Source organism: Winogradskyella wichelsiae, assembly GCF_013403925.1.
GTDB classification, from domain to species: domain Bacteria; phylum Bacteroidota; class Bacteroidia; order Flavobacteriales; family Flavobacteriaceae; genus Winogradskyella; species Winogradskyella wichelsiae.
This window is the reverse complement of the sequence record NZ_JABFDJ010000004.1, coordinates 115343-173013: the sequence shown is the minus strand read 5'-3', so window position 1 is coordinate 173013 and position 57671 is coordinate 115343. Positions and strand designations below refer to the sequence as shown.

At 32.2% G+C, this 57671-nt stretch carries 50 protein-coding genes (1 of these 50 cut by a window edge); 15 read left to right on the top strand and 35 right to left on the bottom strand.

Translation table 11 applies throughout. The features are described from left to right. Nucleotides 1-1135, top strand: the 3' portion of a protein-coding gene (locus tag HM985_RS09930; protein WP_179376105.1) for an NAD(P)/FAD-dependent oxidoreductase. The gene continues 137 nt to the left of window position 1, outside the view; 1135 of the gene's 1272 nt are visible here — the last part of the coding sequence; its start codon lies off the left edge, out of view; its stop codon occupies nt 1133-1135. 64 nt (nt 1136-1199) lie between these two features. Here the strand turns inward: HM985_RS09930 and HM985_RS09925 are convergent, their stop codons facing one another. Further along, nucleotides 1200-1664, bottom strand: a complete 465-nt coding sequence (locus HM985_RS09925) for a lysoplasmalogenase (RefSeq protein ID WP_317167134.1) — start codon at nt 1662-1664, stop codon at nt 1200-1202. 380 nt (nt 1665-2044) lie between these two features. Between HM985_RS09925 and HM985_RS09920 the strand changes: the two genes are divergently transcribed. The 3 genes from HM985_RS09920 to HM985_RS09910 all read left to right on the top strand — a co-directional run bounded on the left by HM985_RS09920 (nt 2045) and on the right by HM985_RS09910 (nt 6276). Next, complete coding sequence (locus tag HM985_RS09920; RefSeq protein ID WP_179376104.1) at nt 2045-4195, top strand: TonB-dependent receptor; 2151 nt, start codon at nt 2045-2047, stop codon at nt 4193-4195. A gap of 91 nt (nt 4196-4286) precedes the next feature. Continuing rightward, nucleotides 4287-5009: an energy transducer TonB gene (locus HM985_RS09915; protein WP_179376103.1), complete on the top strand. Its 723-nt coding sequence runs from the start codon at nt 4287-4289 to the stop codon at nt 5007-5009. A 262-nt stretch (nt 5010-5271) separates the two neighbouring features. Beyond that, nucleotides 5272-6276: a sugar kinase gene (locus tag HM985_RS09910; RefSeq protein WP_179376102.1), complete on the top strand. Its 1005-nt coding sequence runs from the start codon at nt 5272-5274 to the stop codon at nt 6274-6276. Between the two features lie 94 nt (nt 6277-6370). Here HM985_RS09910 and HM985_RS09905 read toward each other — a convergent pair whose 3' ends face one another. Further along, nucleotides 6371-6883: a VOC family protein gene (locus HM985_RS09905; protein WP_179376101.1), complete on the bottom strand. Its 513-nt coding sequence runs from the start codon at nt 6881-6883 to the stop codon at nt 6371-6373. Nucleotides 6884-7041: 158 nt separating this feature from the next. Here HM985_RS09905 and HM985_RS09900 point away from each other — a divergent pair, with 158 nt between their 5' ends. After that, nucleotides 7042-7317 carry a winged helix-turn-helix transcriptional regulator gene (locus HM985_RS09900; RefSeq protein ID WP_179376100.1) on the top strand — a complete coding sequence of 92 codons (276 nt, stop codon included), beginning with the start codon at nt 7042-7044 and terminating at the stop codon, nt 7315-7317. A 15-nt stretch (nt 7318-7332) separates the two neighbouring features. Here HM985_RS09900 and HM985_RS09895 read toward each other — a convergent pair whose 3' ends face one another. Further along, nucleotides 7333-8139, bottom strand: coding sequence for an AraC family transcriptional regulator (locus tag HM985_RS09895; RefSeq protein ID WP_179376099.1), 807 nt, complete (start codon nt 8137-8139; stop codon nt 7333-7335). A 178-nt stretch (nt 8140-8317) separates the two neighbouring features. Here HM985_RS09895 and HM985_RS09890 point away from each other — a divergent pair, with 178 nt between their 5' ends. Then, entirely contained in the window at nt 8318-9826 is a 1509-nt protein-coding gene (locus HM985_RS09890; RefSeq protein ID WP_179376098.1) for a succinate CoA transferase, read from the top strand. Nucleotides 9827-9928: 102 nt separating this feature from the next. Here the strand turns inward: HM985_RS09890 and HM985_RS09885 are convergent, their stop codons facing one another. Both HM985_RS09885 and HM985_RS09880 read right to left on the bottom strand, forming a co-directional pair. Beyond that, nucleotides 9929-10444: an ankyrin repeat domain-containing protein gene (locus tag HM985_RS09885; protein ID WP_179376097.1), complete on the bottom strand. Its 516-nt coding sequence runs from the start codon at nt 10442-10444 to the stop codon at nt 9929-9931. 69 nt (nt 10445-10513) lie between these two features. Continuing rightward, a complete protein-coding gene (locus tag HM985_RS09880; protein WP_179376096.1) occupies nt 10514-12040 on the bottom strand; it encodes a catalase in 1527 nt (508 codons plus the stop codon). A gap of 95 nt (nt 12041-12135) precedes the next feature. Here HM985_RS09880 and HM985_RS09875 point away from each other — a divergent pair, with 95 nt between their 5' ends. Then, nucleotides 12136-13056, top strand: a complete 921-nt coding sequence (locus HM985_RS09875; RefSeq protein WP_179376095.1) for a LysR substrate-binding domain-containing protein — start codon at nt 12136-12138, stop codon at nt 13054-13056. Between the two features lie 157 nt (nt 13057-13213). Here the strand turns inward: HM985_RS09875 and HM985_RS09870 are convergent, their stop codons facing one another. The 16 genes from HM985_RS09870 to HM985_RS09795 form a co-directional block, all read right to left on the bottom strand. After that, on the bottom strand, nt 13214-14644 hold the full coding sequence (locus tag HM985_RS09870; RefSeq protein WP_179376094.1) for an FAD-dependent oxidoreductase: 1431 nt from the start codon (nt 14642-14644) through the stop codon (nt 13214-13216). A gap of 1 nt (nt 14645) precedes the next feature. Beyond that, on the bottom strand, nt 14646-15317 hold the full coding sequence (locus HM985_RS09865; RefSeq protein WP_179376093.1) for a phosphoglycolate phosphatase: 672 nt from the start codon (nt 15315-15317) through the stop codon (nt 14646-14648). A gap of 157 nt (nt 15318-15474) precedes the next feature. Continuing rightward, complete coding sequence (locus tag HM985_RS09860) at nt 15475-16413, bottom strand: hypothetical protein (protein ID WP_179376092.1); 939 nt, start codon at nt 16411-16413, stop codon at nt 15475-15477. A 2-nt stretch (nt 16414-16415) separates the two neighbouring features. Continuing rightward, on the bottom strand, nt 16416-17867 hold the full coding sequence (locus tag HM985_RS09855) for an MBOAT family O-acyltransferase (protein WP_179376091.1): 1452 nt from the start codon (nt 17865-17867) through the stop codon (nt 16416-16418). A 158-nt stretch (nt 17868-18025) separates the two neighbouring features. After that, on the bottom strand, nt 18026-18940 hold the full coding sequence (cysK, locus tag HM985_RS09850) for a cysteine synthase A (RefSeq protein ID WP_179376090.1): 915 nt from the start codon (nt 18938-18940) through the stop codon (nt 18026-18028). 236 nt (nt 18941-19176) lie between these two features. Continuing rightward, nucleotides 19177-19782 carry a hypothetical protein gene (locus tag HM985_RS09845; protein ID WP_179376089.1) on the bottom strand — a complete coding sequence of 202 codons (606 nt, stop codon included), beginning with the start codon at nt 19780-19782 and terminating at the stop codon, nt 19177-19179. Between the two features lie 45 nt (nt 19783-19827). Next, complete coding sequence (locus HM985_RS09840) at nt 19828-20556, bottom strand: M949_RS01915 family surface polysaccharide biosynthesis protein (protein WP_179376088.1); 729 nt, start codon at nt 20554-20556, stop codon at nt 19828-19830. 238 nt (nt 20557-20794) lie between these two features. Next, nucleotides 20795-22003 (bottom strand): sensor histidine kinase, encoded by a 1209-nt coding sequence (locus HM985_RS09835; protein ID WP_179376087.1) that lies wholly within the window; start codon nt 22001-22003, stop codon nt 20795-20797. Nucleotides 22004-22227: 224 nt separating this feature from the next. Further along, nucleotides 22228-22683, bottom strand: coding sequence for a DUF5063 domain-containing protein (locus HM985_RS09830; RefSeq protein WP_179376086.1), 456 nt, complete (start codon nt 22681-22683; stop codon nt 22228-22230). Between the two features lie 172 nt (nt 22684-22855). After that, a complete protein-coding gene (locus tag HM985_RS09825; RefSeq protein WP_179376085.1) occupies nt 22856-24298 on the bottom strand; it encodes a TolC family protein in 1443 nt (480 codons plus the stop codon). Next, on the bottom strand, nt 24291-27539 hold the full coding sequence (locus HM985_RS09820) for an efflux RND transporter permease subunit (RefSeq protein ID WP_179376084.1): 3249 nt from the start codon (nt 27537-27539) through the stop codon (nt 24291-24293). Before HM985_RS09820 ends, HM985_RS09825 begins: the two co-directional genes overlap by 8 nt. 23 nt (nt 27540-27562) lie before the next feature. After that, nucleotides 27563-28612, bottom strand: a complete 1050-nt coding sequence (locus HM985_RS09815; protein WP_218843408.1) for an efflux RND transporter periplasmic adaptor subunit — start codon at nt 28610-28612, stop codon at nt 27563-27565. 176 nt (nt 28613-28788) lie between these two features. Then, nucleotides 28789-29214, bottom strand: coding sequence for a hypothetical protein (locus HM985_RS09810; RefSeq protein ID WP_179376083.1), 426 nt, complete (start codon nt 29212-29214; stop codon nt 28789-28791). Between the two features lie 178 nt (nt 29215-29392). Further along, nucleotides 29393-29821 carry a DUF4268 domain-containing protein gene (locus HM985_RS09805; protein WP_179376082.1) on the bottom strand — a complete coding sequence of 143 codons (429 nt, stop codon included), beginning with the start codon at nt 29819-29821 and terminating at the stop codon, nt 29393-29395. Further along, nucleotides 29822-30496 (bottom strand): ZIP family metal transporter, encoded by a 675-nt coding sequence (locus HM985_RS09800; RefSeq protein WP_179376081.1) that lies wholly within the window; start codon nt 30494-30496, stop codon nt 29822-29824. Between the two features lie 5 nt (nt 30497-30501). Further along, nucleotides 30502-31233, bottom strand: coding sequence for an SAM-dependent methyltransferase (locus HM985_RS09795; protein WP_179376080.1), 732 nt, complete (start codon nt 31231-31233; stop codon nt 30502-30504). A gap of 203 nt (nt 31234-31436) precedes the next feature. Here HM985_RS09795 and HM985_RS09790 point away from each other — a divergent pair, with 203 nt between their 5' ends. Next, nucleotides 31437-32606 (top strand): THUMP domain-containing class I SAM-dependent RNA methyltransferase, encoded by a 1170-nt coding sequence (locus HM985_RS09790; protein WP_179376079.1) that lies wholly within the window; start codon nt 31437-31439, stop codon nt 32604-32606. A gap of 104 nt (nt 32607-32710) precedes the next feature. Here the strand turns inward: HM985_RS09790 and HM985_RS09785 are convergent, their stop codons facing one another. The 10 genes from HM985_RS09785 to HM985_RS09740 form a co-directional block, all read right to left on the bottom strand. Further along, nucleotides 32711-33187 (bottom strand): hypothetical protein, encoded by a 477-nt coding sequence (locus HM985_RS09785; protein ID WP_179376078.1) that lies wholly within the window; start codon nt 33185-33187, stop codon nt 32711-32713. A gap of 54 nt (nt 33188-33241) precedes the next feature. Further along, a complete protein-coding gene (ppk2, locus tag HM985_RS09780) occupies nt 33242-34051 on the bottom strand; it encodes a polyphosphate kinase 2 (protein WP_179376077.1) in 810 nt (269 codons plus the stop codon). An 18-nt stretch (nt 34052-34069) separates the two neighbouring features. Continuing rightward, nucleotides 34070-34924, bottom strand: a complete 855-nt coding sequence (gene ppk2, locus HM985_RS09775; protein ID WP_179376076.1) for a polyphosphate kinase 2 — start codon at nt 34922-34924, stop codon at nt 34070-34072. A gap of 134 nt (nt 34925-35058) precedes the next feature. Beyond that, entirely contained in the window at nt 35059-37470 is a 2412-nt protein-coding gene (locus HM985_RS09770; protein ID WP_179376304.1) for an alpha-ketoacid dehydrogenase subunit alpha/beta, read from the bottom strand. Nucleotides 37471-37764: 294 nt separating this feature from the next. Further along, entirely contained in the window at nt 37765-40551 is a 2787-nt protein-coding gene (locus HM985_RS09765; RefSeq protein WP_179376075.1) for a gluzincin family metallopeptidase, read from the bottom strand. Between the two features lie 342 nt (nt 40552-40893). Then, on the bottom strand, nt 40894-41580 hold the full coding sequence (locus HM985_RS09760; protein WP_179376074.1) for an LOG family protein: 687 nt from the start codon (nt 41578-41580) through the stop codon (nt 40894-40896). A 166-nt stretch (nt 41581-41746) separates the two neighbouring features. Continuing rightward, nucleotides 41747-41914 (bottom strand): lmo0937 family membrane protein, encoded by a 168-nt coding sequence (locus HM985_RS09755; RefSeq protein WP_179376073.1) that lies wholly within the window; start codon nt 41912-41914, stop codon nt 41747-41749. Nucleotides 41915-42075: 161 nt separating this feature from the next. Continuing rightward, nucleotides 42076-44904, bottom strand: a complete 2829-nt coding sequence (gene uvrA / locus HM985_RS09750) for an excinuclease ABC subunit UvrA (RefSeq protein ID WP_179376072.1) — start codon at nt 44902-44904, stop codon at nt 42076-42078. Nucleotides 44905-45067: 163 nt separating this feature from the next. Next, a complete protein-coding gene (locus tag HM985_RS09745; protein ID WP_179376071.1) occupies nt 45068-47989 on the bottom strand; it encodes an AsmA-like C-terminal region-containing protein in 2922 nt (973 codons plus the stop codon). Between the two features lie 110 nt (nt 47990-48099). Further along, nucleotides 48100-48987 carry a phospholipase A gene (locus HM985_RS09740; protein WP_179376070.1) on the bottom strand — a complete coding sequence of 296 codons (888 nt, stop codon included), beginning with the start codon at nt 48985-48987 and terminating at the stop codon, nt 48100-48102. A gap of 268 nt (nt 48988-49255) precedes the next feature. Here HM985_RS09740 and HM985_RS09735 point away from each other — a divergent pair, with 268 nt between their 5' ends. Beyond that, nucleotides 49256-49870 carry a fumarylacetoacetate hydrolase family protein gene (locus HM985_RS09735; protein WP_179376069.1) on the top strand — a complete coding sequence of 205 codons (615 nt, stop codon included), beginning with the start codon at nt 49256-49258 and terminating at the stop codon, nt 49868-49870. Between the two features lie 186 nt (nt 49871-50056). Here the strand turns inward: HM985_RS09735 and HM985_RS09730 are convergent, their stop codons facing one another. Next, entirely contained in the window at nt 50057-50245 is a 189-nt protein-coding gene (locus HM985_RS09730) for a hypothetical protein (protein WP_179376068.1), read from the bottom strand. 106 nt (nt 50246-50351) lie between these two features. Here HM985_RS09730 and HM985_RS09725 point away from each other — a divergent pair, with 106 nt between their 5' ends. The 5 genes from HM985_RS09725 (at nt 50352) to HM985_RS09705 (ending at nt 53889) form a co-directional block, all read left to right on the top strand. Continuing rightward, the gene (locus tag HM985_RS09725; protein ID WP_179376067.1) at nt 50352-50780 is read left to right on the top strand and encodes a DUF2452 domain-containing protein; all 429 of its coding nucleotides are present in this window, start codon (nt 50352-50354) and stop codon (nt 50778-50780) included. A 157-nt stretch (nt 50781-50937) separates the two neighbouring features. Then, nucleotides 50938-51084 carry a hypothetical protein gene (locus HM985_RS09720; protein WP_179376066.1) on the top strand — a complete coding sequence of 49 codons (147 nt, stop codon included), beginning with the start codon at nt 50938-50940 and terminating at the stop codon, nt 51082-51084. An 811-nt stretch (nt 51085-51895) separates the two neighbouring features. Further along, nucleotides 51896-52660: an NYN domain-containing protein gene (locus tag HM985_RS09715; RefSeq protein WP_179376065.1), complete on the top strand. Its 765-nt coding sequence runs from the start codon at nt 51896-51898 to the stop codon at nt 52658-52660. A gap of 179 nt (nt 52661-52839) precedes the next feature. Then, entirely contained in the window at nt 52840-52977 is a 138-nt protein-coding gene (locus HM985_RS09710; RefSeq protein ID WP_179376064.1) for a hypothetical protein, read from the top strand. A 99-nt stretch (nt 52978-53076) separates the two neighbouring features. Then, complete coding sequence (locus tag HM985_RS09705; RefSeq protein ID WP_179376063.1) at nt 53077-53889, top strand: T9SS type A sorting domain-containing protein; 813 nt, start codon at nt 53077-53079, stop codon at nt 53887-53889. A gap of 155 nt (nt 53890-54044) precedes the next feature. Here HM985_RS09705 and HM985_RS09700 read toward each other — a convergent pair whose 3' ends face one another. From HM985_RS09700 to HM985_RS09690, 3 genes are all read right to left on the bottom strand, one after another. Next, a complete protein-coding gene (locus tag HM985_RS09700; protein WP_179376062.1) occupies nt 54045-54395 on the bottom strand; it encodes a hypothetical protein in 351 nt (116 codons plus the stop codon). A gap of 373 nt (nt 54396-54768) precedes the next feature. Continuing rightward, a complete protein-coding gene (locus tag HM985_RS09695) occupies nt 54769-55500 on the bottom strand; it encodes a hypothetical protein (protein WP_317167133.1) in 732 nt (243 codons plus the stop codon). 75 nt (nt 55501-55575) lie between these two features. Next, nucleotides 55576-56178 carry an acyl carrier protein phosphodiesterase gene (locus HM985_RS09690; RefSeq protein WP_179376061.1) on the bottom strand — a complete coding sequence of 201 codons (603 nt, stop codon included), beginning with the start codon at nt 56176-56178 and terminating at the stop codon, nt 55576-55578. Nucleotides 56179-56256: 78 nt separating this feature from the next. Here HM985_RS09690 and glmM point away from each other — a divergent pair, with 78 nt between their 5' ends. After that, on the top strand, nt 56257-57645 hold the full coding sequence (gene glmM / locus HM985_RS09685) for a phosphoglucosamine mutase (RefSeq protein ID WP_179376060.1): 1389 nt from the start codon (nt 56257-56259) through the stop codon (nt 57643-57645). The last annotated feature ends 26 nt before the right edge of the window (nt 57646-57671 follow it).

Here is a 57671-nt window from a genome sequence, read left to right as displayed (position 1 = left end):
GCCTTTATTATACCAAGTCTCTAGCTCGGGATTAGAACCAGATTCTATTGCTTATCCTTTAAGGAAGGTTATTAAAAAACATAATACAACTTATTTTCGTTTGGCAGAGGTAGAGCAAATTCTACCAGATAGTAATGAAATTATTACTTCAATAGGAAACTTAACTTACGATTTTTTAGTTATTGCAACAGGTACAAAAACAAATTATTTTGGTAATAAAGCTATTGAATCTAATAGTATGCCAATGAAATCTGTTCCGCAAGCACTTAATATAAGAAGTCTTATTTTACAGAATTTTGAAAAAGCAGCTATCGCAGATTCTAATGAGGCGCGAGAAGCCTTTTTGAATTTTGTAATTGTAGGCGCAGGACCAACAGGAGCAGAACTTGCTGGCGCAATAGCAGAGTTGAAAAATAATATTTTACCTAGAGATTATCGAGATTTAGACCCTGATGATATGCACATTCATTTATTAGAAGGTGCGGATCGTGTGTTACCACCTATGAGCAAGCATGCCTCTAAGAAAGCATTAAAGTTTCTTAATAAATTAGGGGTTAAAGTGCATTGCAATACTTTTGTTAAGCATTACGATGGAAAAACAGTAACAACCAATTCTGATCTCGTATTAGAATCTGAAACTTTAATTTGGGCGGCAGGAGTTACAGGTGCTCCAGTTCAGGGTTTAAAGGCAGAAGCTGTTTTAGATAGAATTAACCGTTATAATGTCAACCGATTTAACCAAATAGAAGGTTATACAAATATTTTTGCGCTTGGAGATATTGCGTTGATGGAAACAGAAGCTTATCCTAAAGGGCATCCACAAGTTGCTCAACCTGCAATTCAACAAGGTAAATTATTAGGAAAAAATTTATTAAAATTAATAGATAATAAACCAATGAAACCCTTTGTTTATAGAGACAAAGGTTCAATGGCAACGATAGGTAGAAATAAAGCAGTGGTAGATTTAAAACACTACAAATTTGGTGGCTTTTTTGCGTGGTTTATCTGGATGTTTGTTCATCTAATGTCTTTAGTAGGATTTAGAAACCGAGTGATTGTTCTTTTTAATTGGGTTTATAATTATATTAATTTTGATAAAGCAGCACGCCTTATTATAAGACCTTATAAGAAGTAGGTATTAAATTACCTTCATTTAATATATAAACCTCAGTTGTTATTCCTTAATACCAACTGAGGTTTTATGTTTTTAGGATGCCTATAACCATAAAATACTGAGCTAAGGCATACGTTATCAAGATACTTATATTAGAAAAGGGTAGTGGTTTGTAAAACTTGTTAATGGCCAAAATACCATCTGATAATATAAGGAATATTGCTCTCAAAAATACTAGAATAAAACTAAGATGGTTTATATTTTCTCTTCTCCAAAATGCTGTTGTTACCATGCACAATATCACTAAGATGTAAATGATTACTAGGATTAGCATATCATTTAAACCTTCTTTTAATAAATAAAATAAGCCTATGGCATAAATAAGCAATAGACCCGTAAACTTAAATGGGAATTTCTTAGTATTTCTATGTTTTAAAAACACTAAAATACACATAATATGTGCTGTTAAAAAAGCGATTAGACCTAAGGTGAAAAAATGTTCAGATTGCGCAACAAACATTAAAAAGAGGTCACCAACAACAGCGCACACTAAAGCAGCTAATATAAATGTTTTTGTTGGTTTGGTTTTGGATTTAGAGGTTCTTACGAATCATAAAATAAGACTAATAACAATAGCGGGTTATACAGAATAGTGAACCATTTTAAGAGACTCAAAGCTGACTGTTAAAAGTTCAAGAAAGACAATAATAAAAAAATAATACTGAAGTTTTTTTCGATTTTAGACGGCATAAATTAATCGTTTTTAGTTTACTTAGTACCCGTTTAAAGTAGAGATTCTTTAAATATATTCAATTCGTCATAGATAATTAACAGTTCAGGAAACAGGAATTTTATTAGGGATAATTAAATGTCAAGTTTGTATTGTAATTAAAGCTTAATTCTCTTTTGGGCTTTATAATCAATCAACTCATGTACAAATCAATCACTTTAATCATCTTGTTTTTAATCTCTTTAGGTAATGCACAAACTAATATTACAGGACAAGTTCTAAATTCTAAGAATCAACCAATCATTGGTGCCAATGTTTATTTAGAAGGAACTTACGATGGAGCAACAACAGATAAAGCGGGAAGGTTTAACTTTTCAAGTGAAGAAGGAGCAATTCAAACTTTAATAATTTCTTTTCTATCATTTGAAACCAAAACGATAACTGATAATGTTTCAAAATTTAAAAATCTTCAGATTCGATTACGAGAAGATGTAGAAAGTCTAAATGCTGTTATCATTAGTGCGGGGACGTTTGAAGCCAACGATAATAGTAAGGTTTCAGTACTAAATGCTTTAGATGTTGTAACTACAGCAAGTGCTTTAGGTGATTTTGTTGGTGCATTACACACGTTACCAGGAACATCTAATGTGGCCGAAGACGGTCGTTTATTTGTAAGAGGTGGTAGTGCAGATGAGACACAAATATTTATAGACGGCATCCGTGTGTTTACGCCATTTTCACCTTCTACAAGTAATACACCAACACGAGGACGTTATTCACCTTTTTTGTTTGATGGAATTACGTTCTCTACAGGTGGTTATTCTGCAGAGTATGGACAAGCTTTATCTAGTGTGTTGCTTTTAAATACGATAGATGAACCTAATCAAGAAAAAACGGATATAGGTATAATGAGTTTAGGTGCTAGTTTTGGAAATACTCAGAAATGGGAAAAAACGTCTTTAAGTTTTAAGGCATCTTATGTAAACCTTTCCCCTTATTTGTCGGTTTTTAAAGATAAAAATGATTGGAAAACTCCTTTTATTGTTGCACAAGGCGAGACGGTGTTTAGGCAAAAGTTAAATCAAGGAATATTTAAGTTTTACGCCGCTTTTGACGCGACTAAATTAGAATTAAATCAAGAAGATATCAATTACGATGAAGCCATTAATTTTAAATTAAATAATCATAATTTTTACATTAATACGTCTTACAAAGGAAGCTTAGGCAATAGTTGGAGCATACTTTCGGGTGTAAGTTATACTTACGCCAAGGATAAAATAGGGGGTGAATTTCAGCGAATAGAAGATACTGAGAATTCAGCACATTTAAAGTTGAAATTAAAAAAACGGTTCAGTAGTAGATTAAAGCTAAGCTTTGGTGTAGAACAATTTATAACAGATTTTAAAGAGAATTTTACTGAAGATTTTATAAACGAAACTTACGGATTTAATAATAACATTACAGCTGGTTTTACAGAAGGAGACATTTTATTTTCTAAAAAATTAGCTCTAAAAATTGGTTTGCGTGCAGATTATAGCGCTATATTTAAAACTATCGATGTGGCACCAAGAGCAGCATTTGCTTATAAAAGTTCTAAAAATGGTCAATTTTCTTTAGCTTATGGAAGTTTTTATCAGAACCCAAATATTTCTATTTTAAAATTTGAAGACGCTTTAAAAGCTCAGAAAACCTCTCATTACATTCTTAATTATCAATATGTAGATAATGGTAAAATTTTTAGAGCGGAAGCATATAGAAAAGATTATGATAATTTAGTAAAATTTGATACCGATTTAGAACAATACAATAGTAACTTCAGCTCAACAGGAAACGGGTATGCTCAAGGTGTAGATCTTTTTTGGCGAGATAATACAAGTATTAAAGCCATAGATTATTGGGTTAGTTACTCGTATTTAGATACAGAACGTAATTACAGAAATTTTGAAACTTCAGCACAACCTAATTATGCAACAAACCATAATCTGTCTGTTGTTGGTAAATATTGGATTGATAAATGGAAAAGTCAGGTAGGTTTGTCTTATAGTTTTTCTTCAGGCAGACCTTACACAAATCCCAATACTAATAGCTATTTAGGTGAGCAGACAAAATCATTTAATAGTCTTAGTTTAAACTGGTCTTATTTAATAGACCAACAAAAAATTTTATATATTTCAGTAGATAATGTTTTAGGTTTTAAAAATATAAATGGTTATCAATATGCAGACACACCAAATCTCAATGGTCATTTTGATAGAAGAGCATTAACGCCAGCTGCAGATCAGTTCTTTTTTGTTGGTTTCTTCTGGACAATTAGTAAAGATGGTAATGAGAATCAGTTAGATAACTTGTAAAGTCTAAGTTGCTGGCTTTAAGTTAAACATGATTAATATCATAATTTAAATCTAGTATAAGATTTAACTTTATACTATTAAATTAAACGTCATGGAACTCAAAAAAAACCCAAAAGCTAATGTAGGCCGAAACAGTAATCTATACTTTGCTGTAGGCTTAAATGTAATGTTACTTATAACATATATAGGACTTGAACATAAGAGCTATGAGACTGAAGAAATTAAAATAGACCTCTTAATGTTAGAAGATCAATACGATGAGGATATACCAATTACAAAAATTAATATTCCACCACCACCTCCACCACCAAAACAAGTAGTTACGGAAGCAATTACGTTAGTCGAGGATGAAGAAGAAGTAGAGGAAACTGTAATTAAGAGTACAGAAGTTGGTCAAGATGATATCATTGAAGAAGTTGTTGAAGTTGAGGAAGTTGAAGTTGAAGAAGTTGAAGAAGATGTAGAAGTACCCTTTGCACTAATTGAGAAAGTACCTCAGTTCCCTGGATGTAAGGGAAACAATGCAGAATTGAAAGCCTGTTTTGAACAAAAAATGCAAGCCCATTTACAGAAAAACTTTAGATACCCAAAAGCTGCCTCAGACTTAAATATACAAGGTAAAGTTTACGTTTTCTTTTTAATAGACAAAACCGGGCGAGTTTCTAAAATAAAATCTAGAGGCCCAGACCAACTTTTAGAAACAGAAGCAGAGCGTATTATTAGTCTTTTACCTAAAATGATTCCTGGTCAACAAAGAGATATGGCTGTAAGTATGCCTTACAGTGTGCCCATTAATTTTAAATTAATGCAGTAGTAAACAACAGTATCTCTAATCTATATTATGTTTATTTGAGGACAGAATCTCTGAAAAGAGGTTCTGTTTTTTATGAGAGTATGTCATAAAAATAAACGTGTATTTATATCTGTTTTAAAATATTTGAGACTTAATTAAGGATAAATTTATTTAAGTAAATTTAAGTCAGTATCTTTTATCTTTCAAAGCTTTAAATTGAAAATTTCATAAAGTTTTAAGACATTAAAGTTGAATTTGAGAGATTTAAAAAAAACATATTTAAATGGAGCAAATTATTACATTCGGTGAAGTTTTAATGCGAATTTCACCTAGAGGAAATAAAAAATTTATGCAATCTAATATTGCTGAATTTTATTTTGGTGGTACCGAGTTAAATGTTGGTATTTCTATTGCTAATTTTGGTGGTAAAGTAAAGCATATCAGTGTTGTTTCTGATGATTTTATAGGAGAGACCGCTTTATCTTATATTAGAAAATTTGGTGTCAGTACATCTTCAATTGAATATTCGTCCAGACCTTTAGGTGTTTATTTTTTAGAAGTTGGTGCGGTAATGCGTCCGAGTAAAATTTCTTATAACAGATCGCATTCTTCTTTTTCAGAAATAAAGCCTTCTATGGTAGATTGGAATAAAGCATTGAATAAAGGAAATTGGTTGCATTGGACGGGGATTACACCAGCCTTAAGTGAAGGTGCTTTTAAAACTTTAAAAGAAGGTTTGGTTTTAGCCAAAGAAAAAGGAATCACGGTTTCTGCAGACCCAACATATCGAAGTGGTTTATGGCAGTATGGCAAAGAAGCGAAATCATCTTTAATAGAATTATTAGAGTATTCTAATATTTTTATAGGGGGTGTCAATGAAATTAATGAAGTATTAGGTACAGATTATAGTTATTCTAATGAAGATTTTCTAAAAGCGAGTAAAGAGCTGATGGAAAAATTTCCTTCTATAGAAAAAGTATTTGATAAAATTAGAACATCCTTAAATTCTTCGTGGCATAAAATTAGAGCCAGAATGTGGAATGGTACTGAATTTAAAGAATCAGAAGATTTAGATATTACGCATGTGGTTGATAGAATAGGAACAGGCGATGCTTTTGCTGCAGGGTTAATTCATGCTTTGCAACAATATGATGATTTTAAAGCTATGCAATTTGCTAGTGCTGCTTGTGCATTAAAACACACCTATGAGGGTGATGTTAACTACGCCAACGCCAAAGATGTAATGTCTATTTTAGAAGGTAATGTATCTGGGCGTTTTGTACGCTAAAACATTTTTTGCATACTAAAGTAAAAGAATAATAGCTTGCCTATCTTAAGTGTAAAACCACTTTTTAGATCTGCAAGCTATAATTTATTTCAATCTATTTAGCGTAAGCACCAGATGAATAAGTTAACTCATAACTGTGTGTGTAGATTTCAAAAACAATTCCAAAAGGATCTTCAACATAACACATTTTAAAAGGTTTATCCTCTGGGTAATATTCTCTAATGGGCATTCTTTGTTTTCCACCGTAAGCCACTACTTTTTCAATTAGGTCTTCAATATTTGGGTCTTGTACACAAAAATGGAAGAGTCCTGTATTAAATGGATTAAATTCGGGAGCTTCTTTTACTCCTTGTGGAAAAGAGAATAATTCAACACCAATACCATCAGAAGTTGCTAAATGTGCAATTTCAAATTCTGTCCAATCATCACCAAAAACATCAATACACATTTGGCCAATAGCCGTCTCTGATTCCTTTTTAACTGTAGAAGGTTTCATAATAATATACCAACCCATAACTTCAGAATAGAACTTTACAGCTTTTTTAATATCAGGAACCGTAATACCTATGTGCGAAAATGATTTTGGATAATGTTTGGTGTCTTTCATAATAACTTAATTTTAGATTATAAAAATAATTTATATTTGCCTATTAGGCAATAACTTACCAAAAAGTGGTGTAGTTACCTAAACGAGTAAAATGTTGATTTTTAATTATATATTTTTTTATTTTGAATAAAGAAAATAATTGTCCTTTGAATTATACCATGAATTTAATAGGAACAAAATGGAAACCCTTAATTTTATTTCATTTATTAGAAGGCGGATTGCGTTCTGATATCTTACAAAAACAAATTTCAGGAATTTCTAATAAGATGTTTACGCAAACCGTAAGACAGCTAGAACATGATGGATTAATTACTAGAAAAGTTTACCCTGTTGTGCCACCAAAAGTAGAATACCAATTAAGTGCTAGAGGAAAATCTTTAGAAGCTATTTTAAGAAGTTTAGATCAATGGGGCTTAGAAGATGGAAAGGAATAATTAGGCTGTTGTTTGTTAAGAGTCTAAATATATTTCGTTAGATTTTCTATATTCTGAAGGTCGTTTTCCCATAACCTTACTAAAGGTATTACTAAATGTAGGTAAGCTGCTATAGCCAACCATATTTGCAATTTCCGATATGTTATAGTCAGAGTTCATTAAATACTCTAAAGACTTAAATATGCGCAGTTGTGTGTAATATTTAATGAAAGACATGCCTACATCTTTTTTAAACAGGCGATAAAGGGATTTATCCGTCATGCTAAATTTTGAAGCGAGCTGAGGTAATAAATGTTCTTGATGTATTTGATCTGTTAGGTAGTTAATAATATTAGTTAAGCGACTATCTGTTGGTTGCGGTAACTCTAAGTGTAAGGACTTAGAGACTGTTTGTTCTAAAAGTGCTTTAAAAGCATAAACAATAGCATACTTGTTTTTTTGCGCTTTTACGATATCACCTTTCCAATTTTTAGTAAATAATAGAAGTTCCATTAATAAATTATTAATAGGGTAGATACCTTCTGTGTTATAAAATTTTGAAGAATTACTAGGCATAGGGAAATATAAATTTCTCATAATAACCTTTGGTGTGCTTGGGTAGATGGCATGCTTTACTCCCGGCGGAATCCACATATAGTGTCTTGCGGGCAAATAGTATATTCTATTTTTAGTTTTAACATGTACAACACCACCTTCGGTATATAGAAATTGACCTTTATCATGACGGTGCGGTTCTATAAATTTTTCTCCCATTAAATTATGGTAACAAAATATGCTCAGGGGGTTCTTATCAACTTCAGTTAAATAATACTTTGTATTCATAATTTGTAGAATAGCGTCTTTGTTGCACTAAATTAATAAAATATTGTCTTATATTAATAAATAGACAATCAATATCTTGCATAAATTGCATCTTAGTTTTGTGAAAAACTTAAATAAACTAAATATAACAATCAAATAGGTAATTTTTTTACCTAAAACTTACTAAATACTTAATATTATGCAACGAATTAAATATTCTGCTTTTTTAGATAAAATACAGTCTGCAGGAGAGGCCGCTTTACTCATTAAAAACCATAATATTGTAGGGGTTAGTGGTTTCACTAAGGCTGGAGATAGTAAAACTGTTTTACCACAAGTTGCTAAAAGAGCACTTTACGAAGATTTAAAGATTACAGTACTAAGTGGTGCGTCTTTAGGTTATGATACAGATGCCGATTTAGCAAAAAATGGAGCATTATATAAAAGAATGCCATTTCAAGCAGATCCAACACTTAGAAAAAGTATAAATAACCATGATGTTCTTTATGTAGATCAACACTTAGGGCAAACAGCAGATATGCTTCAAAAAATAGACAAATTCAAAATTGATATTGCTATCATTGAAGCGGTGGCTATTACAGAAGAAGGTTACATAGTACCAACAACTTCAGTAGGTAATTCGCCTATTTTTACAGAGAATGCAGATAAAATTATTATTGAAATCAATACTACTTTTCCAGAGACTCTAGCTGGTATTCATGATGTTAAGATTTTAAAAAAACAACCGAACCGTGAAATAATCCCTGTGATGAAATCTGATACAAGGATTGGAGATCCATATATAAAGATAGATCCAAGTAAAGTAGCAGCTATCGTTTATACAGAAGTACCAGATAGTCCTGCTGTGATTGCAGATCCAGATGAAAAAACAAAAGCAATCTCTAGTCATATACTCAAGTTTTTAGAAAATGAAGTAGAAGAGGGGAGGCTAACAGAATCATTATTGCCGTTACAAGCAGGTATAGGTAAAACGGCGAATGCTATTCTATCAGGGTTTACAAATTCTAAGTTTAAAAATCTAACCATGTATTCAGAAGTGCTTCAGGATAGTACTTTTGAGCTTATCGATTCAGGAAAATTATTATTCGCATCAGCATCTTCTATAACGGTTACTGAAGCGTGTTCTAATAAAGTATTTAATAATTTTGAGCAGTATAAGGATAAACTTTTATTAAGACCTCAAAACATAAGTAATGCTGCTGAAGTAATTAGCCGTTTGGGTGTTATAGGTATTAATACAGCAATAGAAGTTGATATTTATGGGAACGTAAATTCTACACATATTGGTGGTACTAAAATGATGAACGGAATTGGTGGTTCTGGTGATTTTGCTAGAAATGGTTATTTAAGCATATTTGCTTGTCCTTCGATATCTAAAGAAGGTCGTATTTCTCATGTTGTGCCAATGGTTTCTCATACGGATCATACAGAACACGATGTTGATATTTTAGTAACAGAACAGGGCTTAGCTGATTTAAGAGGATTGGCACCTATAGAAAGAGCAGGACTTATAATAGAAAACTGTGTACATCCAGAATATAAGGATCAAATGCTAGATTATTTTGAAGAAGCTTATAGTATTGGTGGCCAAACACCTCATATTTTAGAAAAAGCGTTCAGCTGGCACACGCAGTTAAAAACGAAGGGAACTATGAAGGTTAATGAACTGGTAAGTCAATCAATTTAAATTTATCAATTTTTAATTTAAATATAAAATGACTTATTAAAAAGACAAGATTACGGTCTCAATTAATAAGTCATTTTACTTATAGTAGATAAAGTTTATCTTCTACTTTTTTAAGAGCGCAATAATTTCTTCATTGCCTTGCATTTCCGCATGTTTCAATGCTGTATTTCCTCTTCCATCTTGCAGCGATTGGTTTGCATCATTATTTAATAATAATTCAGCTATTTTAGTATGTCCAAATGTGCTCACATAAATAAGAGCAGTGGCTCCATTATAATTTTGTTGGTTAATTGCAGCACCATTTTCTACTAGAATTTTTGCAATATCAAAATAACCTTTAAAACAAACTCCCATTAAAGCCGTATTACCTGATAAATCTTTAGCGTTAATGTCACTGCCTTTTTCTATTAAGTAAGTAACAATTTCAGTCTGTTCATTATAAGCAGCAAGAATTAAGGGAGTAAAACCTTTGCTATCTGCAGTGTTGATAATTGCATTATTTGAAGTGTATAATGCTTTAAGTTTTTCTAAATCTCCATTTCTAGAAACTTCAAAAACAGTTTGTCCATAACTACCTAAAGTTAAAATTAGGGTAAGAATGAGTAAAATATTTTTCATTGTATTACTTTTTTAAAAACAAATAGAGAGGTTGCACTGGCAGCTCCCTCCCTACTCATCAACCATGTACTATTTCTTTTTCATAAAATCTTTAGCAGAAAAACCTAACGCTTCTGCAATACGCATTCCGTAATCTCTATCTGCCTGATAGAAATAACCAATCATTGTCATTTGTATGTTTTTATCCGTTACCTGACCTAAATCACCACTTAAATTTTTAATTAAATTATCTTGTTGATCTTTAGTAAGAGATCTGTAAAAATCTCCAGGTTGTGCAAAATCATTAGTTTTTGTAATTTTCTTTTGTGTGATAGTTACGTTAGTTAATGTTGTTTCCGACTGCTTGTATTGTTCATCTTCAACTAATCCAGATTTTTCACTTGGCTGATAATTTACATCCGGATTTTCAAATCTTTTGTTTCCAGCGCTATTCCAACTATCAGAATTATAATTTTTAGGATCTTCTAGCGGTTGGTTAATTTTTAACTGTTGAAAATTTGGACCTAATCTATGTCTCTGCGTATCGAAATAAGAAAATAAACGCCCTTGTAATAATTTATCTTCTGAAGGTTCTACTCCAGGAATTAAAGCTCCTGGTGAAAAAGCAATACTTTCAACTTGCTCAAAATAATTTACCGGATTTTGGTTTAAAGTCATAGTGCCAATCTTAATTTTTTCAATTTTATCTGCTGGCCAATCTTTGGTAGCATCTAAAGGCCAAAAATCGAAAGAATGGATATCTTCAGGCTTTATCATTTGTACATATAAATCCCATTGAGGGTAATTCTTATCATCAATATCTTTTCTTAAACTCACCGTTGCATGTTGCCAATCTTTTCCTTGTTGAATTGATGCTTCTTCAGCAGTAAGATTTTTTTCACCTTGCTTAGATACCCAAGAGTATTTTACATAAGTTACTTTTCCTGCTTTATTAATCCATTTGTAGCCATGTACACTGCTACCGTTCATAAATTGGTACCCTTTAGGAATTCCTAAATCGGTGTACAATCTTGTAAGCATATGAGTTGCTTCTGGTACATGAGAAAAGAAATCGAAAAAACGATTTGGATCTTGCTTATTGGTTTCTGGTGAAGGTTTTAAAGAATGTACCATATCTGGAAACTTAATGGCATCTCTAATAAAAAAGATAGGAAGGTTGTTACCAACAATATCATAATTACCTTGTTCTGTATAAAATTTTACAGCAAACCCTCTTGGATCTCTTGCTGTCTCTGGTGAACCTTTTCCGTGGATTACGGTAGAAAAGCGTACGGCTAAATCAGTTTTTTTACCTGCTTCAGCAAATAATACAGCTCTAGTAAAATCAGACATATCTTTTGTAGCTTCAAAATAACCAGATGCTCCAGCGCCTCTTGGGTGAACTACACGCTCAGGAATACGTTCTCTATCAAAAGCTGCTAATTTTTCTACTAAATGAATATCTTCTAATAAAACAGGACCATATTCTCCAACTGTTTTAGAGTTTTGATTATCTCCAACTGGCGCACCATTGTTGGTTGTCATTGTTTTCTCACTTTGTGAAAAACTTACCAAGCCTATAGATAGGATGACTAAGGTTGTAATTATTCTTTTCATGAATTCTTTTTTTTATTTGTTAGTGCAAAAATGGATAGATTCATGGTATTAATCAAATTAATAATTTTTATATTTACATTAATAAAATCTATATAATGACACTTCAACAATTAGAATACATCATCGCTTTAGACACGTATCGGCATTTTGTAACTGCTGCAGAAAAATGTTTTGTAACGCAACCCACTATTACTATTCAGGTTAAAAAATTAGAAGATGAAATTGGGTTTTTAATATTCGATAAGAGTAAGTCTCCTTTTAAACCTTCAGCTTTAGGCGAATTATTTATTAATAAGTCTAAAATAATTTTACGAGAAGTTAATGAGTTAAAAAATATGGTAAGTACCGAATTAGATAGCTTAGTAGGCGAATATAAAATAGGCGTTTTACCAACGGTTTCACCTTATCTAATTCCTTTAATTTCAGGATCTTTTGCTGAAAAATATCCAGATACGATACTTATTATTGAAGAAATGCAGTCCGATCAAATTATCTCGGCATTACAAAAAAAAGAAATTGATATTGGAATATTAGTAACACCACTTAATGAACCTTTCATCAGAGAGATTAAATTGTACAATGAACCTTTTGTATTTTACGGACAGAAAGGAACATTTAATGACAAGAAAGAGGTTTCTGCCAGTGAAATTGAAAACTTAGATAATTTGTGGCTTTTAAAAAATGGACATTGTTTTAGAAATCAGGTTTTAAATATTTGTTCGCAAAGCACAAATCCACAGAATATTCAATTTCAGAGTGGATCTATAGAAGCTTTAAAGAAAATGGTAGATAATTATGGTGGATTTACATTAGTCCCTGAAATGGCCATTAATAAAAACGACAGCGGTTGTAATATTAATTTTACAGAACCAAAACCGATACGTGAAGTAAGTATAGCAGTGCATCATTCGTTTGCAAAAGATAGTTTAATTGATGCCATACGTTTAGAGGTTTTAGACAAAATACCTAAAGGCTTTGTAAAAAATGATCGCTTTATTAAAATTAATTGGCGTTAAGATTATGCATAAAATATGAATATCAATTAGAGACTATTATCGAGACGAAAATCTTCTGGTATAGCTAATATTGAACACATTTTGGTAATGTAATAAAAAAATCCCCATAAATTCTATTAAAGAATCATGGGGATAATAAACTTTATAATTCTAATTATTAATTCTCAATAATCAGTTTTGATAATGCTTCAGGATAACCACGCTCAACAGTTAATTGCGAAGCCAATTGGTCAATCTCGTCTTTAGAAATACAATCTAATAATAAGTTGTGATTTGTTCTTTGAGCTATTACAGGAATAATTTTTTCTTCTTGAATCTTAGTTATAATTTGGTTGGCAACAGTCAGCGCAGAAGAAGCTTTAACAATTTCGCTTCTAGCGTAAGATTTATAAGGAAAACTTACTTCTCCAACTCTTAAGCTTGGATCGTCTCCTGGTATTTGCTGTGCTCCAAAAAGAGGTGGACCACCAACAGTAGCAGATTTAAATGACGGAACAAATTTTGTAACAGATTCAATTGCATTTTCTGTTCTGGTATTGATGTCATCTGTTTTCCAACCACGAAATAATTTCTGATTAATATCTTCTCCAAACTGAGGCTGTGCTTCATTAGTTTTAGACTGTATTAATCCGTCTTTAAATAGCGTGATATTTTCTGTCATGCCATGAATCTGATAATAGTCATCACTATAAGGGGTTAACTGTACCATACCATGTGGTGTGCCACGTTCTCCATGAAAAATAAGTTCAGGAATTAATCCGGGTATCGGCTGCCATTTAGAGACATAGGCAGCTTTAAATTCAATTAAACGCTCTGTGTTAATGTGTAAGGATTCGTCAAATTTCCCCGTTTTAAATCCACAAGAATTAACCAAGTAATTCACTCTGTAAATTTCATCTTTTGTGTGAATTTCCCAGTTGTAATCTACATTTTCATTTGTAACATCTTTAATGTCGATAACCTCAGTACTGGTATTTAGATCACATTTTTCAGTTTTATTTAGGGCTAATTGAGCTTGAGCAGCTAACCTAAAAAGGTTCCATCCATATTCTTGAACTAAAGTTACCGGAGTTTTTAATTTTTCGTAATCAACTAATTTAATTGTATTAGAAATCCACTCGTCAGGAGTGTTCGGTCTCTCAACATTGGGTTGTTCTAATAATTCAATTAAATCTTGTTTAGAATAAATTTTATAATAATCATCCGGGCTACCAAGAATTTCATTTAATGGATCTTCGTCTATTAATGTTTTGTAATACGCTACCAGCATATCTAGACGATTTTGAATGATATCTACAGCGTATTTTTCCGATTTAGGAATGCTAATAAATGTAGGTCTTTTGTCTATAGATTCCGGAAATAAACGCGCCATATCAATGGATTGCTTCATTAATATTCTGCATTGCTCATCAGAAATATCGGGATAGAGGTTTCCACCTGCATGCAAGTGACAAAATGGTGGTCCGTTTACAACACTTTTTTCTTGTTCAAATAAAACACTATCTATTCCGTATTTGGCCAATTCTAAAGCTGTAACAACACCCGAAACACCTCCACCTATAACACCAACATTATAAATTTTATTCATCTTAAAAAAGTTCTTGTAAATCTGCAAAACTATCGACCACTATTGTTGGGTTATAATCTGCAATGTTTTCGTTATAATTATAGCCATAGCTAACACCGATACTATCCATCGTTGCATTTTGAGCAGCCAGAATGTCATTTTTAGAATCGCCAACCATAATACTATTTTCTATGGTTATATTCATCTCTTTAGTTAAATGCATAAGAGGTACTGCGCTTGGTTTCTTTTCTGATAGAGAATCTTCTCCAATCCAAGATTTAAAGAATTGCTTAATGTTTAAGGTGTCTAATATCGGTTCTATAAACGCGAAAGGTTTATTGGTACAAATAACCATTTTATAACCTTTTTTATCTAAATCTATTAGTGTTTCTAAAACACCAGGATACATAAATGTTTCTTGACAAGTTATATCTTTGTAAGCTGCTAAATAAATAGCAAAAGCTTCAGTAAATAAAACTTCCGATAAATCTTGTTTTAACATAGATGCTTCTAGAGCTCTTTTGACCAAGGGTTTTGCGCCATTACCAATAAAAGGGGTGACTTGCTCAATGGTTAAAGCAGATAAATTATAATGTGATAACATTTTATTTACTGCTAAAGTAAGATCTGGAATACTATTAATTAATGTTCCGTCAAAATCGAATATAATAAGTTCTTTTTCTTTAAAATTCACAGTGCTAATTTTAAGACAAAGATGCGGAAGTTTTAATATACTTTTGAGTATTTAAGTTAATATTAGAAACTATGCTTTTATTCATAATGAATACAGATTATCGAAAAACAAAAGTGATATGGTAAGTTTTATACCACTTTTGTTATGTATAGATTAATTATTCTGTAAAAAGTTGAATTAAAACTTTTTCCTTTTTTAGCTTTTCGTTCATTAAATGGATACCGTTAATATTCATGTGATTAGAATTATAGAAATTATTTGAATCTTTTCTTATAGATTTATAATTAGCATCGATATAGGGTATGTTTAAATCTGAACATATTTGTTGAGGTGTTTCAAATATATTTTCATAATAAATAGACTCATGCACAGGCGATTGAATACAAATTAGTTTTATACCATTACTATCGCAAAACTCATATAGAAACTTAAGTGCTTTTTTTATTTCATTTTTATGACGGTTAATCGAGTATTTACTTTTAAAATTAACCAAAGTATCAGGTTTCTCATTTTTCCATTCTAAATCATTTCTGTTAAATCCATATTTTTCATAATTACTATTATTTGGAAAAAAACTATATTCAAGTTGATTGTACTTAAATAAAGAATAGAGTGGAAGGTATTTTTCGAGAATATTATAGTCAAAATGCTCAACAGTTTTCCATTTTTCATTTAATGGTAAAAAAGCATACCTGGCAAATGCATCTTTATGTACTAAGTTTCCACCATTTTTTGTAAAAGAACCTGGAGTCATAAATGGGTCAAAGTTTAAAATGGCAAACTTAGGATTGTTGTTATGTTTTAAATAATCTACAAGCCTAAAATAAGCCATTGATATCTGAGAGTGACCATCAACGCCTATATTGGTACTTTTTAAATTAAAGTTTGTTTGAAAAAAAGCAGGATCAAAATGTGAGAAACACCTTGAGCTTCCAAGCAAAACAAGTTCTGAATTAACATTTGAAGTTGTTTTAAAATTATCATGGCCTGTGATAATTTCATTTTCTATTTTAAGAGAAATGAAAATCTGAAATAAAGAAATAAAAAAAAATGCTATACTAAAATAGACTACTATTCTTAAAATAAATTTTTTCATATTTAAAATTGAAAATAAATAAATTGATTAGAATTAACACTTACAGCGTAGTAATAAGTAGTAATACCTAAAAAGAAATAAAGCGAATATCTTATAGCATTAGAATTTATTTTTTTTGAAAGGTATTCTAATGGATAATTATCTTCTCGCCAAATCCATTCGATTATAAAAAATATAAGTAAAAATATAAAAAACTGATTACCTAAGATAGGGAAATAAGGGACTTCTAAAAGTGAATAAGAAAATATATCAATTATGAATTGATAAGCATGATTAATGTTTTCTGCCCTAAAAAAGACCCAAGCAAATACGGTTAAACCAAAGGTAGATAGCATCATAAATAATTCTCTTAACGAAGGTAATATTTTTCCTTTTGCAACTATATCTATATAATCTCTATTCTTATTTGTTAGCATAAGAGGTAGAAAGTAAAGCGCATTTAGCGCACCCCAAATAATAAAGGTCCAATTAGCACCGTGCCAAAACCCACTAACAATAAAAATAATAAATGTGTTACGGATTTTCATCCATAGACCACCTCTGCTTCCGCCTAATGGGATATACAAATAATCTCTAAACCAGGTATTTAATGAAATGTGCCAACGTCTCCAAAATTCACCAATGTTTCGAGAAAAGTAGGGGAAAGAAAAATTCTTCATCAAATCGAACCCAAATAGTCGAGATGTTCCTATTGCAATATCTGAATATCCTGAAAAATCACCATAAATTTGAAAGGAGAAAAATATAGCACCTAATACCAGCGTGCTTCCTGAATAATTTTCAGAATTGTTAAATATTTCATTAGCAACTTGTGCGCAATTATCTGCAATGACTACTTTTTTAAATAACCCCCAAAGTATTTGCCTCATGCCATCAACAGCTTTGGTATAATTAAAAATCCTTTTTTTATAGAATTGAGGTAGTAAATGTGTTGCCCTTTCTATTGGGCCCGCAACTAGTTGCGGAAAAAAACTTACAAACGCAGAAAAAGCAATAAAATCTTTAGTAGGCTCTAGTTTTCGTTTATATACATCTATAGTATAACTCAAGGTTTGAAACGTATAAAAACTAATACCTACAGGTAAAATAATATCTAATGAGCTATCATTTATTTTAGTTCCAAAAAAAGAAAAAGCCTCTACGAAGTTTTCTTGAAAGAAATTGTAATATTTAAAGAACCCTAAAAACCCTAGATTTACTAATATGCTAGTCCATAAATATATTTTTCTTTTAGACTGTCTGTCCGCTTTTATTAATTGTTTACCTATAGTATAGTCTACAATGGTGCTAAATAAAATTAAGGAAAGAAACCTCCAGTCCCACCATCCATAAAATAGATAGCTTGCTAAAACAATTAAAATGTTTTGTGACTTTAAATTATTACTTGTAACAAACCAATAAAGTACAAATACAATTGGTAAAAAAATAGCAAAATCAATTGAATTAAAAAGCATTATTCTTTTTCACATTTAATATTACATAATTTAAATATTATGTAACAGCCCATACTATAGAACTTTTAGCGAATCTATTCATTTTAATGGTAAGACCTATTCAATTGATATAGCTTGCTATCAATTTTAATTTTATCACATTTTTATGTGATTCTAAATTACGCTTTAAAAAGGCCATCTATAGAAAGATAACGTTCTCCTGTATCATAATTCATCGTTATTACTATTTTTTCGTTTGGTATTGTTGCTAATTGTTTTCTAACAGCGGCTAAAGATGCTCCTGTAGAAATACCAACCAAAATACCTTCTGTTTTTGCTATATTTTGAACTTCTGCAAAGGCTTCTTCTTTTGTTATTTTAATAGCTCCATCAATTGAATCTCTATTAAACGTTTCAGGAATAAATCCTGGGCCAATCCCTTGTAAAGCATGTGGACCTGATTCTCCACCCGAAATGACTGGTGAATCGCTAGGTTCTACAGCAAATACTTGTAAGCCTGTAAATTTTTCTTTCAACACTTTAGACATACCTGATATATGCCCGCCAGTACCAACACCTGTAATTAAATAATCAATACCTTCTGGGAAATCGTTAGCAATTTCTAAGGCGGTTGTTGTTTCGTGTATTTTTGGATTTACCATATTTGTAAATTGAGAAGGCATCCACGCATTTTTGTCATTTTCAACAAGCTCTTTCGCTTTTGCAATCGTGCCTCCTAAACCTAACTCTTTTGGTGTTAATACTAATTTTGCCCCGTATGCAGCCATTAAAGCCCTACGCTCAACAGACATAGATTCTGGCATAACTAATGTAAGATTGTATCCTTTTACTGCGGCTACCATAGCTAAACCAATACCTGTGTTTCCTGATGTAGGTTCAATAATTTCTGTGTCTTTAGTTAAGATATTTCTGTTTTCAGCATCTTCAATCATTGCTAATGCAATTCTATCTTTTATACTTCCACCAGGATTAGATTTTTCAAGTTTCATCCAAACATTTGCGTTCGGGAATAATTTATTTAATTTCACTACAGGAGTGTTACCAATACCTTCTAAAATATTATTGATTTTCATAATTAATTATTTTTAATTTTTAAATAATTTAAAATGAGTTTAGAGTAATGAATAGTACGTTTTTAAACTCATAATTTTTAGAGTTATAAAATTAATGTTTTTAAGTGGTAACAAGCAGTGATTGGGAATATCTTAAGATTTTTAGAAGCAGATTCTAAAGGATAAAACTGAATTATTAATATGAATTTAATCTAAATTTCACCAAACTATATTTATAGTATTGCAACTCTGTGTTTTTAATCTGTATCTGTAATATTTATGACGATAACCTCATTGGTTCTCTTATCAAATAGTACTATAGAGTAATCCCAAGGAACATGAAAAAACCATGCTGAATCCTCTAAGTGATATGTGAATCTGTTTATCTCATTAAACCTATCATCATACTCATCTTTCACAAAATTTATGGCCGTTTTCCAAGCGTCTTTTACTTTTAAATTTCCATAAGCACCACCGTGGTGTAGTAATCTAGAAATGATTCCTGATAAATCAAAAATATCACTAGACCATTCCTTTTGTTCACAATTAGGTTGATCGTTTTCAATTTCTAAATCAGCTCGGTAATTAGCTAATTCTGGTCTATTAAAAAATCTTTTGATAAAAAATATTTCACTTAGCCTATTTCTAGAAGCAAACCATTGGAAGCAATAATGGTCTGATATTAAATATTTGTGAAGCTGGATACCGCCATTAATATGTGTTTTAGAAAATTTAGCTCTTAATTCTTCTGCACTTTTAGACCAATCATTTAATTCGGTAATAGTGATGTGTTTCCACATTTGAACAATTTCTTGATCCGTAGGAACTTCAGAAGTGTAATTTACTTTTAGTCTATTTGTCATATGGATTGCGCTGAAGCGGTATGTACTATTTATTTTAATACTATTTTACTCCTCGCATTTATTTCGATCCCAATGTTCTTTTAAGAACTTATTAAACGCTTGTTCTTTCTGTAAGTTATCACTAGCAGTAAACTCGCCACCATAAGGATTATCTATATGCCCGCAACCAATCATCGTTTCTCCGCTTAACTCATATTCTGTTTGTCCTTCGAACATTATTATTTTCAATAAGCCAGGGTCCATTCCGCCACGGCACATTAAAACATATGTCATCGATATTTCAGTTATTCCGTCATTGTCTAAATCCGTGATTGTTGTTGCTTTTGGTGTAAAACCGACAGAGAAATCTTCACCAAAACACTCGATATAATCATAAACTCTCCACTTTTTTTTAAACACTTTTTCAGAATTACTTTTTTCAAATAAATAGACGTATAATTCAGATTTGTCATGCAGCTTAAATTCAGTTGAATTTTTATTGTAATCTTTCCAATTGAAACTTCCAGAGACTGTTTGAATTAAAATATTTTCTCCGTTAGAATCTGTCCATTTAGAGGCTTCTACGACGGTTCCTTTAAAATCAAGAGATTTAGGTATTTCATCATAATCTAGATGATCAATTTTAATTGATTTATCTGAGTTCTGTTTGTCCAAAATTCCTAACCCAATGTAAGGTTCTAATGTTTTGACTTTTTCTTTATTAATTTCAGTTTGACCAAATACAGAGTTTGAGATTATGAAAAATAATAAGATTATTAATGTGTATTTTTTCATTTTTAGTTGTTATTTACAGCTATAAATATTACTCGTTTATTATTTTATTTCTATGAGATAAACCCCATTCTCGCATTGTTTTAATTATCAATATACCAATAAATCTGAACAAATGATAGAGTAGGAAAAGCAGACATTAGATCTGTGAGAAATAAATGATATGTTTGGTGCTCAGGATAGGGTTAAAATAAATTAGATAGAGTATTGTTCTTCGTTTTTCTTTGTAACGGACCTAAAATTATGCCCTTTTAGCAATTGTAAATACAAATTCGCTGTAAGAACCTAACTCTGATGATACTGTAATTTTACCGCCTAAACTTTCTACAAGATTTTGTACCGTAGATAAACCTATACCGTGTCCTTTTTCTCCAGTATTATCTAAATGTCCTGTCGTAACAAATAATCCAAAAATAGTTTCAATTTTGTCTTTTTCTATTCCTCTGCCGTTATCACGAACTTTAAATTCATAAAACTTGTCATCAGTGCTTGCTTCTATTTCTATAATAGTTTTTTCTTTATCACTATATTTAAGACTGTTACCTATTAGATTTATAAAAATCTGCTGCAGCGCTGTACTATTGCAATTGATGTCAATGTTTTTTTCAGGAGTTAAGATTTCACAGTTATCTTTAATGTTCATTAAATCTATAACGCCTTCTAATAGATCATTAATTCCAAATTGTTGAGTATCATCTATATCGTATGAGATGCATTCGTAATGGTCTAATATTTTTGTAATATAATCGCTCATAGAAAGGGACGATTTTTTTAAATAATCTAAATATTCTTTTCCCTTATCATCTATTAAATTACTGTATTTCTTTTTTACAATATCTGAAGTAAGTATTAAATTGGCCAATGGCATTTTAAGGTCGTGCGATACTACACCTGCAAACTCTTTAAGAAGTCCGTTATGTTTTTTAAGGCTTTCTTTTGTTATCGTTAATTCATTATTTTTTGTCCGTAATAATAAGAGTCGTTCAACTTGAGCCCCTAATTTCTTTAATGCCTCTTTTTGTTCGTTATTAAGAGAATTAGGTTTATGGTCTATAACACAGAGTGTACCCAAAGGCAATCCTTGTTCTGTTTTTAAGGATATACCTGCATAAAAAACCACAGGCTTTTCCTGCTCTGTTAGCGGATTATTTATAAACCGTATGTCGTTTCTTGCATCTGGCACTTCTAAAATATCTAAAGGATCTAGAATGGCATGCGCACAGAAGGATACGTCTCGTGAAGTTTGGCAAGCTGTCAATCCTTTTTTTGATTTAAACCACTGTCTATCTTTATCTACTAGTGAAATCAGTGAAACAGGTGTACCACAAATAAAGCTTGCAAGTTCTGTTATGTTATCATAATCATCATCTGCAACGGTATCTAAAATTTTAAGACTATTTAAAACTTCTAGTCGCTCAGTTTCGTTATGTGGTAATTTAGCAGAAATCATTTTTTGTTATCGATTGATTTGTCAAAAATAAAGTAAATTATTTTCGTGATTTTTTTCAATTAGAAGTTTTTGTTAAATTGTAGGTAACGTTTTTGTGTGGCGTTAATTTAATGGTTTAGCAGACAAGTTAACAAATAATTATTTAATAGATAACCTACTCACTTAAGTAAAGAACACACATTTAATTGCTTTATGATCCGTATATTTTTAATACCAGTAATTTGTTAGCCATTTTTATCTTTTAAATATTTCAAAAAATCAACAATATGTTGTTCTGAATGATTTTGCATTAAATCTTTAAAACGCCATTTTGCATATTTCTCACTTGCGTTCTCAAATTGCCATTTAATTTCTAACATATCCTTAATAATATCACTTAAATCGTCAATTGCATCACCTGTCACCAAGTACGCATCTGGTATTATTAAGTGAGATTCAAAAACTGAATGATACCAACCAATATCAGGAAAATTTGCCTCAATGTTTTTCTTTATTGAGTCATAATCAAAAGTCGGATCACCTTCAAAATCTTCATCATCAAATTCTACGTCTAGATTAAGATATTCAGAATAAATCCCTACTAAGAGTTGTTGAATTTCAAGTTCTTTATTAGCCGACTGAACGTTTTTATTAACTCCAAACTCCGTAATTCTATTTATAAGTTTCTCTAATTTTTTCAATGATTATTTAAATTTGTTTCAATTGGTTACAAGGATATAAATATACACGATATTCATCATTATTTTTATGTAAGATGCATTTGTGTAATTAAGATTCAGTTCTAATAAAAAAAGCCATTCTGCAATACTGCAAAATGGCTTCAAAAACTAAGGGCACTCTTTAACTAATTAACTAATTCCATCCACCACCTAAGGCTTGGTAAATTTTTACGTTTGCCAAAAATTGGTCTCTTTTGGTTTCAATAATTTCAATTTTTGAATCTAAAGCTTCTCTTTGTGTAAGTAGCACTTCCGTGTATTCTGCTCTTGCAGATTTAAAAAGCTGTATAGACAACTCAATAGCTTCTGTCATGGCATCGACTTGTTTGGCTTTTAAGTCATAATTTTCTTTCAAATTATTAATGTTAGACAATTCATTTGCTACTTCCATATAACCATTTAAAATCGTTTTTTCATATTCAAAAACGGCTTGTAATTGTCTGCTGTTTGCATTACTGTACTCTGCTTTAATCGCATTTCTATTAATTAACGGACTTACAACATCGCCAACTAAAGAGTATAAAAGAGATTCAGGTGTGCTTGTTAAATACTTTGTTTTAAAAGCTTGTAAGCCAACACCAGCTTGTATACCAATAGAAGGATAGAAGTTTGCTTTTGCTATTTTAACATTTAGCTTGGAAGCTTCTAATTCATATTCTGCTTGTTTAATATCGGGTCTATTCGCTAATAGCTGAGATGGAATACCGGCTTCAATGGCATCAATAGGGCGATCAATAAAATCAGCAGAATCTCTATCAATTGTCTGTGGATAACGGCCTAAAAGAAAGTTGATTTTATTCTCAGTTTCTACGATATTTTGACGGATTTCAAATTTATTACTTTGGTTTTTATAAACTTCAGCTTCAAAACGTCTAACAGCCAATTGTGTCGCTCTAGCGGCTTGTTTTTGCAGTTTCACCATTTTTAAAGCATTTTTCTGAATCTCTAAATTCTGCTCTATAATGTTTAACTGATTATCTAAAGCTAGTAGCTCGTAATAGGAATTGGCAATTTCCGATACAATGTTGGTCACCATAAAATTCTTACCTTCAATAGTACTTAGATATTCTAAAACTGCCGCTTTTTTACCGTTGCGAAGTTTTTTCCAAACATCGAGTTCCCATGAAAAATCTAAGCCTACAGAAAAATCAGTTAAAGGTTCTGGGAATTCTTCGCCATCACGAATATCTAAATTATGCTCTACAGCTCCATCTCTAGTGTATTCACCAACTTTTTCAACTTCAGCACCAGCATACACATTTACAAAAGGTAAATATTCTCCTTTTCTAACCTTAACTTCATTATTAGCCATCGAAATTTTCTGTAGCATAATATTAAGCTCTTGGTTATTGGCCAAAGCCGTATCAATTAAAGCAACTAATTTTTGATCAGAAAAAAACGTTTTCCATTCTACATTTGCTGTATTAGTGGAATCTGATGTTTCATTTTTATACTGCTCAGGAACTGCCTTATTTTCTTCCCTTATGGCCTTTTGCGTTGGTACACAAGAAAAGAGTAGTAGTAAGGCAAACACACCAAATAGCTGCGATTTTCTTATCGTTCTTATATTATTCATCGTTTTTCTTTTTACCAAGTTTTTTGAAAAGTTTTGTAAGCTTGCTGATTTTTTCAGCATTAGCTTCACTTTGATTTTTAGTTTCACTAACACGCATCATTTCTTCAGAAATAGGCTCACTAGCCTCATCCTTAATTAATGATTTACCATCTGCCATTTTAGCAAAAATATAATACAAACCAGGAATAATTAAAACCCCGAATAATGTACCGATTAGCATACCACCTAAAGCAGAACTACCGATAGTTCGGTTTGCAATAGCACCAGCACCAGAAGCCATAAGCAATGGAATTAAACCAGCTATAAAAGCGAATGATGTCATTAAAATAGGTCTAAAACGGGCTTTAGAACCCTCAATAGCAGCTTCTAAAATGGTAGCGCCTTGCCTACGTTTTTGTACGGCAAACTCTATAATTAACACGGCGTTTTTACCAAGCAAACCAACCAGCATTATCACCCCAATTTGAGCATAAACATCATTGGCTAATCCCATTCCTTTTAGCATAATAAAAGATCCGAAGACTCCAATTGGTAAGGAGAAAATAACGGCTAAAGGCAATAAGAAACTTTCATATTGAGCGGCAAGTACAAAGTACACAAAGATGAGGACTACCATGAAGATATAAATAGATTCGTTACCTCTTTGGGCTTCATCAAAACTTAAACCTTCCCATGCAATATCATAACCTTTTGGTAATTGCGTTGCAGCCACTTCTTTAATGGCTTTAATAGCATCATCACTTGTAAATCCTGGTGCAGGCAACCCTCTAATAGAAGCTGAATTGTAAAGGTTATAACGCGTAATTTCGTTGGGTCCTAATTTCTTTTCAATACTCATAAAAGCAGAATACGGCACCATTTCCCCTTCTTCATTTTTTACAAATAACTTTTCAAGATCCGTAGGTAAGCGTCTGTATTCTGGTGCAGCTTGTGTGTACACTTTAAAGAAACGACCAAAACGAATAAAGCCTTGCTCATAGGTACTACCAATTAAAATGTTGAGGTTTTCCATGGCTTTACCAATCGTAACCCCTTTTTGCATGGCAATTTTATTGTTTATTTTCAATTCGTACTGAGGATAATTCGCTGAGAAAAATGTAAATAAACCTGTGAGCTCTTCACGTTCAGACAAAGCTTCCATAAATTCATTATTCACGCTTTCAAAATGATGATAGTCAGTAGAGTTTGTTTTATCTAATAATCGCATGGCAAAACCTCCAGAAGATCCAAAGCCTGGTACAGCAGGTGGTTCAAAATATTCTATAATTGCTCCTAAATCTTTGGTTTTTTCTTCAAGCTCTTCCATGATTTCATGAACAGAATGCTCACGGTCAGACCAAGATTTAAGGTTAATTAAACAGGTACCTGCATTAGATCCACGACCTTCAGTCATTATTTCATAACCCGCTAAAGAAGAAACAGATTGTACACCTTCAGTATCTTCACATATTTTTTGAAGTTTTTTTGCGACTTCATTGGTACGCTCTAAGGTAGCACCAGGTGGTGTTTGAATAATGGCGTAGATCATTCCTTGATCTTCATTAGGAATAAACCCAGCAGGTAATACTTCATTTGTAAAGAAAATACCAGCACAGAATGCCGCTAATATTCCAAAAGTGATAAGGCGTCTAGCAACTATTTTATTTAAAATCTTAACATAACCACCAGTTAATTTATCAAAACCTCCGTTAAACCAATCAATAAATTTATCTAGTGGTGACGTCCGTTTTTTACCATGGTTATTTTTCAATAACATGGCACAAAGCACTGGAGTTAACGTTAATGCTACAATGGCAGAAATTACAATAGCACCAGCCATGGTGATTGAGAATTGTCGGTAGAAGACACCAACTGGGCCTGTCATAAATGAAATAGGAATAAATACAGAAACCATAACCAAAGTAATGGCAACAATGGCACCACCAATTTCACCTAAAACTTCAGAAGAGGCCTTGTAAGGCGTAAGATTTTCTTCGTGCATTTTTAAGTGGACGGCTTCTACGACCACAATGGCGTTATCTACTACAATACCAATTGCTAATACTAAAGCGAAAAGCGTAATAAGATTAATGGATAAGCCAAACATTTGCATCACAAAAAAAGCACCAATTAAGGAAACCGGAACGGCAATAATAGGGATTAATGTAGAACGCCAATCTCCTAAAAACAAGAATACAACAATGGCTACAAGAATAAATGCATCTCTTAAGGTATCTATAACTTGGTCGATTGATGCATCTAAGAAATTAGAAACATCATAGCTAATTTGGAAATCAATTCCTGGTGGTAAATCAACTTCTAGTTCGTCTAGTTTTTCTTTTACAGCATCAATAACGTCGCTACCATTACTGCCAAAGGTCTGTTTTAAAACAATAGAGGCTGAAGGCTTTCCATCAAGGTTAGAGTAAATATCAAAAAATTCACTTCCTAATTTTACATCGGCAATATCTGCAAGAGTTACAATTTGGCCTTCTTTGTTGGCTTTAATAATTATCTCTTCGTATTGTTCTGGCTCATTATATCTGTTTTGATATGTTAATACATATTCTAAAGATTGAGCGGTTTGCCCAGAACTACGACCTAAACGACCAGGTCTCGCCAAAATACTTTGGTCTTCCATGGCTTCTAGTACTTCTTCTGCAGAAATATTATAAGCACGCATTCGGTCTGGTTTTAACCACACACGCATGGCATATTTTCTACTTCCTAAAATCTGAGCACTCGCAATACCGTCTATACGCTGTATTTCTGGAATTATTTTAGTATAAGCATAGTTGTATAGAAACTTTTCGTCATTGTCTTTATTTTCACTCGATAGGTTAACGTACATTAACATACTTGGCTGAACAGGAGTGATAATAACACCTTCACGTTGTACCAATTCTGGTAATAGCGGCATTACCTGATCGACTCTAGTTTTTACTCTTACTACGGCTTCGTTAGGGTCTGTACCTGGTTCAAAAATAACACGTACAGTTCCTTCACCAGCACTCGTAGCATCTGAAGCAATGTAGCGCATATCTTGTACACCATTGATCGCTGTTTCTAAGGGAATTAATGTTGAATTAACCAACACATCTGCACTAGAACCTGGGTAAGCAATAAAAATGTTGACTGTTGTAGGTGCAATCTGTGGGAATTGAGATATAGGTAATTGCTTTATGGCAAGACTACCTATAAATATAATGATCACCGAAATGACAATAGCCAAGACGGGTCTTTTTATAAATTTTTTAAACATGATGTTTGTAGATTAAATGAGATTTACTCTGCGTAAAGCGCTAGGTTAGATAATACTGTTTCTGGATCTACAGTTTCAGTATGAATCTTTTCTTGGTCTTTCACCATCTTTATACCCTCAAGAAGTATGGTATCGTTTTCACTTAAACCTTTATCTACAATAAATAAATGGGGTAATTCTGCACCAATAGTAATTTCTCTTTGGTGAACAACCTGATCTTTATCTATTACAAAAACATAAGTTTTATCTAAGATTTCAAACGTAGCTTTTTGCGGTACAATAACAACATCTTTGTAAGGAACGCTCATTAGAATACTTCCTGTTTCACCATGTCTTAAAATACCATCCGGATTTGGAAATGTGGCTCTGAAAGCTATATTTCCAGTTTCACTATCAAATTCTCCTTGAATAGTTTCAACTATTCCTTTTTGATTAAAACGTTTATTATTCGCCATTAAAAGCTCAACATTTTTGTTGTTCTGTTTAGCATCACTCATAATGTAATCTAAATATTCAGCTTCAGGAACATTGAAATAAACCCACATTTTACTGTTGTCAGATAATGTTGTCAGTAACTCTCCTTCATCTAAAAGGCTTCCTTCTCTAGCTTCTAAATGATCCATAATACCATCAAAAGGTGCTCTTATATTTGTGAAACCTAAATGTGTTTGCGCTAAAGAAACTTCTGCATTAGCTTTGTCTAAATTGGCTTTGGCCATTGCTAATTCATTTGGCGAAACCACATCTCCATCAGCTAATAACTGCGTGTTTGTAAGTTCTATTTCTGCAACATTAGACTCTGCTTTTGCTTTTTGTAATTCTGCTTGGTAGATGTTTGGCATAATCTGAAACATCCGTTGCCCTTTAGTTACATGTTGTCCTTCATCTACATAAATATTTTTTAAGTAACCACGTTCTAAAGCTCTTAATTCAATATGTCTGATGGAGTGAATTTGACTCACGTAGTCTTTTGTAATAGAAGTGTCTTTTTTTACAGGATTGGTAACTAAAAAAGTTACGACTTCATGTTTTTCTTCTTTGTGTTCTTTACAGCTTGCTAAACCTAAAAGCATAACTAGGCCTGCAAAAACGGTTGTTTTTTTTATGATATTCACGTGTTTAAATATTTTATAAAATGATATAAGTTATGAACAAACCCCATTGGAAATGTTCTTCTAAAGTTTTGGTCTAAACTTTAAAAACAAAAAAATTACAACAGACGTTTTGAAGTAAGGTCTGCTTTAGATTATCAAATTATAAAAACTTGGAATTGTATATGAAGCCTAAGACTAGGTTCATTAATCGCACTTTGAGGACGATATATGCTTTTTTGAAGATAATTAGAAGCGTGTTCAAAGACTAATGCATTAATGAAAGCTATTTCTAGAATATCTTTATAATACAATTTCTTTGTGGAAGCTTCTTCGTCTTCAAGATTATTACTTTCAATAATTTCAACATTTCGTCTGTGATCAGAGTTATGATGAATAGGAGTAATAGTTTTACTTCTTAAAAAATTATCACCTAACTGATCTGCAATGCTTTCTTGCACACATAAGTTATGTATAGCAGTATTGTTTGCAAGATTATTAGTATCATTAGCTTGTAGATTAGCAAATGTGCTTAATAATAGAACAACAACTAATGTTAGATATTTATTGAAAGTGTTTTTCATTTCAGTAGGCAAAACTATATCTTTAGATCTATACTACCAAAGAGTGGTCGATTATTTTTTAAGTTTGAAATGATAAATGTTTCTTAAAAAAAAGTAATACAGTTTATAATTTATACAGAATGTAAAGCTCATGGACTACTATTTTAAAAGCTCTCATAAGTATTATATAGACTGTAGGTTAACTTTTTATGATGTCGCTGTACTCATGAAAAAAGCCTTCTAACAGATCCATGTTTTCATTGAAGAATACCATAACATCTTGCCATGTGTTTTTATTATGAATAGACACTTTTTGTTCTAATGGTAAGTAAATACGAGAGATTTCCTTACCGTTTTCAAGCAGATATTCCTCTTCAAAAATAATTTCGGGAAGATAATCATTCTTTAAGATGCCTTTTAAGGAGGTGAGTTTTTCCCAATATTCAATTCGGTTTTCTAAATCGTCTTCAATATCTAATGCGATTAAAGCAGACTTTGTATCGAAGTGAAATTTAAATGAAAAGCCTTTAATTTTAGTGTCGTATAAAAGCCATTTTCGAGGAAATGATTTTCCGAAACTAATCCAGAATTCTTGTCTTAATAGTCTTGATTCTTCTTTTGAAAACATTTAAATAAAATAAGCGATTAATATTCCTAAGCAAATAGCTACAAGTTTAGATAAGTTGAATTTATGACCTTCACCAGTTTCAAACAAAATAGTGGTAGAAATATGTAAAAAGATACCGATAACAAAGGCATTTATAACGTCTATATAATTGATCATTAAACCAGAATGATTTGAGATCAATGTGCCAATTGGGGTCATAGCTGAGAAAACGACTAAAAAAGTTACAATCTGAAATTTGCTATAACTAGATTTTAGCAAAAAGGTTGTAATTAATATGGCTATCGGTATTTTATGAATTAAAACACCGTAAACCATGTCGTTGTGTTGGTGAATAGGAAACCCCTCTAAAAAACTATGAATACACAGGCTGATAAATAGCATCCAAGGAAACATTTTATCATTTTTGTGTATGTGCACGTGCCCATGTTCTGCTCCTTTAGAAAAGAATTCTAATATAATTTGAAGCAAAATACCACACATTATATACAAGCCTGTAAGTTTGGCTTCTATATGAAGGTATACTTCAGGTAATAAATCAAAAAGTGTTAATGCTAATAAAAAGGCACCACTAAATGATAGAAGTAATTTGGTGTAAACAGGCTTCTGCTTTTTTGTTAGTAAAGCAATAATAACACCTATTATAACAGCAATTAGAGGTAATAAATAACTATTCATTTAATTTACTTAAAAATCATAATCATGCGTTCCGATGATTGAGCATGGTATTTGTTTAATTTATAATCTCCAAATACATCAAGTAAGTAGACACCTGCTTTTTCAAATAACGTTTCGAAATCTTTTAAAGTGAATGCTTTTACACGTTCTTGAAATTCAAAATGTTGTCCATCAGCATCAAAACTTATATCTTTTAGAATATAGCCGTCTTTTACAGATCGTTTTTGATGAAAATCTATACCGTCAACAGTTTTAATATCTTCAGAAATTAAGTTTTCAATAATATAATTTGTATTCATAAAATCAATCACTCCAAAACCAAATTCATTTAATTCTAATTTGATAGATTTAATGGTTTCTAGATTGCAATTTTCATCATCGAAATATCCAAAACTAGTAAAGAGATTAAAAACAGCATCAAAATCTTTAGGATAAGGTTTACTCATATCATGAACCTTAAATTCTAATGTTTCATTTTCAAATTGCTTTGCATGCTCAATACTTTGTTCTGATAAGTCAACTCCTGTAACATTATAGCTTAAAGAATTTAAATAAACAGAGTGTCTTCCTTTTCCACAAGCTAAATCTAAAATTTCACCTTGTTCAGGAAGGTTAAGATAATCGGTTAGATTATCCATAAAATTTTGAGCTTCTGTATAGTCTCTATCTTTATATAAAATATGGTAGTAAGGTGTGTCAAACCATGATGCGTACCAATGTTCTGTTGATTTTGTCATACTTATCTCCCATGAAAACAGGAGTGTTTTTAGTTAAAATAATTTGTAATCATTACGCTTATAACTTATGTTATAACATCTTTTATAAATAAAAAGGTTGCCATAACTTTAGGTCTAAGTTTTGTAATGATAAGTCCTTGTTGATATTTTAGGATGCCATCGTGCAAAAATAGCGTATTTTTGCAATTTATTTGACGGAACTCATGGACAATAATTACAAGATGTTAGCCAAGACTTTATTTGGCTTCGAAGATATTTTAGCGAAAGAATTAACACAACTCGGTGCTACGCAAGTAGAAGTAGGAGTTAGAAATGTTAGTTTTGTAGGAGATAAAGGCTTTATGTATAAAGCAAACCTTGGTCTTAGAACTGCAATTAAAATATTGAAACCTATCCATTCTTTTAGAGTAACAAGAGAAGAGGATCTTTACAAAAACGTAAAGAACATGAAGTGGGAAGATTACTTAAAGCCTACTGGTTCTTTAGCTGTTGATGCTACAGTTCATAATAGCGTATTTACACATTCGCAATACACAGCTTTAAAAACTAAAGATGCTATTGTAGATCGTTTTAGAGAAAAAGAAGGTGTGCGTCCTGATGTTGATTTACGTTTTCCGGATTTAAAAATTAATGTTCACATAGATCGTCAACGCTGTACGATTTCTTTAGATACCTCTGGGGAATCACTACACAGACGTGGCTATAAATCGGCTACCAATATTGCACCGATTAACGAAGTTTTAGCTGCCGGATTAATAATGTTGAGCGGTTGGGATGGTCAATCTGATTTTATGGATCCGATGTGTGGTAGTGGAACAATGTTGGCAGAAGCAGCGATGATTGCTTGTAATATTCCACCAAATTTAATGCGAAAAGAATTCGGTTTTGAGCGTTGGGCAGATTGGGATGTAGAGTTATTTGAAACGATTGAAGATTCGCTTTTAAAGAAAACACGAGATTTTCATCATAAAATATTAGGTTACGATAAATCTCCTTCTGCTGTGGTTAAAGCAAAAGAAAATATGAAGAATGCACATTTAGATGAATTTGTGCACATTCAACATGAAGATTTCTTCAAAACTCAAAAATCAGGTGATGAGAAACTACATATGGTTTTTAATCCACCGTATGGAGAACGTTTAGATAATTTAAATGTTGAAGAATTTTACGGAGATATTGGTTCTACTTTAAAGCATGGTTATCCAAATACCAATGCTTGGTTAATCACTTCTAATCTTGAAGCTTTAAAATTTGTAGGATTAAGACCTTCAAGAAAAATAAAAGTATTTAATGCTAAACTTGAAGCTAGATTAGTGAAATACGAAATGTACGAAGGAAGTAAGAAGGCAAAGAAGCAGGCTAATCAGTCTTAAATAAGTAATCACATTACAATTTTAGTTTTAGAGGAATCGTTTTGTTAATTTTAGTGATTCGTCAATATGTTTATGCTATAGTTGTGTTAGTAATGAAATCTATTTTAGTTTTCTAATTCCTCTAGTTGTAGATTATAGTCATATTGTAAATCTTCATGCAATACACCTATTTTTTTCTTTATAGATAACACTTGGCGTTCATAAAGATTACTTAAGGTTACATTTTTATGAATAGAAGGTTTTAAATCATTCATTTGTTTACAAAAGTAGAGTAGAAGCTCTACTTCTGTAGTTTTCTTTAAAGAGTAGCGACTGTAGACTCTAATTTCTCTCAGAATTTTACGGATTGTTTTCTTCATATAGAAGTAACTATCTGTATTAATGCCTTTAAATAATTGATCTAAACTCAACTTTACGCTTTCTATATAACCATCTTCGTCATGAGATTCAAATAGCAAATAGGTGAGTAGTGCTTTATTTTCTTTTTTGAACTTTCCTAAACGTAAACACAATTCTAAGAGCTCTTCTTGAGAACGATGTTTTAATTCTTTTTTTATAGTGACAATAGATTCTATCTTCATGTTATAAGATTAACGTTGAAAAAAAAGGAGACAAAAAGTCTTCTTTAAATTGGTTTAGTCTTCTAAAAGTTTCTTCATCGATTTATGAGTAATATTCTCTACGTCTTTAGTTTCGTAAGGAATATGTTTTAAAATATATTCAAACGCTGTTATTCTTGCGTTGGTTTTACGGTTAGCTTTTATAATTTTCCAAGGTGCAGCGACTTGTGTTTTTTCAAACATTACTTCCTTATACTTTGTGTAGTCATCCCATAATGAAATAGCACGTTTATCTACATCGCTATATTTCCATTTTTTTATTGGTGTACTTACAATGTCTTTAAAACGACGCTCTTGTTCCGTTTTTGTAATAGAAAAGTAGAGTTTAAGTAAATATATACCAGAGTCTTGTATCATTTTCTCAAACTCATTTACCTGACTCATAAAAATAGTGTATTCTTTTTTAGTACAAAATCCATTAACAGGTTCTACAACGGCTCTATTGTACCAACTTCTATCAAAAAACACAATTTCTCCATCATTAGGTAAACGTTGTATATAGCGCTGAAAATACCATTGTCCCATTTCGGTTTCATTTGGTTTTGGTAAAGCTACAACTCTAATGGCCCGTGGCGGTAAATGTTGAATAACACGTCTTATAGCACCACCTTTTCCCGCAGCGTCTCTTCCTTCAAAAAGAATGATGACTTTCTTATTGTTCTTTGCCACCCATTGTTGAAGAATTAGCATTTCTTCTTGCAATTTTTCTAAGCGCTTTTCATATTTTACATTGTTAAGCGTTTTTTCAATATTTAGTTGCCTTTGGCGCAATAAGGCTTCAATTCCCTTTTTTGTATTTAGAAGTTGTAAGTTTTTTTCGGTCATCTTTAAAGAGAATTTTTATTATTGGTCAAGTTGATCTGTGTTTCTAAAATAACGCTGTACAATATTGGGGTCAGGTAAAAGTGATTTGCAATTACTTCCTTTATTGTCGTAATCAAAAAGGCTTAAAACATATTTAATACTTTCTAATCGAGCACGTTTTTTATCGTTAGATTTGATAACCACCCAAGGACTAAATGAGTTATGGGTTCTAGAGAACATTTGGTTTTTGTAAGTTGTAAACTCATTCCATAGTTCCTGGCCTTTTTCATCAACAGGACTGAATTTCCATTTTTTAAGGGGGTTTTTTAAGCGTTTTTCAAAGCGACGTTGCTGTTCTTCCTTTGATACCGAAAACCAAAATTTAATTATTTTAGTGCCATTTTCATAGAGCATATGTTCAAATTCAGGAACTTGAATAATGAATCTATTGTATTGCTCTTTGGTACAAAACCCCATAACAGGTTCTACAACGGCTCTATTGTACCAACTTCTATCAAAAAAGACAATCTCTCCTGCATTAGGTAATTCTTTTATGTAGCGATTAAAGTACCATTGGCTTTTCTCAATTTCAGTAGGTTTATTTAAGGCAACAATTCTACGGGCTCTAGGATTGAGGTGTTCGGTAAAGCGCTTAATAGTTCCTCCTTTTCCTGAGGCATCTCGACCTTCAAAAATAATAGCTATTTTTTTGTTTTCTTTTTGTACCCAATGTTGAAAATCTACGAGTTCTGCTTGTAAAGGAAGTAATTCTTGTTCATAGTTGTATTTTTCTAGGGCTGTTTTAAAAGTTGGGTTATCTTCTTTGTGTTTTTCGATGTAATCGACTAAATCGGCCTTTCGTTTAAATGAATTAAGAATCTCTTCTGTAAGCATATATTATGGGTTGGTTATGGATTGTGAAAGTTATAAAAATTAAATTAATGATTTGCTGAGAGGTATTGTTCTAAGCAAAAAAAAACCTTCCTTTAATTTAAAAGAAGGTTCTAATATAAAAATAAATTTAAATTTTATCTCAATTTAGGATAATCTGCAGGATTTGATTCGTGCATGACATCATATACCGCTTCAAAAATATCTTCTGTAGATGGTTTTGAAAAATAATCCCCATCAGTGCCATAAGCTGGTCTGTGTTGGTTTGCTGTTAATGTTGCAGGTGCTCCATCTAAATGTTGAAATGCTTTTTGCTTGTTTAATATTTCATCTAGAATATAAGCAGAAGCTCCACCAGAAACATCTTCATCAATAACCATAACACGATTTGTTTTAGAGATACTCTTCACAATATCATGGTTGATATCGAAAGGTAATAAGGATTGTACATCAATTATTTCGGCATTAATACCTACTTGTACTAATTCTTTGGCTGCTTTTTCTACCAATCGTAATGTAGAACCGTAAGATACTAATGTAATATCGCTTCCTTCTCTAATGGTTTCAACAATACCTATCGGTGTTTTAAATTCACCAATATTATTTGGTAATTTTTCTTTTAAACGGTAACCATTTAAACACTCTACGACTAAGGCTGGCTCGTCACTTTCTAAAAGTGTATTATAAAAACCAGCGGCTTTAGTCATGTTTCTCGGAACTAAAACGTGAATTCCCCTAATGAGATTTAAAACACCCCCCATTTGAGAACCAGAATGCCAAATACCTTCTAAGCGGTGACCTCTTGTTCTAATAATTAATGGTGCTTTTTGCCGCCCTTTTGTTCTATATTGAACGGTTGCCAAATCATCACTCATAATTTGAAGCGCGTACATGATATAATCTAAATACTGAATTTCAGCAATAGGTCTTAAACCACGCATAGCCATCCCTATTCCTTGCCCAATGATTGTAGCTTCTCTAATTCCTGTATCTGAAACACGAAGTTCACCGTATTTTTCTTGAAGACCTTCTAATCCCTGGTTAACATCTCCAATATAACCAGCATCTTCACCAAAAATTAAGGCCTCTGGATAGTTATTGAAAATAGCATCAAAATTTTCTCTTAAAACCACACGTCCATCAACTTCTTCAGCTAAAGGATCGTAAGTTGGTAAAACCTCTGTTTGATTTAAAACACTTTGTTGCGATGCGCTATGTAAATGCGAACTGTATTTAGGTTGAATTGTTTCAATATAATTTGTAATCCAATTTTGAAGGGCTACTTTCTCTGAAGAGTTTTCAGAAACAACATAGCGCAATGCTTTTCTAGTTGCAGTAAGAATATTACGTCTTAAAGGCTCATCAAAACCTTCTAATTCGTTTTTAAGTTTTGTAATAAACGCACCATTAGAACTAGAAGTTGCTAGGTTTTCTAATAGCACTAGGGCTTCTTTTCGTTCTGCTATAATAGGGTTAATAATGGCTTCCCAAGCAGCTTTTTTACCTGCTCTAACTGTTTTTTTAATACCACGCTCAAGGATGGTCAGCTCTTCTTCTGTTGCAATATTATTGGCAATAATCCAAAGACGCATTTGGGCGTTACAATCGTATTCTGCTTCCCATTTTAAACGTTCTGGGCCTTTATAGCGCTCATGAGATCCTGAAGTAGAATGACCCTGAGGTTGTGTTAATTCTTGAACATGAATCATTACTGGTATATGTTCTTTTCTAGAAATCTTAGCTGCACGTTGGTATGTGTCAATTAGTTCAGGGTAATTCCAACCGTCTACTCTAAAGATTTCATAACCTTTTTGTTCATCATCACGTTGAAACCCTTTTAATATTTCAGAAATATTTTCTTTCGTTGTTTGGTGTCTTGCATGTACTGAAATTCCGTACTGATCATCCCAAATGCTAATGACCATTGGCACTTGCAAAACACCTGCAGCATTTATTGTCTCAAAAAATAAACCTTCACTTGTACTAGCGTTACCAATTGTTCCCCATGCAATTTCATTACCTTCTTTAGAAAATTTAGTGGTGTCAATGCCTTTAACTTCTCTGTATATTTTAGAAGCCTGCGCTAGCCCCAAAAGTCTTGGCATTTGTCCAGCTGTTGGTGAAATATCTGCACTAGAATTTTTTTGTTCAGTAAGATTTTTCCATTGTCCGTTTTCATCTAAACTATGCGTTGTAAAATGGCCTCCCATTTGGCGACCTGCAGACATTGGTTCGTTATTTAAATCTGTATCTCCATATAAACCAGCAAAAAATTGCTCAATGGTTAGTTGCCCTATAGCCATCATAAAGGTTTGGTCTCTATAATAACCCGATCTAAAATCACCATTATTAAAGGCTTTTGCCCAAGCGATTTGAGGGATTTCTTTTCCATCACCAAATATTCCGAATTTAGCCTTACCAGTGAGTACTTCTCTACGACCTAATAAACTACATTCTCGGCTTGTTACTGCAAGTTTGTAATCGCTTAAAACTTCCGTTTTAAAATCATCAAAAGTAATCTCTGTTTTAGTCTTAGAGTCTGTATTCATTATTGGAAATGTTTTTTTTTGTGTCATTAGATAAATCTTTCATTAAGGTGTCAATTCGCTTAAAACGAAATGAAACCTATGATATAGATTAGAGTTTTTGATTTTAATCTAAAACGACTTTTAGGATTAGAACCTGTATTTTGTAATTTATCTAGCTCTTGCAAAAGTACAAAAAATAAAAATTTTAAACAATATAGAACTGCGTTATGTTATTGAATAATTCTTTGTATTTTGTTTTTTTTATTAGGAATAATATAATATGAGGCTTTATTTTAACGTTTCAATAAGAATCTATTAATACCACTTTCTTCTGAAGAGACCAAGAAGTACTTGCGGATCAACGGTAAACATAAAGCGAATATGTTGATCGTAATTAGGCTGTGCAATTTCCCAACCTAAATTAGAGTATATAGGAAAGTAGATTTCAAAATAATCCTCTACTAAGCTAAGACGTATACCAGAATCGTAAACAAACTTAGCATTTGTAAACTTGCTTTTTACTAAACCAACATCTCCATAAGCTTGTATGTATCTCCATATAGAGGTGCTAAAATTAGCAGTTGTCATCCATTGATTAGCGTAGGGAGTGTCTAAGATAGATTTGAAACCTCCTTCTGCAATAATAATTTGTTGACTAAAAAGACCTGCGGCTTCAGAACGTCCTAAGTAATTAAAATCGAACAGATAATCAGTTGGTCTATCTAAAGCAAAGCTGAAGTAATCAGAATTTGGTTCTGTATTATTACGTAAGAAATAACCTGTAAAAAATCTAAAATTAATATTTCTGTTGCTTTTAGTGAGTTTTCTAAATTCGTAATTAAAAGCAATTTTACTAAACTTATCTGCGACTTGTAGGTCCGTAAATAATTTTGAATAATTAATAACTCCAGGACTAGAGTGTGTGTATCTTAAATTGAAAACACCATAATTAGGTTCATCAAGTATAACGGTAGCATCGTTGCCTAATTCTCTTTCAATACTTACATATCTAGCAGAAAGTTGATCTGTTTGGTTAGATCTAAAGTGAGAATCGTTTCTAAAACTAAATGAAACAGAAGGCCTTATACTTGTAAAAAAAGCATCTCTAGCAAAAGATTGGTACCCTGCAGAAATACCATAGGTAATATCATAGAGGTTTTGATCTTCAAGATTATGGCTATAAGAAATGGAGGTAGAGCCTGTAAGTGTTCTCGATTTTGTTGCATATTGTGGTGAGAACCTATAATTAAGACGCTTTCTTAAGATAGTCTTGTTGTATACTTTTGTACCTAAGGTTAAGCCATCATAGATATTATTAAATTCTACTAATGGCATAAAGAATATTTGATTGTAATTAGGGTCTTCTATATCTTTAAATAAACGAAATTGTAAAGGTTTGTTGTTTAGAAAAGAGCCATTTACGGCCTTGTAATTATCGCGCTGGTTATATTCAGGGATAACATTGTTATAATCTAAAACAAATTTATCTGTACTATCTTTAGGTAAAGTTATTGTTTTGGTACCTTGAATGTTTTCTACCCATAATTTGCCAATGACTGAATCATTTTTTAGCTTAAAAACAGATATTGGCATCGTATTATCGCGTTTATTCTTTAGTGTTAATTGTAAAGAATCTTCTAATGACTTAACTGACGAAATTTTGAAGTCTATTTTTTTACGAGTATTAACATAATCAGAAAAAAACCAACTGATATCTTTTTTTGTTTTAGAGCTAATGAAGGTTTCAAAATCGTTGATGGAAATTGGTTTTAGCTGATTTGTTTTTACAAATTCTGTAAGCTCATCAGATAAATTAATATCATCAGTAAATTGATCTAAATAGTCAAGTCCAACACCTGCTTTATATTTACCGGCAATATTTGTATTGAATTTGGTTAACGAATCTTTAGAGGTCGTTAGAGGTTGATCTCTGTTTTTTCTTGCAATTTCCATGGAATATAGGAAATATTGAAAGTTGAAATCCAAATCTGAAGCATGAAAAGCTCTAATACCCCAAACGTCTGCTAACGTTCCTAAGAGTTTCATGTCTGGGTAATTCTCTTCAACATAGTTTATCAAATAATAAACTTGAAGCCCTTCACTTAACCAATGTTCTTTTCTTGGGTTAAGTAGTAGAATATTATCAATGTATTTCTTTAAGGCTGTTTTTAAAAGTTTTAATTCGTATTGAAAGTCTTCAGGAAAAGGTCTGAAAAAAGCAGGTAACTGATTTAATCCGTAAAGAGGATCTTTCTGATAATCTATAGAAGTAACTAATAATTGTTTGTGTGGATATTCACCAAGGTTTTTAGTTAAGTATTGCGTAATTCTATCTGTAATTAAAGCTTTTTCTGGGCCAATTAAACCTTTCTCTTTTATGTTAGTTATAAGTATTAAATCATCTGTTTGTATAAAATTATATAATGGTAATTTATATAATGAGAGATACGTGTCTATTCGGTTATTTCCTTTTAAAATAGTGGTTTGGGTATGTGCTTTGTCATTAAAACTAGTGGCATTAAAATCAAGTTCAGATGTTATCTTGTAATTTCTAGGATGCGTAATGCTCAGCGTTAAATCTGCTTTAGGAACAAATAAGTCATCTAAGTTTTTATTACTATAATAATTCCATTTGCCATTGTAAACAGCAGGGGTAATGTACCAATATTTTAAGTCGAAATCTTTATCTTTAGTAAAGCCGTAGTTGGTAAAAGTAGCATCGGGAAGCGTAATTTGATAGTTGAGGCTTATACGATAAGATTCACTTGGTAAAAGAGAATGCGTTAACTTAACCTTTATAACGTCTGGATGTAATTCTAAACGTTCATAATCTAGAGAATCACTGGCAGGATTTTGTATGGATGAAACAGTGGTGAATCCGCGTTGCTCGTCTTTTGCTAAATGAAATTTGGTGCTAAATTCTTCTTCAAAACGTTTTGCTAATGGTGTAGATTTGCTAGAGTAGCTGTTATTCCAATCGTTAAGATAAATTGTTTGTAAAGTATCTTTAGATTCGTTTTTATAAACTATGGTTTGCGTTATGGCAATCGTTTTAGTGTCTACATTGACATTTGCGTTAATATCAATTGTATTTTGTGCCATAAGCGCAGTGCTCAAGAAAACAAAAAAAACAGATATGTAATGTAGTTTATTCAATTATAGAATGATAAATTTTAAAGAATTAGGTGCATTATGTTTGGGTAAATCATTTTGTAAGCTTAAAACATTAAAATAGTGATTAGAATTCCTTTTAAATGTTTTAACGTCTAAGTCTAAATAATTATTGTTAGTTAATAGTGTGTTTTAAAATCACTTTATTAACTTGGACAGCAAGTATATGGTTTGTTATTGTAGTGTCCAAGTTAATACCTTGTGAAATTGAATGATTTTATATCCATTGCTTATTAACTGATAAAAAAATAGTAAATGGAAAATAAGATCTTCTTAGAAATTTGGACTAAGGTCGTAATCTTTATAAAAGTCGTCTAAGATCGCTATTACCTCACCGGGTGTATCAACTAGGTGTATTAAATCCAAGTCATCTGCACTGATATTTTTAGCATCTACAAGTGTTGTTTTTACCCAGTCTAACAAACCTCCCCAAAACTCAGTACCGACTAATATAATAGGAAAACTTTCAATTTTATGGGTCTGTATAAGGGTTATAGCTTCAAATAACTCGTCTAAGGTTCCAAAACCACCAGGCATAACCACAAAACCTTGAGAATACTTTACAAACATTACTTTTCTTACAAAGAAGTAATCGAAATCCAAGCTTTTATCTGAATCTATGTAAGGATTATCATGTTGCTCAAAGGGTAATTCTATATTTAGTCCTACAGAAGTTCCTCCAGCAATATGAGCACCTTTGTTGCCGGCTTCCATAATACCTGGTCCACCACCAGTAATAACTCCATAGCCATGTTCAACAATTTGCGTGGCAACATTTTCAGCTAATTTATAATATTTGTGATCTGGCTTAGTTCTTGCCGATCCAAAGATAGAAACACAAGGGCCTATTTTACTTAGTTTTTCATATCCATTTACAAATTCTCCCATGATCTTAAAGATTGCCCAAGAATCATTTGTTTTTATTTCATTCCAGCGTTTGCTATTACTTTCTGTTCGCATAAGTTTATTCTAATTATAACATGTAAAAGCCATAAATTAATATGGCTCATTTTTACTTTAATTGTTCCTCAAAGTTAAGTTAAATTGATTGAAATTAATATGTAATCTAAAAAAATAAGCGCATCAAAGTGAATTGATACGCTTGAAATTAATATATGATAAAAGGTTATAATGGTTTTCTTCCGGATATTATATTGTAAAGAATAACAATTACGGCAATAACTAATAAAATATGAATAAGACTATTGCTGCTCATGCCTGGAATAACATTTAATAAACCAAGTAACCAAACGACTATACATATAACGGCGACTAACCAAAGAATACTTTTCATAATTTTTAAGATTTTGTTGTTAATATCTTAAAATTATAAAATAAGTAGACGACTACAAAATATTTGGTTTAATCGAGTTAATAATAAGATTATATAAGTCACAGATCACTATTGGTGACGCTTTTAGACTGTTTTATATAAGAAATATTAGTTTTTACACTTTACACCATTTCCTTTTTTAAAAACTTAGCCGTATAACTCTTTTTATCTTTAATAATTTGTTCAGGTGTACCTTTAGCAACTAATTCTCCACCACCTTTTCCGCCTTCATAACCAATATCTATAACATAATCAACGGTTTTAATAACGTCTAAATTGTGCTCAATAATTAATACTGTATTGCCTTTATCTGCCAATTTATTTAAGACTTTCATCAACACTCTAATATCTTCAAAATGCAAACCTGTTGTTGGTTCATCTAAGATATAAAAAGTATTACCAGTATCGCGTTTACTTAATTCTGTAGCTAATTTTATACGCTGCGCTTCACCACCAGAAAGGGTTGTGCTTTGTTGTCCTAGTGTTATGTATCCTAAGCCAACATCTTTAATCGTTTTAAGTTTTCTATGAATTTTAGGTATATGCTCAAAGAAACCAACAGCTTCTTCAATTGTCATGTTTAAGACGTCACTAATCGATTTTCCTTTATAACGAATTTCCAAAGTTTCCCGATTAAAACGCTTTCCTTGGCAAGTTTCACATTCTACATAAACATCAGGTAAGAAGTTCATTTCTATGACTCTTAATCCACCACCTTGGCAAGTTTCGCAACGTCCTCCTTTCACATTAAAACTAAAACGACCCGGTTTATAACCACGTATTAATGCTTCTGGGATCTTAGCAAATAGACTTCTTATTTCATCAAAAGTCTTAGTATAAGTTGCGGGGTTACTTCTTGGTGTACGTCCTATAGGCGATTGATTAATATCTATTACCTTATCTAAATGTTCTAAACCTTTAATGCTTTTGTAAGGCATTGGTTTTTTTACACCATTAAAATAATGTGCATTTAAAATAGGGTAGAGGGTTTCGTTAATAAGTGTAGATTTTCCACTTCCTGAAACACCTGTCACTCCAATCATTTTTCCTAAAGGAAACTCTACATCAACATTTTTTAAGTTATTTCCTGTACAGCCTTTAAGGACTAATTTTTTACCGTTACCTTTTCGTCTTTCTTTTGGAATTTCAATTTCGCGCTCGCCATTAAGGTAGGCCGCCGTCAAAGTATTTTGTTTTAACAGTTCTTTAGGTGTGCCTTGACTAATTATTTCACCGCCAAACTTCCCAGCAAAAGGCCCAATATCAATGACGTGATCGGCACGTTCTATCATATCTTTATCGTGTTCTACCACAATAACAGAATTACCTACATCTCTTAGTGAAATTAAAGAATTGATGAGTTTTTCATTATCACGTTGGTGTAAACCAATACTTGGTTCATCTAAAATATAAAGTACACCGACTAATTGCGAGCCAATTTGCGTGGCTAGTCTAATACGTTGTGCTTCACCGCCGGAAAGCGATTTTGAGCTTCGGTTTAAAGATAAATAGGTTAAACCTACATCTAATAAAAACTGAACCCTATTTCTTATTTCTTTTATAATTTCAGCTGAAATCTGCTGTTGCTTATCAGATAGACGTTCTGTTAAACCGTCTAACCATTGCCCTAACTCTACAACATCCATGTTGGCTAACTCTGCAATGCTTTTACCGTCTACTTTAAAATAGAGCGATTCTTTGCGCAAACGTGAGCCTTCGCAAACGGGACACTCTACTTTGTCCATATATTCTTTTGCCCAACGAACTAATGAGGTTGAATCAGAATTGTATTGACTATCAATAAAATTAGCGACTCCTTCAAAATCAATTTTATAGTTTCTAGCAACTCCTAAGGATTTACTTTCAACAGTAAAGCTATCTTTACCTCCGTGAAGTATTACTTTTTTAGCTTCTTCGGGTATGTCCTTCCAAGCATCATTCAGTGAGAAATCGAAGCGTTGTGCTATGGTTTCAAATTGCTTAAAAATCCAGCTTTTCTTTTGTGGGCCATGTGGTGCTAAGGCACCATTTTGTATAGACAGTGTTTCATCTGGTACTAATTTAGCGTCATTTACAACATACAATTCTCCAATACCGTTACAATTAGAACAAGCTCCTTTAGGTGAGTTAAATGAGAAATTATTGGGTTCAGGATTAGGGTAGGATATTCCTGAAGACGGACACATTAAATTCCGGCTAAAGAAACGCGGTTCGTTAGTGTCTTGATCAATTACCATGAGCACATCTTCACCATGATACATAGCGGTGTTGATGCTTTCCATAAGACGTTTATCATTGTCTTGCGTATTATCAATCTTCAGTCTATCAATAACAATTTCTATATCGTGGGTTTTATAACGGTCAAGTTTTAAGCCTTTTTCAATATCTACAATATTCCCATCGGTTCTTACTTTTACAAAGCCTTGCTTGGCAATTTGCTCAAACAATTCGCGATAATGTCCCTTACGGGATCTTATTACTGGTGATAAGATATTGATGCGTTTGCCTTGGTAAGATTTTAAAATTAAGTCTCTTATCTGTTCGTCGTTATAACTCACCATTTGTTCACCAGTATTAAAACTGTAAGCGTCTGATGCACGCGCGTATAATAAACGCAGAAAATCATAGATTTCAGTAATGGTACCGACTGTAGAACGTGGAGATTTACTCGTGGTTTTTTGCTCTATGGCAATCACTGGAGATAAGCCATCAATCTTATCCACATCTGGGCGCTCTAAATTGCCTAAAAACTGACGGGCATAAGCAGAGAAGGTTTCAATATAACGGCGTTGACCTTCAGCGTAAATGGTATCGAAAGCTAAAGACGACTTCCCACTACCAGATAAGCCTGTAATAACGACAAGTTTATCTCTTGGTATGGTAACGTCTATATTTTTTAGGTTGTGAACACGTGCTCCCTGTACTTCAATAGAATCGTTAAAATGGCTCATATAAGGTTAAAATCTTTCTTTTATGTTGTGCAACTTTTTCTGTAAAACTTACAGATTTGCAAAGGTACAAATTATAGTTTTTACTTTTAATAGGCCGTTATGGTAGTAAGAGGTTCTTTTTGTGCTTTTTAAATCGCTATAAGAATAGTGTTTTATGGCTGCCTTAGTTTTTAATTTTAAGCGTGTCTACTTTTTGAGCCTTTAATGAATCGAGATTAATGTTCTGAATACTTTTTTGCATTTTGCTTATCTCATCAATAGACATGCCTTCTCTAATAGAATCTTTTAAGATAGACATGCGTACAATATCATCTTCAGTATAATCTGAAGTGTCATTGTCATCAGAATTAAGGTCAGATGATTTTTTACCTAGCTTTACGTCAAACTCATCGCTATTACCTTCTATAACCACCGGGATTCCGATAAGACCTAGTGGTGGTAATCCTATTCGCATTTTTAGACTTAACATGCCATCTAAAGTTGTTTGTCCTTCTAATCGTAACCTAAATGGACTTACTTTAAATTTAAACTGTTCTAATTCTAATACATTATTATCTAACTTAGAATTGATGGTAATTTCTGATATTTTAGGATCATTTAGGGCTTCAAATCCTGATTTTTCAGAGACTTTACCCAACAGTTTATAATTGTCAAATTTTACATTATGGACTTTTAAAACGCCTTCTCCTTTTAAAGCAGGTAATACGGGGAGCATTTCTTGGTCTAATGTTCCTGTTAATTTATAATCTACTGAAGCAATCCCTGAGGCTTGGGCTGCCGCTGGTGCTAGTTCTTTAAATAAATCAATACTGTTGTACCCTTTTTCGATATTAAGATTTTTAACTTTAATAGCCATAGCGAATAAAGCTTGGTCTACAGCGGTTGGTTGGTAGAATCCGCTAAGATCTGCTGTGCCATCTGCCATTTTTAGGTGACTGTTTTTTAAGAATAAACTCTGTTCTTTTACGCCTAAATCACCAGAAAGCGCATTGATCATTAACTTGTTATATTGTAAAGTGTCTATTTTAACTTCAATTGCTAAATCTAAATCTTTAGGGATTTGCATTACTCCGCTTACCACTGCTTCTACTGAGTTTGTTGAGGTTAGATCCGTTTGCTGCTGTAATTGTTCTTGTTTCGGAAAGAATTCTGTGATATCAATTTTAGAAGAGGTTAATTTTAAATCTCCTCGTAATACACCTTTTTCATATAAGGCATAATCGAGATAATTTTGAAAATAACCATTCGCTATAATATCTGAAGATTGGTGCAATACATTAAGATTAGAAAAAGCCATTCTATCATTCAAGAATAAAAATTGACCATCTTTTATAAAAACAGGATGTTGAAGCGCATCTGCATTCATTTCGATATCCTTAAGTATAAGTGTACCGCTATGTGCGTTATCGTTTTTTGGGTTGTTAAGTTGTCCTTTTAAATTTAAGTCCGCCGTAAGTTGTCCGTTAGCTATTAAGACAGGTAGTTTAACAACTCGGTTTAAGGTTGTGAAATCTATTTTTCCTTTCCCTGTAATAAGATATTCTAAATTATCAAAATTTTTAAAAACGCCACTGCTTGTAAACTGATTTTCTAGAAAACTAAAATTTAAGGCATTTATGGTTAAAGAAGACGAAACATAGGTTTGTCCTTCATTTTTAACAACGGCATTTAAGGTAATATCTTTAATTGGTTCAGGGTGGCCTGATGTTAATAGATAGCCTTTAGATAAGTTAAATGTTCCATTTGTTTTTGGAAATTTAGAGCGCGAAGGTTGGTAAACACCGTCGACAGCCATAGCTGCGATTAACAACCCATTAAATTGAAGATCAGGAAGTTTTAAAGTTGTATTTAAAGTACTGAGGTTAATGTTAGATTTTAGATTAGACTTTATATACAATGAATCCATTTTACCTTGCACAAGCATTTGTCCTGAGGTTGTTTCATTATTCAAAGAAAAGTTAAGGCTATCCAGTTTCATTTTTATCTCATTGCCTGTAAGATCACCTTTAAAATTTAGGTATAGATTTTCTATAGCTTGGTCTGCATCGATATGTTTTATTTTACCATCATAGATATTCACTTCAACATCGGTCCGTTCTATTTCAGATGCTTTAGGAACAATACCTGTATAGCCTGTAAGCTGTAGTTTAGCATCTAGATCTCCGTTAAGCGAAACGGTTTTAGACCATTCGGTGTATTTTGGGGGTAAAGCACTTACAACGTCTTCAAGTGTGCCGGCTTCGGTGTTAAATACCAAATTGTATGCAAACCCGTTTTCAAAAACTTCTAGTTTCCCATGGAAATTTACCTTTAATTCATTTAAGGCAATGGTGTTTTTATCTAATGCAATTGAGAGGTTCTCAGTATCGTAAATGGTAAAAGAACGTGCTCTTAATTTCTTGCCTTTTAAGTAATCTACATGATCAAAAACCACATCGATACTCGTAATGTCTAATTTAGAACCTAATTCTAACTTCCCTTCAACAAGTCCACCTTTACCATTATAATTCAATCCATTAGAAATTACAGTAATACCAAGGTCTTGGTCTTCATAATGCACTACGGCATTGTCAATCTTTAAATGTTTTAAGTTCAGATTCAAGCCTAGTGCAGTCGTATCTGTTTTAGTGTCTATTTTAGAAGCAGCAAGTGTGTCTGTAGTTTTAAATATATCGTAATTATTTCGGCCAAACTTATCTATAACTAATTTAATATGGCAATCAGTTAAGTAGGTCTCATTAATTACCACTTTATCCGAAAAAATAAGTTTAAACACATTAATGCCAAAGCCAAGTTCTTTTGCCGTTATTAAAGAGTCTTTTTCAAAAGGTTGCGAACTAGAAAGATTAACATCTTCAAATGAAAAAGTTAGAGACGGAAAATGATTAAAAAATGAAATATTAGAGTCCTTAAATTGAAGTTCTGTTGCTAAGTTCTCGTTAATCCCTTTTTTTATCTGATTGGCAATAACATCATTAAAAAGGCTTGGAATAGCAAGCATACTAATAATTAGTAGCGCAATAATACTTATGGTCCATTTTAAGATTTTAATCAGTAGAGTTTTCTTATTATTAACCTTTTTCATTACAGCGTACGTTTGTTAGGGTTCTAAGCGGTCAAAAATAATATTATTTTCAACGTAGCATCAGGCTATTCACACTAAGAAACTGTTAAAGTATACAAATTCCATAAGGGTTACCAATTATAAAGCGAAAGTCCTAAGCCAATGGTATTTTGGTAGTGATTATAATCTATTAACGTTTCACCATAACCTGTAAATAATTGCGCGTGTAAGTTTAAATTTTCGTTGAGCGGATAGAGGTAGTTAAATTGTAAGTTACCGTGGTTATCATTGAGCTTAAATGAATTATTAAAAATAGCGTAAAAAGTATGTTTGCTTAGTTTGTAGGTGGCTGTAATGCTGGCATTGCCAACGTAACTTGTAATAAGTGGGTTTTCGTCTTCGTCATCAGGCAATCTAAACCAAGGAGAAATCTCTAATTGTAGGTTTTTAGTTTCCATAGCAAGACTGAATATAAAGCGGTTCCAACTTCGCGATCGTGGTAGGTCTCGACCATTAGATTGGTGGTTAAAACTAAAGCGCGCCATTTTTATAGTAAACCCAGCAAATTTTAAATTAAGTGGATAGGTTAAAATCAACTCGGGCTCATAGTTTAATTCCCTAAAAGCGCGCGAGATATCGGTATTGTAAATTTGCCAATGGGCTATTTGGGTGTAACCAAGCCATAAATCTCCTTCACCAAAGAGTATAGATTCTGCAATCTTAGTTTTAAAACTAAGCTGAAACTTAGCTTCAAAACTGTTGTAATCTACAGGCTCTGTTAATGAATAATCTGGATTTTCGCTATAAGGTAATTTGTTTGGGCTGTTAGACCATCTTGCAGCTGTAACATATATAGGCTTGTAAGGTGTAAGCTTAAAAGTCCCTTGTTTATTGGCTTTGTCTAAATCCCAAATATTTTCTATGGTTTTCAGTGCTCTAGGGCTTTCAATTAGAGCTTGAGTATTGCCTTTAAAACTAATGATCAGCAATAGGGTTAGGATAATTATGGTTTTAGTCATCTTAAGATGTTTAATTGGTGCGGTGATGCAAATCTATTTTATAATTTCCTATTTTGTTGATTTTACCTAAGTTTTTGATTTATAAAATCATTGCAAACAGAGTAGAGTAATCGTTTTAATATTTATTCTACATTTTAATAAGCAGTGTTTCTTAAGGCTTCACCTTAGCAATAGTTCTTTTTTTAAAGGTGTATTTTCCTTCTTTTTATAGCGTTCATTTAAAGTTCTTTTTTACCTTTAGTCCTGTTAATTTAAAACTAAAAACAACATGAAAATAATAGGGATTGGCAAGAATTACGTCAACGATTTATCTGAAATAAGTGCTATAAAAACAGGCACTCAAACCATATTTACCAAACCAGATTCTAGTTTAGTCGTAGGGAATAAAGATATAGAATTTCCTAAAATCACCAATCAATTGGCTTATGAGGTAGAGCTTGTGGCTAAAATAGGTAAGCGAGGTAAGGATATAACTTTAGAGGATGCAGAGTCTTACATTTCTGAATTAGCAGTGGGTATTGATTATACGGCTAAAGATGTTTTAAGTGCAAGTAGGGAAAATAAAGGACCTTGGGCATTAGCTAAGGGATTTGATGGAGCATCACCAATATCAGCATTTAAACCTGTAACAGATTTTTCAGACTTAAAAGCAATTAATTTCGATTTAAAAATTAACGGTGAACAAAAACAGGTAGGAACCACAGGACTTATGATCTACAGTTTTAAAGAAATTATAGCTTATGTATCTTCGTTTATGACTTTAGAGGAAGGCGATCTTATTTTTACAGGAACTCCTGCTAGTGGTACTGGTTTAGTAGAAAAAGGCGATCATTTAGAAGCTTCTATTGAAGGAGAGTTGCTTTTAGATTTTAAAATGATTTAACCTTAAAATATAAAGTCGAAAAAAAAATGTGGTGCTCAAGTTGAAGTGCCACATTTTTTTTTTACTAAAATATAAAGTTTAGTAAGTGACTATTCTTTACGGTCAATCTTATTATAGGCACGGATAATCAATATGGCCCAAATAATCACACACACCGAGACAAAGATTGAAAAAGAAAAAATGATATCATTTGCCTCCATTTAAAATTTGTTTTATAAAGATTGCGAATCCTAATATTGTTGGTGCCCATAGTCCAATAAAGATGGCATGAAGCTCATCTCCTCTTAAAAATAAATACTCGGCAACCACAATGATTAATGCACATAGTGCTAACATAAAAAGGTTTAAGGGACCTATTCTTTTTGTAAAGTTCATTCTGGGTAAATTATATTAATACTTTAAATTTAATAAAAAAAAGATAGCCTATTCCTTTTTATGAGCCCTAAATGAGTTTTATCTTTGTGAAAAGCCTTTTTAAGATATGTCTAAATCCAAGAAACCAGATCAAGTTGTATTTAATGAAGATACCCAACAATACGATGCAGCTTTAAAGCCGTACGGAACTAGCGTAGGCGCCCCAGCAATTCAAGTAACAGACAACTCTTCTTGGAAAACTAGAAATATTCACAAAGCTAATAAGCAAATAAGAGCCAAGTATCTAGAGCTTAAAGCAGCCTATGACAAAATGATGGAAGAGCTAGAATACAATAATTTGGTTTATAATGCGCGTTACACCTTTGAGCCTATTATAGGTGAAACTTATCATTTATACCGCGATAAGAAAGAAGAACCTTTTCTATCCATTATAGCACCTACGGACTGTAATTTCGATTATATCGGAAGTTTTCTACTCAATAGCGAGTTGATATGGAAAAAGATAACGACCGAAACAGGACTTCAGTCTTCTTAGTTTTGTGTTTTTGTTCATTTTTTACGTTGATTGTTTCTAAAACGCAATCTAAATGTTAATAGAATACTAAATATTTGATATGTGGTGTTTTATGTTGTTTTTAAACATCCAAAATGATGCATAATGTCGTATATTTAAAATAAAACGACAAAGCATTATGAAACTACTAGAAGAATTTAGAAACAGGCTACAAAAAACAACATTAGACCTTAAAGAAGAGGATTTTAACGATCCTTTTAATGATACAGATCCATCAGATACAAATATAGCATCTAACGATGACGACATGTTTTTGTTTATTTAATGATGAGGACTAATCCTTATGGCTCTAACTCCATTAGCAAGACTATAATTTTGGTCTGTGCCGTGTTGGGGGTGCTCAAAAGATTCGTGTAAAGTATAAGAATAAAAACAAGATCCCAAAGTCAATAGTTAGCAAACGGTCACTTCCCTAATTCTAGCGCAGTCAGAAACAAATATTTTCAGAAATAAAGCGCCATAACTAAACATAAGAATCCAAATTAAGCCACTCTATAATAATCACCTCTATTAGTAAAGCATTTGTAAATGCTAGGTAGACAAATGCATTTGTATTAATGAGAACCAAATTAATACAATAAATAGGCTTCAGTAATTTCCTAATAAATCATTATAACTTTCTATAGATGATTTTTTTTAATCTCAATAAATAAATTTTGGATGTTTGTAGCCCATGGCAATCGATAATTTTCAAACATCTGGTTAAACAATAAGTCTTTAATAAGAGCAGTTCTGGTAAAAGAGGTGTAATTATATTGGCTTATATTTTTTTTATTCAAAAAGTACCTACAAATAAAACCTAAAATTAGAGCATTTTTAAAAAGGAGCTCCCTCGGGTATACGTCGGGTGTACGTCGGGTGTACGTCGGGTAAGCCTCGGGTCAGTAAAAGATTTTAAAATATTATGTTTAAATCTTATGTCAGAAAAATAAAACAGAAACAATGAATCTTTAAATATACAATGTAAAAAATAAGATAATCTAAATCTTTATGAGTTAAAATGAAAAGCAAAAGGATTGGTTTTATTATAGTAAAGCACTTATCTTTAAATACAATTAAAATACAAACCAACATTTATGGATTTAAAACTAGCCGTGCTTATAGACGGAGATAACATACCATCAGCTTACGTAAAGGAAATGATGGAAGAAATTGCAAAATATGGAAACCCAACCATTAAACGCATTTATGGAGACTGGACCAAGCCTCATTTATCAAAATGGAAAAATGTCCTATTAGAAAACGCTATTACACCCATTCAGCAATACGGTTACACAACAGGAAAGAATGCAACCGATTCTGCCATGATTATAGATGCTATGGACATCCTGTATTCCGAAAAAGTAGATGGTTTTTGTCTAGTCTCTAGCGATAGTGACTTTACGCGTCTAGCTACCCGCTTGCGTGAAGCAGGAATGGCAGTTTATGGCATCGGTGAAAAGAAAACTCCTAGTCCCTTTATTGTGGCTTGCGATAAATTTATCTATATCGAGATTCTTAAAAACCAACGTGAAGAACGACCATCAGAATCAAGCACAGCACCAACATCACCCAAAAGTGATTACGATACTATTACCCAAAAAGAAATTAACTTTATTGCCACCACTATAGATGATGTAGCTGATGATGATGGTTGGGCATTTTTAGGTGATGTTGGTAGTTTATTACAGAAAAAACAACCGAACTTCGATTCGCGTAACTATGGCTTTCAGAAACTAACCCCTTTAATTAACTCTATTACGGCTTTCGAAATAGAACGTCGCGAAGATTCTAGAGGACGTTCAAAATTAATCTATGTAAAGCTTAATGAAGAAAAACCAAAGCGTAATAAGAATAAGTAATTAGAAGAATTGTAACAATCCTATACGAAGACCATAATTTAAAATTGGTAATATAAACTGTATAGAATAGTCTGCTTCAAACAAATAATTAAGTTTAACTAAAAGAGACTTAAAACAGGACGCATATATCCAAATAAAAACAACACTATATAAAAACAACACTATATAAAAACAACACTATGGAAAAATTACTGAGAATTATAGGAGCCGCATGGGGAGCTAAAAAAATAGGTGGTGGCAAGTGTGGTTGTGTAGGTACTTTTGTGGTCTTTATAATATTGTACTGGCTATTGGGCTATGTTTTTAAGGTCTTTTAAATTTTACAATTCGTTTTCTATTTGTTAAAAAAAATAATAACATACAAGTTTCTGTTTTTATTAGTCTAAATTGGGAGCTAACATTAAAACGAATTATATATGAAGAAAATTACTTTAGCAGCAGCCTTATTATTAGCTATAGGCGCACAAGCCCAAACCTTTCCAGCTCCATACTGCGAGATCGCAGATGAAGAAGATGTGCTTATAGAGGAAATCACAACGGTGAGCTTTGCAGATGCTAGCATCGTAAATACAGATGTTAGTGCTGTTTTGATAAATGCCACGTCTAGTGTGGCTAGCGTATCTCCTGGAGAAATATACACTATTGAAGTAGGGGGAAATACAGAAGGAGAATTTGAAACTGATATTGTCGCTTTTATAGATTGGAACCAGAATGATATTTTAGACGATGATGGTGAGGTTTACGCCGTAGGAACTCTATTTAATACCGATGGTACCGATGGTATATCTGTCTCTTTAGATATTACAGTGCCAACAGATGCTGTTTTAGGTGAAACGCGTATTAGAATTACTAAAACATATAGGGATGACGTCTCTACGGCGGTGACTGATCCGTGTGGTATAAAATTTAATCCCTTCGGATTTGGTTCACAATCAGGCTACGGTCAAGCATTAGATTTTACATTAAACTTAGCGACATTAAGTACTGAGACTTTTGAGCGTAATGCTTTAGCGGTTTATCCTAACCCAACAAAAGATGTTTTAAACATCGATTACAGATCTAATTTAACAGGTGTAACAGTTTACAATGTTGTTGGGCAAGAAGTTCTACGTAGAAATATAGAAGCTTCTCAATTGCAATTAGATTTATCGGAGTTCACTTCAGGGGTTTATATCGTAAAATTATTATCTGAAGAAGGACAACACAGTTTTAGAGTGGTAAAGGAGTAAGAGTAGGTTAGAAACCTAAAAAAGTATAAAGCGCAAATGATAAATACTAGGTTTTAGTTCATTTAGATTTACAAAAAGCACTAAATTTTTATAAAAAAACCTTAAGCTATACTTATAGCTTAAGGTTTTTTAATGTTTATATATGTAACTCTAAATTATTTAAGGAATGTAAGCTCGCCTGCATCTATTGCATTTTCGTAATCAGCTTTTACAGCATTTAAAAAACCAAAGAATTTAGAACCGTCTTTTTTCTTTAAAGTTATAGATGTAGATCCGTTGTCTGTTGTACTTATTTTATGTATAATTACCGCTTCATTATCTACGGATTTATAGCGTGTTACCACACCTCTTTTTATTAAGATATTTCCCTTCGGAAAATCAATGTATTTAAAGCTTTCTGTAGCTGGTGTTTTTACCGTTAATACATCACCAACTTTTGGATTATTATTGGCTGAAACTGTTAGAAAGAGCCCGAAGCATAAAATTGTAAAAAGTAGTTTTTTCATAATTAATTGTGTTTAAATTGTTGTTATTATCAAAAATACTAAGTTTTTTTGTGTTAACTTAATGCTTTTAGTAATTCTTAACATTTGTTATAATCGTCTATTTGTTATTGTGTTAGGCTATAAAAAGCTGAAATTTTTAAAGAGAATTAGAACGTTGATTAGTACTGATCAATGGGTATGAAATTTATCATTTTAGCTTACTTTAATACGCCTTCTTATTAGCCTTAATATTAAGGTGATATTGAGGGCGTTTTATAGAATGTGGAAATGGTTAAATAGATTGCTCAAGATTGATGCCTTTGGGTTTGTTTGTAATAAGCCTCGAAATAACGATTTTATAATAAGGCTTACAAAGCTTAGGAGAATGCTTACCTTATAATTTTACACCCGTAACATCTGTTATTTCAATACCTAATACAAGTAATTTATGAAAGGTTGGAAGCTGTGCACCACTTTCGGTAGTGATCCAGTTATCCCAAGTCGCTTCTAAGCCTTTAATAGGCAATATATCTACCCACATTTGGAAGCTTTTTGGTTTATGGTTATCATCTAAATGCCATAAATATGAATCACCTGGTGTAGATCCACCAGAAGTATAAGTGACTAAAAGGGCTTCTTTATTATTTTTGGTAGTAACTATTCTGCGTTCTACACCAGCATCTAGCACTTTATAAGGAGCTACTAACCAAAAGGAATCGTTATTAAAATATCCTTCTGCTTTATGAATGTAATCGTGTTTCTCAACGCCGTTATACTCTTGCTCTGCGACAAATACTTTAGAGTTGTCATGGTGCTTTAGGTCTAAAATCACAGTGATTTGATCCCAGCTAACTTCGCAGCTATTATCTGATTTGTACCATTTGTAATGATGTCTATCACTAAATGTCCATTCTAAATAATCTGTATTTGTATAAGAAGCTTCATCTAAAGCCGTTAACATTTGAGCTGCTAATTGATCTGCTTTAATTCCTTGTTGTCCTGAGGGTAAGGCTTCATTATATTTAAAATATACAAAACTATATAGTAGAAGGGTAGGTAGTGTGATAAAGACAATGATACCACTTATTATTTTGAATGCTTTTTTTATGTTGAATGCTCTAGCCACAATTGTATTGATTTAATTTAAAGTGTAAAGGTAATTAACAAAAGAGCTTTAATAAAAACAATAATTATATAATTTCTAAAGGTTAAATTGTTGCTGTATATCTTTACGCTTCAAAGTGCTAAATACCATTAAGTCTTCAAAAAACATGGTGAAATCTTTTTCAAAATCTTCATAGAAATCTTTGAGTTCTTTAGTTGCTTCATTCATTCTAGAACGGCCTTCAGTTCTTTTATTCATTCCATTTAATACTTTTTGAATGCCTTCAATAGTCGCATAACTAAGTAGCCAATTATCTTCGATCATAATTGGAGTTAAGGCTTGAAATCTTGGAGGTAAATTGTCAAGGTTTTCAAGGAGGTCTTTATAGAAATTAGATATATAAAGTTCTAAAGGAACGTCAGAGTACGTTTTCCAGTTTTTAGCTAAAAAATGATCGAAAAATATATCGACAATCACACCACTGTAATGCCCATAACCTCTATGTAGTCTTTTTGTACACTGTCTAAAAAGAGGATGTGCATCTGTAAAAGTATCAATATGCCGATGCAACATAATACCCGCTTGAATTTCTTTAGGGTAGGTTTTGTATTTATTACCTCTCACACCATCAGCAGCAAAGTTTCCAATAGTGATAAGTTTGTGGTCTCCTGAGAGGTATATATGGGCTAGAAAGTTCATCTTTCGAAATTACAAATTCATAATAACAAAATCGTTAAAAAGGGGATATCTCTTTATATTTGTAAAAAAATATTCTTTATGACATTGATAAAATCTATTTCAGGAATTCGTGGAACTATTGGAGGTTCTGTTGATGATAATTTAACTCCAATTGATGCGGTTAAATTTGCAGCAGCTTATGGAACGTGGTTAAAGCAGCAGCGTAGTAAAGACAATTATATTGTGGTTGTTGGTCGTGATGCTCGTATTTCTGGAGAAATGATTCAGAACTTGGTAATGAATACCTTAGTAGGTTTAGGAATTCACGTTATTGATTTAGGCTTATCTACAACGCCTACTGTTGAAATTGCTGTGCCTATGGAACATGCAGATGGAGGAATTATTTTAACAGCAAGTCATAATCCAAAACAATGGAATGCCTTAAAGCTTTTAAATGCTAAAGGTGAATTTTTAAACGGAGCTGAAGGGCAAAAGATTTTAGAAATAGCAGATTCTAATAACATGAATTTTGCTGAGGTCGATGACTTAGGGAAAATTACGGTGAATGAAGCTTACATTGATTTACATATTGATGAGGTTTTAAAATTACCATTAGTAAATAAAAAAGCTATTGAAGCTGCTAACTTTAAAGTGGTTGTTGATGGCGTAAATTCTACGGGAGGAATTGCTATTCCTTTGTTATTAGAACGTTTAGGTGTAGAGCCTGTTAAATTATATTGTGACCCAACTGGCCATTTTCCTCATAATCCAGAACCTTTAAAAGAACATTTAGGCGATTTAGCAAAAGCAGTTGTAAAAGAACATGCTGATTTTGGTATTGTTGTAGACCCTGATGTAGATCGTTTGGCTTTTATGGATGAAACAGGTGAAATGTTTGGTGAAGAATACACTTTAGTTGCTTGTGCAGATTACGTTTTAAGTAAAAACCCAGGAAATACAGTAAGTAACATGAGTTCTACAAGAGCGTTGAGAGATGTTACAGAAAAGTATGGAGGAACTTACGAAGCTAGTGCTGTAGGCGAAGTAAATGTTGTAACATTAATGAAGAAAAATAATGTTGTGATTGGTGGTGAAGGTAACGGCGGTATTATTTATCCAGAATCACATTACGGACGAGATGCTTTAGTTGGTGTGGCTCTATTTTTAAGCTTATTAGCAGAAAGACAGATAAAAGTAAGTGAGTTACGTGCTTCTTATCCTAACTACTATATGAGTAAAAAGAAAATTCAATTAACACCAGAGTTAGATGTCGATGGAATTTTAAGTACTATGGAAGCTAATTATAGTCATGAAAAACTGACGACTATTGATGGTGTAAAAATTGATTTTTCAGACAGTTGGGTACACTTACGTAAGAGTAATACAGAACCTATAATAAGAATATATACAGAAGCGCCAAGCCAAGAAGCTGCAGATACTTTAGCTGATCGTTTTATTGCAGAAATTAAAACGATTGCTAATATCTAGCCTTGAGATATTAGATTAAAGCTAGA

Excerpts from the sequence above, each read along its gene's own strand:
- HM985_RS09920 (WP_179376104.1), top strand. The coding sequence starts at position 2,045 with ATGTACAAATCAATCACTTTAATCATCTTGTTTTTAATCTCTTTAGGT.
- HM985_RS09915 (WP_179376103.1), top strand. The coding sequence starts at position 4,287 with ATGGAACTCAAAAAAAACCCAAAAGCTAATGTAGGCCGAAACAGTAAT.
- HM985_RS09910 (WP_179376102.1), top strand. The coding sequence starts at position 5,272 with ATGGAGCAAATTATTACATTCGGTGAAGTTTTAATGCGAATTTCACCT.
- HM985_RS09905 (WP_179376101.1), bottom strand. The coding sequence starts at position 6,883 with ATGAAAGACACCAAACATTATCCAAAATCATTTTCGCACATAGGTATT.
- HM985_RS09900 (WP_179376100.1), top strand. The coding sequence starts at position 7,042 with ATGAATTTAATAGGAACAAAATGGAAACCCTTAATTTTATTTCATTTA.
- HM985_RS09895 (WP_179376099.1), bottom strand. The coding sequence starts at position 8,139 with ATGAATACAAAGTATTATTTAACTGAAGTTGATAAGAACCCCCTGAGC.
- HM985_RS09890 (WP_179376098.1), top strand. The coding sequence starts at position 8,318 with ATGCAACGAATTAAATATTCTGCTTTTTTAGATAAAATACAGTCTGCA.
- HM985_RS09885 (WP_179376097.1), bottom strand. The coding sequence starts at position 10,444 with ATGAAAAATATTTTACTCATTCTTACCCTAATTTTAACTTTAGGTAGT.
- HM985_RS09880 (WP_179376096.1), bottom strand. The coding sequence starts at position 12,040 with ATGAAAAGAATAATTACAACCTTAGTCATCCTATCTATAGGCTTGGTA.
- HM985_RS09875 (WP_179376095.1), top strand. The coding sequence starts at position 12,136 with ATGACACTTCAACAATTAGAATACATCATCGCTTTAGACACGTATCGG.
- HM985_RS09870 (WP_179376094.1), bottom strand. The coding sequence starts at position 14,644 with ATGAATAAAATTTATAATGTTGGTGTTATAGGTGGAGGTGTTTCGGGT.
- HM985_RS09860 (WP_179376092.1), bottom strand. The coding sequence starts at position 16,413 with ATGAAAAAATTTATTTTAAGAATAGTAGTCTATTTTAGTATAGCATTT.
- HM985_RS09855 (WP_179376091.1), bottom strand. The coding sequence starts at position 17,867 with ATGCTTTTTAATTCAATTGATTTTGCTATTTTTTTACCAATTGTATTT.
- cysK (WP_179376090.1), bottom strand. The coding sequence starts at position 18,940 with ATGAAAATCAATAATATTTTAGAAGGTATTGGTAACACTCCTGTAGTG.
- HM985_RS09845 (WP_179376089.1), bottom strand. The coding sequence starts at position 19,782 with ATGACAAATAGACTAAAAGTAAATTACACTTCTGAAGTTCCTACGGAT.
- HM985_RS09840 (WP_179376088.1), bottom strand. The coding sequence starts at position 20,556 with ATGAAAAAATACACATTAATAATCTTATTATTTTTCATAATCTCAAAC.
- HM985_RS09835 (WP_179376087.1), bottom strand. The coding sequence starts at position 22,003 with ATGATTTCTGCTAAATTACCACATAACGAAACTGAGCGACTAGAAGTT.
- HM985_RS09825 (WP_179376085.1), bottom strand. The coding sequence starts at position 24,298 with ATGAATAATATAAGAACGATAAGAAAATCGCAGCTATTTGGTGTGTTT.
- HM985_RS09820 (WP_179376084.1), bottom strand. The coding sequence starts at position 27,539 with ATGTTTAAAAAATTTATAAAAAGACCCGTCTTGGCTATTGTCATTTCG.
- HM985_RS09815 (WP_218843408.1), bottom strand. The coding sequence starts at position 28,612 with ATGCTTTTAGGTTTAGCAAGCTGTAAAGAACACAAAGAAGAAAAACAT.
- HM985_RS09810 (WP_179376083.1), bottom strand. The coding sequence starts at position 29,214 with ATGAAAAACACTTTCAATAAATATCTAACATTAGTTGTTGTTCTATTA.
- HM985_RS09805 (WP_179376082.1), bottom strand. The coding sequence starts at position 29,821 with ATGTTTTCAAAAGAAGAATCAAGACTATTAAGACAAGAATTCTGGATT.
- HM985_RS09800 (WP_179376081.1), bottom strand. The coding sequence starts at position 30,496 with ATGAATAGTTATTTATTACCTCTAATTGCTGTTATAATAGGTGTTATT.
- HM985_RS09795 (WP_179376080.1), bottom strand. The coding sequence starts at position 31,233 with ATGACAAAATCAACAGAACATTGGTACGCATCATGGTTTGACACACCT.
- HM985_RS09790 (WP_179376079.1), top strand. The coding sequence starts at position 31,437 with ATGGACAATAATTACAAGATGTTAGCCAAGACTTTATTTGGCTTCGAA.
- HM985_RS09785 (WP_179376078.1), bottom strand. The coding sequence starts at position 33,187 with ATGAAGATAGAATCTATTGTCACTATAAAAAAAGAATTAAAACATCGT.
- ppk2 (WP_179376077.1), bottom strand. The coding sequence starts at position 34,051 with ATGACCGAAAAAAACTTACAACTTCTAAATACAAAAAAGGGAATTGAA.
- ppk2 (WP_179376076.1), bottom strand. The coding sequence starts at position 34,924 with ATGCTTACAGAAGAGATTCTTAATTCATTTAAACGAAAGGCCGATTTA.
- HM985_RS09770 (WP_179376304.1), bottom strand. The coding sequence starts at position 37,470 with ATGAATACAGACTCTAAGACTAAAACAGAGATTACTTTTGATGATTTT.
- HM985_RS09765 (WP_179376075.1), bottom strand. The coding sequence starts at position 40,551 with ATGGCACAAAATACAATTGATATTAACGCAAATGTCAATGTAGACACT.
- HM985_RS09760 (WP_179376074.1), bottom strand. The coding sequence starts at position 41,580 with ATGCGAACAGAAAGTAATAGCAAACGCTGGAATGAAATAAAAACAAAT.
- HM985_RS09755 (WP_179376073.1), bottom strand. The coding sequence starts at position 41,914 with ATGAAAAGTATTCTTTGGTTAGTCGCCGTTATATGTATAGTCGTTTGG.
- uvrA (WP_179376072.1), bottom strand. The coding sequence starts at position 44,904 with ATGAGCCATTTTAACGATTCTATTGAAGTACAGGGAGCACGTGTTCAC.
- HM985_RS09745 (WP_179376071.1), bottom strand. The coding sequence starts at position 47,989 with ATGAAAAAGGTTAATAATAAGAAAACTCTACTGATTAAAATCTTAAAA.
- HM985_RS09740 (WP_179376070.1), bottom strand. The coding sequence starts at position 48,987 with ATGACTAAAACCATAATTATCCTAACCCTATTGCTGATCATTAGTTTT.
- HM985_RS09735 (WP_179376069.1), top strand. The coding sequence starts at position 49,256 with ATGAAAATAATAGGGATTGGCAAGAATTACGTCAACGATTTATCTGAA.
- HM985_RS09730 (WP_179376068.1), bottom strand. The coding sequence starts at position 50,245 with ATGAACTTTACAAAAAGAATAGGTCCCTTAAACCTTTTTATGTTAGCA.
- HM985_RS09725 (WP_179376067.1), top strand. The coding sequence starts at position 50,352 with ATGTCTAAATCCAAGAAACCAGATCAAGTTGTATTTAATGAAGATACC.
- HM985_RS09720 (WP_179376066.1), top strand. The coding sequence starts at position 50,938 with ATGAAACTACTAGAAGAATTTAGAAACAGGCTACAAAAAACAACATTA.
- HM985_RS09715 (WP_179376065.1), top strand. The coding sequence starts at position 51,896 with ATGGATTTAAAACTAGCCGTGCTTATAGACGGAGATAACATACCATCA.
- HM985_RS09710 (WP_179376064.1), top strand. The coding sequence starts at position 52,840 with ATGGAAAAATTACTGAGAATTATAGGAGCCGCATGGGGAGCTAAAAAA.
- HM985_RS09705 (WP_179376063.1), top strand. The coding sequence starts at position 53,077 with ATGAAGAAAATTACTTTAGCAGCAGCCTTATTATTAGCTATAGGCGCA.
- HM985_RS09700 (WP_179376062.1), bottom strand. The coding sequence starts at position 54,395 with ATGAAAAAACTACTTTTTACAATTTTATGCTTCGGGCTCTTTCTAACA.
- HM985_RS09690 (WP_179376061.1), bottom strand. The coding sequence starts at position 56,178 with ATGAACTTTCTAGCCCATATATACCTCTCAGGAGACCACAAACTTATC.
- glmM (WP_179376060.1), top strand. The coding sequence starts at position 56,257 with ATGACATTGATAAAATCTATTTCAGGAATTCGTGGAACTATTGGAGGT.